General features: G+C 67.5%; 50 protein-coding genes, 3 tRNA genes and 1 riboswitch (2 of these 54 only partly in view). Of the genes, 38 read left to right on the forward strand and 15 right to left on the reverse strand.

Annotated elements, in window-relative coordinates; genetic code table 11:
* Window positions 1-1,579, reverse strand: partial view of a ClcB-like voltage-gated chloride channel protein gene (locus BLV60_RS17250; protein WP_093056491.1) — the 5' portion only. It extends 140 nt beyond the left edge of the window; only the first 1,579 of its 1,719 coding nucleotides appear in the window; it begins with the start codon at window positions 1,577-1,579; its stop codon lies off the left edge, out of view.
* Window positions 1,580-1,720: 141 nt separating this feature from the next.
* Window positions 1,721-1,982, forward strand: a riboswitch (cobalamin riboswitch).
* 86 nt (window positions 1,983-2,068) lie between these two features.
* On the opposite strand from BLV60_RS17250, the gene BLV60_RS17255 reads away from it, so the two are divergent.
* The 17 genes from BLV60_RS17255 (at window position 2,069) to BLV60_RS17335 (ending at window position 19,200) form a co-directional block, all read left to right on the forward strand.
* The gene (locus BLV60_RS17255; RefSeq protein WP_093056492.1) at window positions 2,069-3,985 is read left to right on the forward strand and encodes a TonB-dependent receptor domain-containing protein; all 1,917 of its coding nucleotides are present in this window, start codon (window positions 2,069-2,071) and stop codon (window positions 3,983-3,985) included.
* Entirely contained in the window at window positions 3,970-5,385 is a 1,416-nt protein-coding gene (locus tag BLV60_RS17260) for a cobyrinic acid a,c-diamide synthase CobB (RefSeq protein ID WP_093056493.1), read from the forward strand. Before BLV60_RS17255 ends, BLV60_RS17260 begins: the two co-directional genes overlap by 16 nt.
* Window positions 5,369-5,968, forward strand: a complete 600-nt coding sequence (locus BLV60_RS17265; protein WP_093056494.1) for a bifunctional adenosylcobinamide kinase/adenosylcobinamide-phosphate guanylyltransferase — start codon at window positions 5,369-5,371, stop codon at window positions 5,966-5,968. The genes BLV60_RS17260 and BLV60_RS17265 overlap by 17 nt, the downstream gene beginning before the upstream one ends.
* Window positions 5,965-6,843, forward strand: coding sequence for an ABC transporter substrate-binding protein (locus BLV60_RS17270; RefSeq protein WP_093056495.1), 879 nt, complete (start codon window positions 5,965-5,967; stop codon window positions 6,841-6,843). Before BLV60_RS17265 ends, BLV60_RS17270 begins: the two co-directional genes overlap by 4 nt.
* A complete protein-coding gene (locus BLV60_RS17275) occupies window positions 6,840-7,865 on the forward strand; it encodes a FecCD family ABC transporter permease (protein WP_093056496.1) in 1,026 nt (341 codons plus the stop codon). Before BLV60_RS17270 ends, BLV60_RS17275 begins: the two co-directional genes overlap by 4 nt.
* The gene (locus BLV60_RS17280) at window positions 7,862-8,647 is read left to right on the forward strand and encodes an ABC transporter ATP-binding protein (protein ID WP_093056497.1); all 786 of its coding nucleotides are present in this window, start codon (window positions 7,862-7,864) and stop codon (window positions 8,645-8,647) included. The genes BLV60_RS17275 and BLV60_RS17280 overlap by 4 nt, the downstream gene beginning before the upstream one ends.
* A 308-nt stretch (window positions 8,648-8,955) precedes the next feature.
* On the forward strand, window positions 8,956-9,525 hold the full coding sequence (cobO, locus tag BLV60_RS17285; RefSeq protein ID WP_093056498.1) for a cob(I)yrinic acid a,c-diamide adenosyltransferase: 570 nt from the start codon (window positions 8,956-8,958) through the stop codon (window positions 9,523-9,525).
* A 5-nt stretch (window positions 9,526-9,530) separates the two neighbouring features.
* A complete protein-coding gene (gene bluB / locus BLV60_RS17290) occupies window positions 9,531-10,214 on the forward strand; it encodes a 5,6-dimethylbenzimidazole synthase (RefSeq protein WP_093056499.1) in 684 nt (227 codons plus the stop codon).
* Window positions 10,214-10,687 carry a MotA/TolQ/ExbB proton channel family protein gene (locus BLV60_RS17295; RefSeq protein ID WP_093056500.1) on the forward strand — a complete coding sequence of 158 codons (474 nt, stop codon included), beginning with the start codon at window positions 10,214-10,216 and terminating at the stop codon, window positions 10,685-10,687. Before bluB ends, BLV60_RS17295 begins: the two co-directional genes overlap by 1 nt.
* Complete coding sequence (locus BLV60_RS17300; RefSeq protein WP_093056501.1) at window positions 10,684-11,037, forward strand: DUF2149 domain-containing protein; 354 nt, start codon at window positions 10,684-10,686, stop codon at window positions 11,035-11,037. Before BLV60_RS17295 ends, BLV60_RS17300 begins: the two co-directional genes overlap by 4 nt.
* Window positions 11,038-11,069: 32 nt before the next feature.
* Window positions 11,070-15,038, forward strand: coding sequence for a cobaltochelatase subunit CobN (cobN, locus tag BLV60_RS17305; RefSeq protein WP_256329256.1), 3,969 nt, complete (start codon window positions 11,070-11,072; stop codon window positions 15,036-15,038).
* Between the two features lie 21 nt (window positions 15,039-15,059).
* A complete protein-coding gene (cbiB, locus tag BLV60_RS17310) occupies window positions 15,060-16,031 on the forward strand; it encodes an adenosylcobinamide-phosphate synthase CbiB (RefSeq protein WP_093056503.1) in 972 nt (323 codons plus the stop codon).
* Entirely contained in the window at window positions 16,028-17,032 is a 1,005-nt protein-coding gene (locus BLV60_RS17315; protein ID WP_093056504.1) for an aminotransferase class I/II-fold pyridoxal phosphate-dependent enzyme, read from the forward strand. Before cbiB ends, BLV60_RS17315 begins: the two co-directional genes overlap by 4 nt.
* A gap of 27 nt (window positions 17,033-17,059) precedes the next feature.
* On the forward strand, window positions 17,060-17,413 hold the full coding sequence (locus BLV60_RS17320; protein ID WP_093056505.1) for a CidA/LrgA family protein: 354 nt from the start codon (window positions 17,060-17,062) through the stop codon (window positions 17,411-17,413).
* Window positions 17,410-18,138 (forward strand): LrgB family protein, encoded by a 729-nt coding sequence (locus tag BLV60_RS17325; RefSeq protein WP_093056506.1) that lies wholly within the window; start codon window positions 17,410-17,412, stop codon window positions 18,136-18,138. Before BLV60_RS17320 ends, BLV60_RS17325 begins: the two co-directional genes overlap by 4 nt.
* Entirely contained in the window at window positions 18,135-18,722 is a 588-nt protein-coding gene (locus tag BLV60_RS17330) for a GNAT family N-acetyltransferase (protein WP_256329240.1), read from the forward strand. The genes BLV60_RS17325 and BLV60_RS17330 overlap by 4 nt, the downstream gene beginning before the upstream one ends.
* A gap of 13 nt (window positions 18,723-18,735) precedes the next feature.
* Window positions 18,736-19,200: an OsmC family protein gene (locus BLV60_RS17335; RefSeq protein WP_093056508.1), complete on the forward strand. Its 465-nt coding sequence runs from the start codon at window positions 18,736-18,738 to the stop codon at window positions 19,198-19,200.
* 35 nt (window positions 19,201-19,235) lie between these two features.
* Here the strand turns inward: BLV60_RS17335 and BLV60_RS17340 are convergent, their stop codons facing one another.
* Window positions 19,236-20,150, reverse strand: coding sequence for a LysR family transcriptional regulator (locus BLV60_RS17340; RefSeq protein WP_093056509.1), 915 nt, complete (start codon window positions 20,148-20,150; stop codon window positions 19,236-19,238).
* Between the two features lie 182 nt (window positions 20,151-20,332).
* Between BLV60_RS17340 and BLV60_RS17345 the strand changes: the two genes are divergently transcribed.
* The 4 genes from BLV60_RS17345 (at window position 20,333) to BLV60_RS17360 (ending at window position 27,455) form a co-directional block, all read left to right on the forward strand.
* The gene (locus BLV60_RS17345; RefSeq protein WP_093056510.1) at window positions 20,333-21,232 is read left to right on the forward strand and encodes an alpha/beta hydrolase; all 900 of its coding nucleotides are present in this window, start codon (window positions 20,333-20,335) and stop codon (window positions 21,230-21,232) included.
* Window positions 21,233-21,379: 147 nt separating this feature from the next.
* The gene (locus BLV60_RS17350) at window positions 21,380-22,630 is read left to right on the forward strand and encodes an efflux RND transporter periplasmic adaptor subunit (protein ID WP_093056511.1); all 1,251 of its coding nucleotides are present in this window, start codon (window positions 21,380-21,382) and stop codon (window positions 22,628-22,630) included.
* A 40-nt stretch (window positions 22,631-22,670) separates the two neighbouring features.
* A complete protein-coding gene (locus BLV60_RS17355) occupies window positions 22,671-25,940 on the forward strand; it encodes an efflux RND transporter permease subunit (protein ID WP_093056512.1) in 3,270 nt (1,089 codons plus the stop codon).
* Window positions 25,941-25,964: 24 nt separating this feature from the next.
* Entirely contained in the window at window positions 25,965-27,455 is a 1,491-nt protein-coding gene (locus BLV60_RS17360) for an efflux transporter outer membrane subunit (protein WP_093056513.1), read from the forward strand.
* Window positions 27,456-27,541: 86 nt separating this feature from the next.
* Here the strand turns inward: BLV60_RS17360 and BLV60_RS17365 are convergent, their stop codons facing one another.
* The gene (locus BLV60_RS17365) at window positions 27,542-27,772 is read right to left on the reverse strand and encodes a hypothetical protein (protein WP_093056514.1); all 231 of its coding nucleotides are present in this window, start codon (window positions 27,770-27,772) and stop codon (window positions 27,542-27,544) included.
* A 175-nt stretch (window positions 27,773-27,947) separates the two neighbouring features.
* On the opposite strand from BLV60_RS17365, the gene BLV60_RS17370 reads away from it, so the two are divergent.
* From BLV60_RS17370 to BLV60_RS17385, 4 genes are read left to right on the forward strand one after another with little or no spacing between them, the layout of a single operon-like run.
* Window positions 27,948-29,408, forward strand: coding sequence for a cobyric acid synthase (locus BLV60_RS17370; RefSeq protein ID WP_093056589.1), 1,461 nt, complete (start codon window positions 27,948-27,950; stop codon window positions 29,406-29,408).
* Complete coding sequence (cobT, locus tag BLV60_RS17375; protein WP_093056515.1) at window positions 29,405-30,445, forward strand: nicotinate-nucleotide--dimethylbenzimidazole phosphoribosyltransferase; 1,041 nt, start codon at window positions 29,405-29,407, stop codon at window positions 30,443-30,445. Before BLV60_RS17370 ends, cobT begins: the two co-directional genes overlap by 4 nt.
* Window positions 30,446-30,450: 5 nt before the next feature.
* Window positions 30,451-31,245 carry an adenosylcobinamide-GDP ribazoletransferase gene (locus BLV60_RS17380; RefSeq protein ID WP_093056516.1) on the forward strand — a complete coding sequence of 265 codons (795 nt, stop codon included), beginning with the start codon at window positions 30,451-30,453 and terminating at the stop codon, window positions 31,243-31,245.
* Complete coding sequence (locus tag BLV60_RS17385) at window positions 31,242-31,814, forward strand: histidine phosphatase family protein (RefSeq protein ID WP_093056517.1); 573 nt, start codon at window positions 31,242-31,244, stop codon at window positions 31,812-31,814. Before BLV60_RS17380 ends, BLV60_RS17385 begins: the two co-directional genes overlap by 4 nt.
* Window positions 31,815-31,835: 21 nt before the next feature.
* Here the strand turns inward: BLV60_RS17385 and BLV60_RS17390 are convergent, their stop codons facing one another.
* Both BLV60_RS17390 and nth read right to left on the reverse strand, forming a co-directional pair.
* A complete protein-coding gene (locus BLV60_RS17390) occupies window positions 31,836-32,678 on the reverse strand; it encodes an Ivy family c-type lysozyme inhibitor (RefSeq protein ID WP_093056518.1) in 843 nt (280 codons plus the stop codon).
* A 3-nt stretch (window positions 32,679-32,681) separates the two neighbouring features.
* A complete protein-coding gene (gene nth / locus BLV60_RS17395; RefSeq protein ID WP_093056519.1) occupies window positions 32,682-33,329 on the reverse strand; it encodes an endonuclease III in 648 nt (215 codons plus the stop codon).
* Window positions 33,330-33,438: 109 nt separating this feature from the next.
* Here nth and BLV60_RS17400 point away from each other — a divergent pair, with 109 nt between their 5' ends.
* The gene (locus BLV60_RS17400; RefSeq protein ID WP_093056520.1) at window positions 33,439-34,626 is read left to right on the forward strand and encodes an aminotransferase-like domain-containing protein; all 1,188 of its coding nucleotides are present in this window, start codon (window positions 33,439-33,441) and stop codon (window positions 34,624-34,626) included.
* 13 nt (window positions 34,627-34,639) lie between these two features.
* On the opposite strand, the gene BLV60_RS17405 is transcribed toward BLV60_RS17400, so the two are convergent.
* Entirely contained in the window at window positions 34,640-34,867 is a 228-nt protein-coding gene (locus BLV60_RS17405) for a hypothetical protein (protein WP_093056521.1), read from the reverse strand.
* A gap of 66 nt (window positions 34,868-34,933) precedes the next feature.
* Window positions 34,934-35,956 (reverse strand): histone deacetylase family protein, encoded by a 1,023-nt coding sequence (locus BLV60_RS17410; protein ID WP_093056522.1) that lies wholly within the window; start codon window positions 35,954-35,956, stop codon window positions 34,934-34,936.
* A gap of 123 nt (window positions 35,957-36,079) precedes the next feature.
* Between BLV60_RS17410 and BLV60_RS17415 the strand changes: the two genes are divergently transcribed.
* Window positions 36,080-36,403, forward strand: a complete 324-nt coding sequence (locus BLV60_RS17415; protein ID WP_093056523.1) for a DUF6172 family protein — start codon at window positions 36,080-36,082, stop codon at window positions 36,401-36,403.
* Between the two features lie 7 nt (window positions 36,404-36,410).
* Here the strand turns inward: BLV60_RS17415 and BLV60_RS17420 are convergent, their stop codons facing one another.
* Genes BLV60_RS17420 through mfd form a run of 3 tightly spaced genes read right to left on the reverse strand, consistent with a single transcriptional unit; the run spans window position 36,411 to window position 41,661 of the window.
* Window positions 36,411-37,475: an Ldh family oxidoreductase gene (locus BLV60_RS17420; protein WP_093056524.1), complete on the reverse strand. Its 1,065-nt coding sequence runs from the start codon at window positions 37,473-37,475 to the stop codon at window positions 36,411-36,413.
* Window positions 37,472-38,182: a phosphoserine phosphatase SerB gene (serB, locus tag BLV60_RS17425; protein ID WP_093056525.1), complete on the reverse strand. Its 711-nt coding sequence runs from the start codon at window positions 38,180-38,182 to the stop codon at window positions 37,472-37,474. Before serB ends, BLV60_RS17420 begins: the two co-directional genes overlap by 4 nt.
* A complete protein-coding gene (gene mfd / locus BLV60_RS17430; protein ID WP_093056526.1) occupies window positions 38,179-41,661 on the reverse strand; it encodes a transcription-repair coupling factor in 3,483 nt (1,160 codons plus the stop codon). Before mfd ends, serB begins: the two co-directional genes overlap by 4 nt.
* Window positions 41,662-41,784: 123 nt before the next feature.
* On the opposite strand from mfd, the gene ispD reads away from it, so the two are divergent.
* Both ispD and ispF read left to right on the forward strand, forming a co-directional pair.
* Window positions 41,785-42,507 carry a 2-C-methyl-D-erythritol 4-phosphate cytidylyltransferase gene (gene ispD / locus BLV60_RS17435; RefSeq protein WP_093056590.1) on the forward strand — a complete coding sequence of 241 codons (723 nt, stop codon included), beginning with the start codon at window positions 41,785-41,787 and terminating at the stop codon, window positions 42,505-42,507.
* Complete coding sequence (gene ispF, locus BLV60_RS17440; RefSeq protein ID WP_093056527.1) at window positions 42,504-42,992, forward strand: 2-C-methyl-D-erythritol 2,4-cyclodiphosphate synthase; 489 nt, start codon at window positions 42,504-42,506, stop codon at window positions 42,990-42,992. The genes ispD and ispF overlap by 4 nt, the downstream gene beginning before the upstream one ends.
* 12 nt (window positions 42,993-43,004) lie before the next feature.
* On the opposite strand, the gene BLV60_RS17445 is transcribed toward ispF, so the two are convergent.
* Together BLV60_RS17445 and ompR are read right to left on the reverse strand one after the other, a co-directional pair.
* On the reverse strand, window positions 43,005-44,429 hold the full coding sequence (locus BLV60_RS17445) for a sensor histidine kinase (RefSeq protein WP_093056528.1): 1,425 nt from the start codon (window positions 44,427-44,429) through the stop codon (window positions 43,005-43,007).
* A 74-nt stretch (window positions 44,430-44,503) separates the two neighbouring features.
* Window positions 44,504-45,235, reverse strand: a complete 732-nt coding sequence (gene ompR, locus BLV60_RS17450; protein ID WP_007837017.1) for an osmolarity response regulator transcription factor OmpR — start codon at window positions 45,233-45,235, stop codon at window positions 44,504-44,506.
* A gap of 172 nt (window positions 45,236-45,407) precedes the next feature.
* Between ompR and BLV60_RS17455 the strand changes: the two genes are divergently transcribed.
* Window positions 45,408-45,767 (forward strand): hypothetical protein, encoded by a 360-nt coding sequence (locus BLV60_RS17455; RefSeq protein WP_093056529.1) that lies wholly within the window; start codon window positions 45,408-45,410, stop codon window positions 45,765-45,767.
* A gap of 65 nt (window positions 45,768-45,832) precedes the next feature.
* Complete coding sequence (locus tag BLV60_RS17460; protein WP_093056530.1) at window positions 45,833-46,540, forward strand: SIMPL domain-containing protein; 708 nt, start codon at window positions 45,833-45,835, stop codon at window positions 46,538-46,540.
* Between the two features lie 27 nt (window positions 46,541-46,567).
* On the opposite strand, the gene BLV60_RS17465 is transcribed toward BLV60_RS17460, so the two are convergent.
* A complete protein-coding gene (locus BLV60_RS17465) occupies window positions 46,568-47,338 on the reverse strand; it encodes a 3-hydroxybutyrate dehydrogenase (RefSeq protein WP_093056591.1) in 771 nt (256 codons plus the stop codon).
* Window positions 47,339-47,364: 26 nt separating this feature from the next.
* Here BLV60_RS17465 and BLV60_RS17470 point away from each other — a divergent pair, with 26 nt between their 5' ends.
* The 6 genes from BLV60_RS17470 (at window position 47,365) to rimO (ending at window position 53,361) form a co-directional block, all read left to right on the forward strand.
* On the forward strand, window positions 47,365-48,357 hold the full coding sequence (locus BLV60_RS17470) for an alpha/beta fold hydrolase (RefSeq protein ID WP_093056531.1): 993 nt from the start codon (window positions 47,365-47,367) through the stop codon (window positions 48,355-48,357).
* Between the two features lie 55 nt (window positions 48,358-48,412).
* The gene (locus tag BLV60_RS17475; RefSeq protein WP_371127378.1) at window positions 48,413-50,617 is read left to right on the forward strand and encodes a RelA/SpoT family protein; all 2,205 of its coding nucleotides are present in this window, start codon (window positions 48,413-48,415) and stop codon (window positions 50,615-50,617) included.
* Between the two features lie 48 nt (window positions 50,618-50,665).
* A tRNA-Val gene (locus BLV60_RS17480) sits at window positions 50,666-50,742 on the forward strand.
* Between the two features lie 169 nt (window positions 50,743-50,911).
* On the forward strand, window positions 50,912-51,280 hold the full coding sequence (locus BLV60_RS17485) for a hypothetical protein (protein WP_093056533.1): 369 nt from the start codon (window positions 50,912-50,914) through the stop codon (window positions 51,278-51,280).
* Window positions 51,281-51,354: 74 nt separating this feature from the next.
* Window positions 51,355-51,915 carry a polyhydroxyalkanoate synthesis repressor PhaR gene (gene phaR / locus BLV60_RS17490; protein WP_093056534.1) on the forward strand — a complete coding sequence of 187 codons (561 nt, stop codon included), beginning with the start codon at window positions 51,355-51,357 and terminating at the stop codon, window positions 51,913-51,915.
* A 39-nt stretch (window positions 51,916-51,954) separates the two neighbouring features.
* The gene (gene rimO / locus BLV60_RS17495) at window positions 51,955-53,361 is read left to right on the forward strand and encodes a 30S ribosomal protein S12 methylthiotransferase RimO (RefSeq protein ID WP_093056535.1); all 1,407 of its coding nucleotides are present in this window, start codon (window positions 51,955-51,957) and stop codon (window positions 53,359-53,361) included.
* A gap of 81 nt (window positions 53,362-53,442) precedes the next feature.
* Here the strand turns inward: rimO and BLV60_RS17500 are convergent.
* Window positions 53,443-53,527: transfer RNA gene (locus BLV60_RS17500), tRNA-Leu, on the reverse strand.
* Between the two features lie 209 nt (window positions 53,528-53,736).
* Window positions 53,737-53,821, reverse strand: a tRNA-Leu gene (locus BLV60_RS17505).
* A gap of 81 nt (window positions 53,822-53,902) precedes the next feature.
* Here BLV60_RS17505 and rnr point away from each other — a divergent pair.
* Window positions 53,903-55,762, forward strand: partial view of a ribonuclease R gene (gene rnr / locus BLV60_RS17510; protein ID WP_371127379.1) — the 5' portion only. Its footprint extends 405 nt past the window's final position; only the first 1,860 of its 2,265 coding nucleotides appear in the window; the start codon lies at window positions 53,903-53,905; the stop codon falls past the right edge of the window.

Raw genomic sequence — 55,762 nt, forward strand, 5'->3', positions numbered from 1 at the left:
CGGTGTCGGCGGTGAGCGGCTGGATGGCCTGCGAGAGCAGGGCGCCCGCGGTCGTTTCCGCTGGCGCCGTGCCGAGCGCCGAAAGCGGAACCACGCCGAGGTAGCGGTTGCCTGCATCCACCACGTACAGGTACTTCACCGGGTGCTGTAGGAAGAGCTTGCTCATGGCCTCGCGGTCCGCCTCCGGGCCCACCACCGTTTCGGCCGGCTGCACCAGGTCGCGCATGTGCAGCCCGCGCAGGCGCATCTGCGTGTCGCGCTGCTCGTTGCGGTGCAGGGTGATCTCGTACATCGAGCCGGCATTGGCCGAGCGCGCGACGAAATACGCGATGACGCTCGCCGCCATCAGCGGCAGCATGACCTGGTAGCTGAGCGTCATCTCGAAGATCATCAGGATGGCCATCAGCGGCGCCTGCGTGGCGCCCGCCAGGAATGCGCCCATGCCGACGATGGCATAGGCGAACGGCGCCGAGGTGGCCGCCGGCCACAGCGCCTGCGCGCCAAGGCCGAACAGCGCACCGACCATGCAGCCGAAGAACAGCGCCGGCGTGAACACACCGCCCACCGCGCCCGAGCCGGCCGTGGCCATCGTGGCGACCGCCTTGGCGACCAGCACCATCGCGATCAGCGTCCACGGCCAGGGCGTGTGCAGCACTGAATTGACCACGCTGTAGCCGTTGCCCCAGACCTCGGGCATGGGCACCGACACCGCACCCATCACCAGCCCGCCCAACGCCAGCCGCCACGGCAACGCAACCGGCAAGCGGGAGAACAGCGCACGGCTGCCCTGCAGCGCGCGCAGGAAGCCGACCGCCGCAAAGCCCAGCAGCACGCCGAGCACGCAGAACAGCACGACCTCGGTGCCGTGGATCTCCGGGAACGCCGGCATCTTGTAAGGAGGCTGGTAGCCGGGCAGGGCGCGCATCGCGACGTTGGCGACCACCGAGGCAATGATGATCGGCCCCACGCTTTCCATCGCGATAGAGCCCAGCACGATCTCGGCGACGAAGAAGGCGCCGGCAATGGGTGCGTTGTAGGCGGCGGTCAGGCCGGCCGCCGCGCCGCAGGCCACCAGCAACCGCAGCCGCTCGACTGGAAAGCGGAACACCCGCCCCAGCAGAGACGACGCCAGCGCCGCCAGCTGCACCATCGAGCCCTCGCGCCCGATGGAACCACCGGTGCCGATGCTCACCAGCGACGAGGCGCTGCGCACCAGCGTCTGCGCCACCGGAATGCGCCCATTGCCGAGCACGATGGCTTCCATGTAGTCGGAGGCGGCGCTGCGCAAGGCGACGCGTTTCGCCAGCACCAGCAGGCCGCCGGCCACCAGTCCACCCAGCGTGGGGCAGGCGATGCGCGCCCACCAGGGTAGGTGCTTCGCCATTGCCACCAGCCCTTCGCCGGGACCGAGCACCAAGTGCTCGAAGTGATAGAGCGCCGCGCGGAAGAGTTCGGTCGCCAGCGTGCCGAGCAAACCGGCCACGATGGACCACAGCAGCATCGATTGCCAGCCCGAGACACCGAAGACACGCTGCAGCGCCGAACGAAGATTGAGAACTACCGAGGCGGGCCGCATCATGGGCTGGGATGTTAGCTGCGAGCGCCGCCCAGGCGGGAGCACCGAGGAACCGGCTTTGCCGGGCCTCAGGTGTTGCCCCCGGTAGGGGGAAGGAGAAGCGACACGAAGTGCGCGCAACCTGGGGGCGAGCCAAGTCACTGGCATAAAATCCCGCCCGTTGGTGCCTGCGGCGTGGTTCACGCGCCGCGGTTCAACGGGAAGCAGGAGTGGAAGCCCCCGACCTCATCAGGACGGAACAAGGCCGAAGCCGCCTGCGCTGCCCCCGCAACGGTCAAGCAGACGGCGCCGCAAGGCGCCAACCCCTTTCCATCGAAGCCACTGGGTGCCCTGAAACAGGCGCCTGGGAAGGCGGTGAGGGGCCGTTCTGCCAGCCCGGATACCGGCCAACAAGGCGGCTGCCGCATGCGTGATCTGTGCATGGGGCGGCCATGGCGCCCAGGCGCCGGCGGGGAGGCCGGCGAGGGGTATTGACGTTCGTTCGGCTCATTCATGATTTCCCACGTTTGCTTTTCTCGCGGCCGCGCTCCTGCGCGCCGTCTCCGCCATGCCTGCCTGCCGCTGGCGCTGGCTTCCGCCTTCGGTGGCCTGGCCCATGCACAAGACGCCCCCACGCTGGGCGAAACGGTGGTCACGGCCAACCGCACGCCGCAGGCGCTGTCGGACCTGGTGGGCGACGTGTCCATCATCGACCGCAAGACCATCGAGCGCAGCGGCGCGACCGGCGTGGCCGACGTGCTGGCGCGCCTGCCCGGCATCGAGATCTCGCGCAGCGGCGGCGTGGGCAACACCACCAGCCTGTTCATCCGCGGCGCTGAAACGCGCTTCACGGCCGTGTACCTCGACGGCGTGCGCATCGACTCGCAATCGACCGGCGGCGCCGGCTGGGAGGGCATTCCGCTCTCGCAGATCGACCGCATCGAAGTGCTGCGCGGCCCGGCCGCCGCGGTGTACGGCTCCGACGCCGTGGGCGGCGTGATCCAGCTCTTCACCAAGCGCGGCGAAGAGGGCGTGTCGCCTTACGCGGGCATCGGCTTCGGCAGCAAGGGCCTGCGCAAGATCGAAGGCGGCGTGAGCGGCAAGTCGGGCCTGTTCGACTATTCGTTCGGCGTGGCGCACGAGGAAAGCAAGGGCTACAACGTGCAGCCCGCAAGCAAGCGCAACGTGGTGAAAGACGGCTACACCAGCCCCGACCGCGACGGCTACAACAGCACCTCGGGCAACGTGAAGCTGGGCTTGCAGATCACGCCGGACCAGCGCCTGGAGGCCACGCTGCTCACCAGCGACATCAAGGCCGGCTACGACGCCACCGTCTCCTACAGGACCAAGCCGCCGATCCTGTTCCGCGACGACGTGTCGAACAACACGCTGCGTACCGCCGGCCTGACCTGGTCGGCCAAGTGGAACGACATCTACAGCACCCGCGTGCAGGTGACCGATTCGCAGTCGGTCTACAAGACGCAGCCTTCGTTCTACCGGACCGAAACCAACCTGCGCGGTTACCTGTTCCAGAACGAATTCCGCTTCGGCCCGCACCTGGTGACGGCCACCCTCGAGCGCCGCGAAGACGCGCTCGAAAACGCGCCCACCACCTCGTCGAAGCTGCTGTCGCGCGACCGCTCGCAGGATGCGATTTCGCTCGGCTACGGCTTCGTGCAGGGCCCGCATTCGCTGCAGCTGCATGTACGCCACGACAGGGACAGCGAGTTCGGCGGCAAGACGACTGGCAGCGCGGCTTATGGCTACGCCATCACCCCGTCGCTGCGCTTCACGGCCTCGGCCGGCACCGCCTTCCGCGTGCCCACGCTGTACCAGCGCTTCAGCGAATACGGCGTGTCCACGCTGCGGCCCGAAAGCAGCCAGAACGTCGAGCTGGGCATGAACTACGCCCAGGACGGCACCACCGCCGGCATCGTGGTGTATCGCAACCGCGTGCGCAACCTGATCAACTTCGTCGGCACCGCCACGGGCTGTGCCTCGACGTTCGGCTGCTACACCAACGTGAACCGTGCCACCCTGCAGGGCGCCACGCTGTCGGCCAGCCAGCGTCTGGGCGACGTCACGCTGCGCGCCTCGCTCGACGTGCAGGACCCGAAGGACGCCGACACCGGCAACCTGCTCGCACGCCGCTCCAAGCGCCATGGCACCCTGGGCGCCGACTGGCGCGTCGCCGGCTGGACGCTGGGCGCCGAGGTGCAGTCCTCGAGCAAGCGCTACGACGACGCGGCCAACACCATCAAGCTCGGTGGCTACACCGTGCTGAACCTGTCGGCCAGCACGCAGATCACGCGAGACCTCAACCTCGTGGCCCGCGTCGACAATGTGGGCAACAAGGACTACCAGTTCGCGCGGCTGTACGCCAATGCCGGCCGCACCGCGTACGTCGGTCTCAAGTGGACGCCTCACTAAGCCAAGCTACCCAACCAGGCGACACCGCCGGTGCCGCGGCAGTCTCGTGCGCCGCGGTGCTGGTGGCTGCCCCGGCTTCGGGGCAGGGCAAGACCACCGTCGCCGCGGCGCTCGCGCGGCTGCATGCGCGCCAGGGGCGGCGCGTGCGCGCCTTCAAGTGCGGGCCCGACTTTCTCGACCCGCACTGGCTGGCGCTGGCCACCGGCGCGCCGGTGCATTCGCTCGACCTCTGGATGACCGGCGAGGCCGATTGCCGCTCGCGCCTGCGCGCCGCGGCGGCCGAGTGCGACCTGGTGATCGTCGAAGGCGTGATGGGCCTGTTCGACGGCACGCCCAGCGCGGCCGACCTGGCTGAGCGCTTCGGCCTGCCGGTGCTGGCGGTGATCGATGCGCACGCCATGGCGGGCACCTTCGGCGCGCTGGCCTACGGGCTGCAGAACTTCCGGCCTGGGTTGCCATGGGCCGGCGTGCTGGCGAACCGCGTGGCCAGCGAGAGGCACGCGGACATGTTGAAAGACGCGCTGCGCGAACCCTTGCAGTGGCTTGGCGCCTTGCCGCGCGACGGGGGGTTCACGCTGCCCGAGCGGCACCTGGGCCTCGTGGCCGCTACCGAACTCGGCGATGCGATGGCGCGTCTCGACGCGGCTGCCGATGTGCTGGCCGCCACGCCGCTCGGGCAGATGCAGACCAGTCAACTGCCGCAGGTGCGTTTCGAGGCACCCGCATCTGGCGAGGCAGAAGCCGTGCCGCCGCTGCTGGCCGGCCGCGCCATCGCCATTGCGCGCGATGCGGCCTTTTCATTCATCTACCCCGCGAACCTCGACGTGCTCACGGCGCTGGGGGCGCGGCTGTCCTTTTTCTCGCCGCTCGCAGGCGATGCCTTGCCGGCATGCGACGCGGTCTGGCTGCCCGGCGGCTACCCCGAACTGCACGCAGAAGCGCTGGCCGCCTGCGCGCCGATGCGCGAATCGCTCGCCGCGCATGCCGCTGCGGGCAAGCCGGTCTGGGCCGAGTGCGGCGGCATGATGGCGCTGTTCGACGAACTGGCCACGCAAGACGACGCGCAGGTCCACCGCCTCTGGGGCCTGCTGCCGGGCCGCGTGACCATGCAGAAGCGGCTCGCCGGCCTTGGTCCGCAACAGCTCACCCTCGGCAGCCACACCCTGCGCGGACACACCTTCCACTATTCGCGCTGCGAAACGCCACTGGCGCCCGCCGCGCTCACTGCCAGGCCCGGCGCGACGCAGCCCGTGGGCGCACGCGGCGGCGAGGCGCTGTACGTGCACGGCCCGGTGCGCGCGAGCTATTTCCACGCGTGGTTTGCCTCCAGTCCGCAAGCCACGGCCCGCCTTTTCGGCGCCATGCCCATCGAGTTGGAGAGCCATGCCGCAATCGAATAAGCCGAAGACCGTCGAGCACGAGTTCATCCTGGGCGGTCAGAAGAGCGGCAAGTCGCGCCGCGCCGAGCAGCGCGCGATCGACTGGTTCGCGGCCGATTCCCGCACGCACCGCGCCGTGCTGATCGCCACCGCGCAGGCCTACGACGACGAGATGCTGGAGCGCATCGTGCGCCACCAAGCCGACCGTGCCGAGCGGGTGCCCGGCATGCGCACCATCGAGGAGCCGATCGAACTCGCGCGCGCCGTCGTCACGCAGAGCACGCCCGAGACGCTGGTGGTGGTCGACTGCCTCACGCTGTGGCTCACCAACCTGCTGATGCCCTTGCACTCCGAAGACGCCCGCCCCGTGACGCGCACTCCGGCGACACACATCGCCATGCTGCTGGTCGCGCTGCGCGAGGCGCGCGGGCCGGTGGTGCTGGTCGGCAACGAGATCGGCCTGGGTGTGATTCCGCTGGGCCGCGAGACGCGCGCTTTCGTCGACGCGCTCGGCCGCCTGAACCAGGACGTGGCCGCCGCCTGCGACCGCGTCACCCTGATGGCGGCCGGCCTGCCGTTGAGCCTGAAAGCGCCTGCTGCATGAAGAAGAAAAAGACGATCCGCACTCCGCTGGCCGCGCTCGGCCTGGCCCTGTTTGCGCTGGCCGCCCACGCCTTCGACGTGGTCGACGAGCGCGGCGTGTCCGTGAGCCTGCCGCAGCCGCCGCAGCGCATCGTCTCGCTGCTGCCGTCGCTTACCGAATCGATTTGTGCGCTCGGTGCCTGCGACCGGCTGGTGGGTGTCGACCGCTATTCCAACTCGCCCGAACAGGTGAAGGCGCTGCCGCAGCTCGGTGGCGGGATCGACCCGAACGTCGAGGCCATCGTCGCGCTCAAGCCCGACGCGGTGCTGCTCGCCAAGTCGTCGCGCGTCACGCAGCGGCTCGAGGCGCTGGGCCTGAAGGTGCTGGTGCTCGAACCCAAGAGCCATGCCGACGTGCAGCGCGTGCTCGACAAGCTCGACCAGGTGCTCGGCACGCACGAAGCGCCGAAGGTCTGGCGCGTGATCGATGCCAGCGTGTCGGCCGCCGCGCAGTCGGTGCCCGCGAGCGCCAGGGGCATGCGCGTGTACTTCGAAGTGAACAGCGCGCCGTACGCGGCGGGCGAGTCGTCGTTCATCGGCGAAACGCTCACACGGCTCGGCGTGAGGAACATCGTGCCGGCTTCGCTCGGCCCGTTCCCCAAGCTCAACCCCGAGTACGTGGTGCGCGCGAACCCCGACCTCATCATGGTCAGCGTGCGCAGCGCGCAAGGGCTGGAGCAGCGCCCCGGCTGGGCCGGCATCCGTGCGGTGCGCGAGGGCCGCATCTGCCGCTTCAGCGCGGAACAGTCCGACGTGCTCGTGCGCCCCGGCCCGCGCATGGACGAGGCCGCGCGCCTGATGGCGCAGTGCCTTGCCGACAAGGGAGGCAAACGGTGAACGCAGCGCGAAGGCACACGGTCCATCTGCGCCGCGTCTTGCTGCTTGGCGCAGGCCTGCTGGTGGCGGGCGCTGCGCTGATGGTGCTGGGCCTGGGCATCGGCAGCACCGGTTTCGAAAGCCTGCTCGCGGCGCGGCACGACCCGGTGGCACTGCAGATCGTGTGGGACATCCGCCTGCCGCGCACGCTTGGCGCGTGGCTGGCGGGCGCGCTGCTGGGGCTGGCGGGCGCGGTGGCGCAGGGGCTGTTCCGCAATCCACTGGCCGATCCGTACCTGCTGGGCAGCGCCTCGGGCGCCTCGCTCGGGGTGGCACTGGCGCTGCTGATGTTCGGCGGCTCCGCCGCCAGCGCGCAGTGGGTGATGCGGCTCGGGCTCACGGGCGCGGCCTTTCTCGGCGCGGTGCTGGCGGTAATGCTCACGCTGATGCTGGCGCGGGGCGTGCAGCAGACGCTGCGGCTGCTGCTGGCTGGGGTGATCGTCGGCGTGGTGCTCGGCGCGGCGAAAGACCTCATCACCATCGCTTCGGCAGACATCCTGCAAGCCATTCAGGGCTTCATTCTCGGCAGCACCGGCCTCGTCGGCTGGAGTGCCTGCGCGGTGATGGCGATGGTCGGTGCGGTCTGCCTGCTGCTGGCCTGGGCGCTGGCGCCGGTGCTCGACGGGCTCGCGCTCGGCGAGGCCACCGCGCGCAGCCTCGGCCTGCCGCTGGGCGCGATGCGCGCGGCGCTGGTCGTGGTGCTGGCACTGGCCACCGGCGCAGCCGTGGCGCAGACCGGGTTGATCGCCTTCGTCGGCCTCGCGGCGCCGCATCTCGTGCGCTCGGCCATCAAGACCACGCACGCGCGGCTGATCCTGCTGTCGGCGCTGATGGGCGGGCTGCTGCTGATGGCGGCCGACCTGCTGGCGCGCTGGCTGATCGCGCCGCAGGAACTGCCGGTTGGCGTGCTCACGGCCGTGCTGGGCGGCAGCTACCTGCTGTGGTTGATGCACCGGCGCGGCGCGCGGAGTGGCGTGGCATGAGCAGCCGGCAGAACACACCCGCTCTCGAAGCACACAAGGTAAGCGCCACGCTCGGCGCAACCGAGGTGCTGCACGACATCGATCTGGCGTTGTCGTCGGCCCGCTGGACCAGCATCGTCGGCCCGAACGGTGCGGGCAAGTCGACGCTGCTCAAGGCGCTCGCGGGCCTGCTGGCGCACCGGGGCGAGGTGCGGCTCTTCGGCGAGGCGCAGAACAAGGTGCCGGCGCGCATCCGCGCCCAGCGCCTCTCGTGGCTCGGCCAGAGCGGCACGGGCGAGGGCAGCGCCGACGACCTGATGGTCTATGACGTCGCCATGCTTGGCCGCCTGCCGCACCAGCGCTGGCTGGCCGCCCCCAGCGAGGCTGACCGCGAGGCGGTGGAGCGTGCGCTGCGCAGCACCCAGGCCTGGGAATGGCGAGACCGTCCACTGGGTCAGCTTTCCGGTGGCGAACGTCAGCGGGTGCTGCTGGCGCGCGCGCTCGCTGTCGAGGCCGAACTGCTGTTGATGGACGAGCCGCTCGCCAACCTCGACCCACCGCACCAGGCCGACTGGATGCAGACGGCCCGCGCGCTGGTGGCCGAAGGCAAGACCGTGGTCAGTGTGCTGCACGAGCTGCCGATGGCGCTGGCGGCCGACGAACTTGTCGTGATGGATCGCGGCCGGGTGGTGCACCACGGCGGCTGCAGCGACCCTGCCACGCACGCGGCGCTGGAGCAGGTGTTCGACCATCGCATTCGGGTGCATCGGGTGGCCGAGCAGTGGATTGCGTTGCCGTTATGAGATGCGCTGTGTTTTCGGTGCGTTGTTCGGGGCGCGCTCACGCCGACGGGGTACCTTGCTCCGCGAATGTCCCCCGGCCTTCGGCCTCCTCCTTTATTTCGCTGCGCAAGGTACCCCATCGACGTGATCGTCGGGCGCTGCGGTCGAACCGCCAGCATGAGAGCTGCGTCTATGTGCGAATGGCACCGGGTGCTCCCCGCAGCGAAATAAAGGAGGAGCCGAAGGCGGGGGACATTCGCGGAGGGGAGTACCCGGTGTCATTCGCACGCACCCCGAAACAACAGCCCCGAAACTGAACTGGAAAAGCCATGCAAATAGAGACACCCCCAAGCGAAAAGCCATACGAGAAACCAGAAGGCGAACGCCGAGGCCTCGTCATCGTCAACACAGGCGACGGCAAGGGCAAGAGCACCGCCGCCTTCGGCCTCGCGCTGCGCGCCCACGGCCGCGGCAAGGCCGTGAAGATCTACCAGTTCATGAAGGTGCCCACTGCGCGCTTCGGCGAACACCGGATGTTCGAGCAGATCGGCATTCCGATCGAAGGGCTCGGCGACGGCTTCAGCTGGAAGAGCCAGGACCTCGAACGCTCCGGGCAACTGGCGCGCGACGGCTGGGAGAAGGCCAAGGCCGCGATCCTGTCGGGCGAGTTCTTCCTGGTGGTGCTCGACGAGATCACTTATCCGCTGATCTACGGTTGGCTGCCTCTGGAAGGCGTGCTCGAAACGCTGCGCGCGCGGCCGAAGCATGTACACGTGGTGCTCACCGGCCGGCGCTGCCCGCCCGAGATCATCGAACTGGCCGACACCGTGACCGAGATGACGCTCGTCAAGCACGCCTTCAAGGCCGGCATTCCTGCACAACGCGGCATCGAAGATTGAGCGTGATGGCACATGCGTTCGCGGTCGACGAGGTGAGGGCGGTCTACCGCGCCATCCACGAGCGGCGCGATATGCGCCACTTCGCGGGCGGGCAGGTCGCGCCCGAGGTGCTGCGCCGGCTGCTCGATGCGGCGCACCACGCGCCCAGCGTCGGTTTCATGCAGCCGTGGCGCTTCATCCGCATTCGCGGTGAGGCGCTGCGCCAGCAACTGCACCGTGTCGTCGAGCACGAGCGCGTGCTGACCGCCCGCGCACTCGGCGAGCGCGAGGACGAGTTCATGCGCCTGAAGGTGCAGGGCCTGCTCGACGCGGCTGAGCTGCTGGTGGTGACGCTGGCCGAGGGCCGCGAGAAGCACGTGTTCGGCCGCCGCACGTTGCCGCAGATGGACCTGGCCTCGGCCTCCTGTGCCATCCAGAACCTCTGGCTCGCGGCGCGTGCCGAAGGGCTGGGCATGGGGTGGGTGTCGCTGTTCGATCCGGCCGAGGTGTCGGTGCTGCTCGGCCTGCCTGAAGGCGCGGAGCCCATCGCCTTGCTGTGCCTGGGGCCCGTGCACAGCTTTTACGAAGAGCCGATGCTGCTGCGCGAACGCTGGGCCAGGCGCGAACCGCTTTCGTCGCTGGTGTTCGACGAGGGCTGGGGCCGGCCTTCGGACCTTTTCGACCATCCGTCTTCCGTGGAGCCCACCTGATGCTGGCTTTCGACACCGTTCTCTTCGAGCTTGCGCGCCTGTTCCTCTGGCCGGTGACGCTGGGCGTGCTGCTGTCCTTCGTCTATGCCGTGTACTGCCTTGGCGCGTTCGGCATCGAATACTTGCAGCGCCGCCGCGACCCATCGCGTGCACTGGTGCTGCAGCGTCATGCGCAGGCCAGCCAGGAGCAGATGGAGCTGGTTGTGCTCAAGCAGCTCGAAGGCGTGCGCCTGTGCAGCCGCGTGGCGCCGATGCTGGGGCTGATCGCCACCATGATTCCGATGGGGCCTGCGCTCGTGGCCGTGGCCTCGGGCGAATCGCAGGGCGTGGCGCAGAGCCTGGCGCCCGCATTCGCGAGCGTGATCGTGGCACTGGCCTCGGCCTCGATCACCTTCGTGGTCTACACCGTGCGGCGCCGCTGGCTGATGCGCGAGCTGGTGTCGGTGCTCGATGCTCGGGACCGCCTCTCATGAGTCGTCGCCAGTTTTCCATTCTGAGCAGCCTGGACAGCGATGACGACGATCCGGTGCTCTCGACCATCAACCTGATCGATGTGTTCATGGTGGTGATCGGCATGCTGATGATCGCGGTCATCAACAACCCGATGAACCCGTTCGCGCAGGACAAGGTGACGATCATCCGCAACGAGGGCCAGCCGAGCATGGAGATCGTCACGCGCGAGGGCCGCAAGATCACGCGCTTCAAGGCCAGCGGCGCGACGGGGCAGGGTGATGGTGAGAAGGCCGGCACTGCCTGGCGGTTGAAAGACGGCACGATGGTCTATGTGCCGGCGGATGCCGTTCCGGCGCAGGGCGGGAAGTGACGCGGGTTTTCTTCTTCTGGCTTTTGGTGGCGGTGCTGGGGTTTCTTGCGCCGGCACAGGCCCAGCCTGCGGGGGGACGTGTCGTTGTTTTGAGCACCTCGCTGGTTTCGCCGGCGCGAGTGGTTCGATTGGAGGCTGCGGCGCGTGAAGCCGGGTTGCCGTTGCAGGTGGTTTCGGCGTCGCAGGACTCGCCCGAGACGCTGACTGCTGCGCTCGAAGGGGCGCGTCTGCTAGTCATCGATGCACCGCACATCAGCGTCGCGCAAGCTGCTGCTGCGCGCTTCGGCGACACGATCTTGCGCAGCACTGCGCCGTATGTGCTGATCGGCGAATTCGCGCTGGTGGTCAAGGGGCAAGCCTCCACTGCCGCGCCGCTGGTGCCCGAGCGCGGCGTCGATGCCGCATGGGCGCAGCGCCTGCGCGAGTACTGGCGCTTCTCCGGCGCTGCCAATCTCGGCGCGGCGATGAAGGCCCTGGAGCAGCCCGGCAAGCTCGACGGCCTGCCCGACCCCGTGCCGCTGCCGCTGGCCGGCCTTTATCACCCGGGCTGGCCGCGCATCGAGACCGACATCGCCGCCATCGAACGGCTGCCCGGCAGCAGCGGCACGGTCGCCATTGCCATCAACAGCGCCACCGTGACGGGCGACGACACCGGCTGGCTCGATGCGCTGATAGCCTCGCTCGAACGGCGCGGCCTGCGCGCCTATGCCTTCTACGGCCCGCGCCAGCAGAAAGACCTGTTCTTTCGCATGACGCACGCCGGCGAGCAGTGCGTGGCCGATGCGATCGTCAATGCCTCGCTGGTCTTCAGCCCGAACGAGCGCAAGGCCGAGCTTGAGCGCATCGGCGTGCCGGTGCTGCAGACGCTGCCCTCGCTGGCCATGGACGCCACCCAATGGACGCAGAGCAAAGATGGCCTGTCGCAAACCGACATTGCTGCCTACTACAGCCCGAGCGAGCTGGCCGGCATGACAGACCCGATGCTGGTGAGCGCGCGCGACGCAGCGGCCGGCACGCTGCAGCCGCTGCCCGCGCAGATCGATGCTGTGGCAGACAAGGCGGCTGCGCTGTTGCGGCTTCAACGCACGCCGGCCGCGGACCGCCGTGTGGCGATGCTGGTCTACAACTACCCACCGGGCGAAGCCAACTTCGGCGCGTCCTTCCTCAATGTGCCGCGCAGCGTGAGCAACATGCTCGCGGCAATGAAGTCCGCCGGCTATCGCACCGAACTGCCTGGCGCCGACGCGCTCATCGCGCAAGTGCAGGCGACGATGAGGGCCTACTACCCGACGGGGCAGGGCGACGAGCTGCAGCCGCTGCTCGACAAGAACCTGGCCGACGTGATGCCGCTGTCGCGCTACCTCGCATGGTTCCGGTCGCTGCCGGTGGAAACGCAGCGCCGCATCGAAGGCTACTGGGGCCCACCCGAGAAATCGACCATGCTGCGCTCCGTCGCGGGTGAGCAGGCTTTCGTGATCCCGCGCGTGCAGTTCGGCAACGTCGTCGTGCTGCGCCAGCCGCCGCGCTTCGAGCCTGGCACGCAGGTGGCGAGCAAGGCTGAGCAGGTGTACCACCGCTCGGCCATTCCGCTGAGCCACAGCTACCTCGCCACCTACCTCTGGCTGCGCACGCAGTTCGGTGCGAGCGCGGTGGTGCACGTGGGCACGCACGGTACGGTCGAATGGTCTGCGGGCAAGGAGCGCGGCCTGTCGGTGCAGGACGACCCATTGCTCGCGCTCGGCGATCTGCCCAACGTGTACCCGTACATCATGGACAACCTCGGCGAGGCCACCACCGCCAAGCGCCGCGGTCGCGCGACCATGGTGAGCCATTCGACGCCGATGTTCGCGCCCGCCGGTTTTCGACCCGGCGTGCAGGCGATGCACGAGCGCATGCACGACTGGGAGACGCTGTCGCCCGGCCCGGTGAAGACGGCGATGGAAAAGCAGCTGACGGCCGAGTTCGTGGAGCAGCACTACGACCGCGACCTGAACTGGACGCCCGCTCGGATTCGCGCGGACTTCGCCGGCTTCATCGCGGTGCTGCATCCGTACCTCGACGAACTCGCGCAGACCGCGCAGCCGCTGGGTCTGGCGACCTTCGGGCAGGCGCCCGATGCGCAGCGCCGGCGCATGACGATCCTGCAGATCCTCGGCAAGCCTCTGGTCGAGGCGCTGGGTGAAGACATCGACGAGGTTTTTCTGATCGATGCGAAGAGCGTTGCCGGCTCGCGGCCCGCGCGCTGGGTCGAACTCGCGCTTACCGATGCGCAGGCAGCGAGTGCCATGGGCAAGACCTCGGCCGAACAGCGAAGTCTGCTGTCGCTGGCCGAACGCGCGCAGAAGCTCGATGCCGTGCTTGCCCACAACGAAGAAATCGAAGGACTGCTCACGGCGCTCGACGGCCGCTACCTGAAGTCGAGCTACGGCGGCGATCCGGTGCGCAACCCCGACAGCCTGCCGACCGGTCGCAATCTCTACGGCTTCGACCCGAGCCGTGTGCCTACGCGCGCGGCCTGGGACGCAGGCGTTGCCGCGATGGACGCCTGGATCGCCGGACACGCCAAGACCCATGCCGGCAAGGCGCCGGAAAAGATCGCCTTCACGCTGTGGGCTGGCGAGGCCTCGCGCCACCAGGGTGTGCTGGAAAGCCAGGCCTTCTACGCCATGGGCGTGAAGCCGCGCTGGGACGAGGGCGGGCGCATGACGGGCATCGAGGTGATTCCCGCGTCGGTGCTGAAGCGGTCGCGCATGGACGTGCTGATCAGCGTCACCGGCTCCTACCGCGACCAGTTTCCCAACGTGATGCGCTGGCTTGACGAGGCGGTGCAGCAGGTGGCTGCCTTGCGAGAGCCCGGCAACGCCGTCGCGCAGCACAGCGAGGCGATGGCGCGCAGGCTGCGTTCGGAAGGCGCGTCGGTGCAGGAGGCGCGGCGCTGGTCCACAGCGCGCGTTTTCTCGAACGAGCAGGGCAGCTACGGCGCCGGGCTCGAGGAAGCCGCGCTCGCGAGCGATGTGTGGAAAAGCCAGCAGCGCGGCGGCGGCGATGCGCAGATGGCGCAGCTCTACATGGATCGCATGGGCCACGCCTACGGCAAAGGCCTCGACGGCGCCGCACGGCCGGGCGCCTATGCGGGCAATCTCATGCAGGTCGATGCGGCGCTGATGGCGCGCAGCTCCAACCTGTATGGCGTGCTGACCAACGACGATCCGTTCCAGTACCTCGGCGGCATCGCGCAGGCCGTGCGCCAGCTCACTGGCAAGGACCCGGCGCTGTACGTGCAGAACCTGCGCGACGGCAGTGCGGTGCGCACCGACACGGCCGCAGGCGCCATCGCACGCGAGATGCAGACGCGCTACCTGCACCCGCAATGGATCGAGGCGCAGAAGGCCGAAGGCTACAGCGGCACGCTGCAGGTGCTCAAGACTGCGCAGTTTCTCTGGGGCTGGCAGGTCACGGCGCCGCAGGCCGTGCGGCAGGACCAGTGGCAGTCGCTGCACGAGGTGTACGTGCGCGACAAGTACAAGCTGGGCACGCGCGAGTGGCTGGAAGGTGACAACCGGGCTGCCTTCGCGCAGACGCTGGAGCGCATGCTCGACGCGGTGCGGCTGAATTACTGGAAGCCGGATGGCGCCACGCGACGCGAACTGGCACGGGCCTATGCGGAGGCGGTGCGCGCGACCGGGCTGCGCGAGCGGAATGCGGGCGTGCAGCGGTTCGCGCAGGCGGAGTTGTCGCAGCCTGCGCCTTCACACCAGCCACGCCCGTCGGTCGAGCCCGTGGTCGCGGCAGCGCCCGTGCCAGCTCCTACCCCGGCAGCCGAGCCAGCGCCGGACAGCCCCCAGCCCGTCAGCGGCCTCAAGCTCGAACCGACGCCCGCTGACGCCCCATCGCCCAAGGCCGAGACCATCGTCCTTCGGCTCTGGGTGGCGTTGGGGGCTGCGTTGCTTGTCGCACTCGGTGCACTGATGCAGTGGCGCCGGGGCAGGGCGACTGCCTGATTCGCGAGAATGGCGGCTCCCATGCTCCTCCAGAATCTCGAATACGCCATCGCTGTAGCCGCCGCGCTGTGGATCGCACTGGCCATCGACCGCTGGCTGGGTGAGCCGCCTGCGGCGTTGCATCCCGTCGTGTGGATGGGACGCTACCTCGGGCTCGGTTCGCGCATCGCGCCGCCTGCGTACCCAGCGAAGCCGGTGGATCTGCCAATGTTCTTCATTGGCGCGTTGGTGTGGTGCGTGGGGGGCGCGTGCGTCTGGGGCGTCGCCATGGCCTTGCAGACGCTCATGGTGCTGTCGCTGCCTGCATGGGCCGTTGCACTCCTGCTGGGCCTGCTGCTGAAGCCACTCTTTGCCTGGCGCATGCTGCGCGATGAAGTACTTGCGGTCGAAGCCGCGCTGGCCGTTTCGCTCGATGCCGGCCGAAAGCAGTTGGCGCGCTTGGTGAGCCGCGACGTCTCCCGGCTCAGCGAGCGCGAAGTGCGCGAAAGCGCCATCGAATCGCTCGCGGAAAACCTCAACGATTCGCTCGTGGCCCCGGTGTTCTGGTTCGTGCTGCTCGGCCTGCCGGGTGCGGCGCTCTACCGTTTTGCCAACACCGCCGACGCGATGTGGGGCTACCGCGGCGAGCGCAACGGCCGTGATTGGACCTGGCTCGGCAAGTGGGCCGCGCGCGCGGACGATGTGCTCTCGTGGGTGCCGGCGCGCATCACAGTGGGGCTGCTGGCGCTGGCGGCGTGGCGTTGGCCCACGGGGCTGTCAGAAGAGGCGCGCCGTACGCCGTCGCCCAACAGCGGCTGGCCGATGGCGGCGATGGCGCTACTCCTTGGTGTGCGGCTTGCGAAGCCGGGCGTGTATGCGCTGAATGCCGAGGGGCGTGCGCCTTCCGCGTTGGACATGCAACGCACCGCGCAACTGGGTGGCCGGGCCGCGCTGGCGGCGGGCGTGTTCGCGTCGCTGGTCATCGTGGCGACAGCCGGCTGGAGGTGGGTATGAGCACGGTGGTGCATGGCGGTCCTGATGCGGCTGGCGCCGCGCCGCACGACTTCTCGACCAATGCCAATGCCTGTGGCCCATGCCCCGAGGCTCTGGAGCGGGTCAGCGCTGCCGACGTCTCGCGGTATCCCGATCCGGCCTACACGGCGTTGCGTGAGCAACTTGCGGTCATGCACGGCGTGGAAGCCTGGCGCATCGTGCTTGCAGCCGGGGCCAGCGAGTTCATCCGGCGCATCACCACCTGGGCGGCCCTGGAAGATCGCGGCGGCCATGGCGAGGTCGCGCTGCCGCCCATGTCTTACGGCGACTATGCGGCGGCCGCGCGAGCCCATGGGTTGCAGGTGGTGCGCGCACCGCATCCGGCGCGCCAACTGCGGCTCGCCTGGTGCTGCGATCCCTCCACGCCGCTGGGTCAGGCGCAGCAGGGCATTCTCGAGACAGTGGATGCCCTGCCCGAGGGCGTGCCCTGCGTGCTCGACCGCGCCTACGAGCCCTTGCGCCTGGAGGGCCGCCTTGCGCTGAGCCAGAGCCGCCTGGATCGCCTCTGGCAGATGTGGTCTCCCAACAAGGCGCTGGGGATGACAGGCGTACGTGCGGCCTATGTGATCGCTCCGTCAAACGCGCAGGATGCGGTGCGCGCCTTGCTGCGCCTGAGCGCCTCGTGGCCGGTGGGCTCGCACGGCGTGGCAATGCTCTCGGCCTGGACGCAGCCTGACGTGCAGGCCTGGCTTCGTGAAAGCCTCGGGACCTTGCGCGACTGGAAGGCGTCGCAGATGGCCATGTGCAGTGAGATCGGTTGGCACGTCTGGCCCAGCGACGCGAACTTTCATGTCGCCCAGCCCATGGTGGACGACTTTGCCGGTCTGCTGAAGCACCTGCGCGCCGAAGGCATCAAGCTGCGCGACTGCGCCTCCTTCGGCCTGCCGGGCCACGTGCGTCTCGGCGTGCTGCCGCCCGCCAGCCAGCAGGCGTTGAAAGAGGCCTGGACAAACGCGTCCTGAACACATACACCCGCACCCACAAGAAAAATGCTCTACGCCATCACCACGCTCTTTCTCTGCCAACTGGCCGGCGAACTGCTCGTGCAGTGGCTCGGCCTGCCCATTCCCGGTCCGCTGATCGGCATGGTGCTGCTGTTCATCGGCCTGCTGGTGCGCGGCGGCGTGCCGCAGGTGCTGACCGACACATCGGGCCATCTGCTGCGCAACCTGATGCTGCTGTTCATTCCGGCCGTGACCGGCGTCATGCTGCATTTCGAGCGGGTGGGGCGCGAGTGGCTGCCGTTTCTTGCGGCGGGCATCGTCGGCGCGGCCTTCACCATGACGGTCACGGCGCTCACGTTCCGCTGGATGATCCGCCTCACCGGCAAGGACGCGCAATGACCGCGCCGGCCAAGCTTTCTGAAATCTGGGTCTTCCTCGCGCAGTCGCCGCTGCTGTGGCTGTCGCTCACGCTGCTGGCCTACCTCGGCGCGCTGTGGCTGCACACCCGCAGCGGGCGCAATCCGGTGGTCAACCCGGTGCTGATTTCGGTGATCGTCATCGTCGGCGTGCTGCTGCTCACGCGCACGCCCTACGACACGTACTTCGAAGGCGCGAAGTTCGTGCATTTCCTGATCGGCCCCGCCACGGTGGCGCTGGCCGTGCCGCTGTACAGCCAGGTTGGCCGGCTGCGGCGGCTGTGGCTGCCCATCGGTGTGGCGCTGCTGGTGGGATCGGTCGCGGCCATCGTGTCGGCCATCGGCATTGCTTGGGTGCTGGGCGGCTCGCACGAGTTGATGATGTCGCTTGCGCCCAAGTCAGCCACCATGCCCATCGCGATGGGCGTGGCCGAGAAGATCGGCGGGCTGCCTTCGCTGGCGGCGGTGGCCGCGGCCGTTGCCGGCATCTCGGGCGCGATCATGGCGACCGGGCTGCTGAACCTGCTGCGCATCAAGGAACCCGCGGTGCGCGGCTTTGCGGTCGGCATGGCGGCGCACGGCATCGGCACGGCGCGGGCCATCCAGGTGAATGAGACGGCGGGCGCGTTCTCCGCGCTGGCCATGGGGCTGAACGGCATCGCGACGGCGCTGCTGGTGCCGCTGATCGTCAGGCTGATGGGAGCATGAAACCATCCATGTCCAAGGCCGAGACCCGTCCGATGGAACTGGTCTGGCCCGCCAAGGCCTACCTGCCCAGCTATGTGTCGGCCCTGAACCGGGGCTGGGCGCGCGACGAGACGCGACCCGAATCGGGCTCCGAGGAACGCGCCGCCATCAAGGCCAATGCCGACCGCTTCCTTGCCAGCCTGGTGGACCGCGAAGCCAAAGGCGGGCGCATCGTCATGCCCGACGGCTCCAAGGTGCGGCGCCTGCCGGGCTACAAGTGCTGGATGTGGGACGGCGAGTTCTGCGGCAGCATCGACCTGCGCTGGCAGCCCGGCACCGACGTCTTGCCTCTCTACTGCCTGGGGCACATCGGCTACAACGTCGTGCCGTGGAAGCAGCGCAAGGGCTATGCGACGCGTGCGCTCGGCGCCATGCTGACGCTTGCTGCGGGCGAGGGGCTGAACCGCGTCGAGATCACGACCAGCCCGGACAACTTCGCGTCGCAGAAAGTGATCGCGGCCAATGGCGGCGTGCTGATCGAAACCTTCATCACCCTGCCGAGCCAGGGCAGCCTTACCAAGTTTCGCTACCGCATCGATCTCTGAAGGAAAATTGCGCATGGCTCACTACACCGCTGAAATCCTCTGGCTGCGCGGCGAGCAGGACTTTCTCGGCAACACCTACAGCAGAAGGCATTCGCTGCGCTTCGACGGCGGCGCGGAAGTGGCGGGCTCGTCGTCGCCGCACGTGGTGCCGCTGCCGATGTCCGATGCGTCGGCGGTCGATCCTGAAGAGATGTTCGTCGCCTCGCTGTCGAACTGCCACATGCTGTGGTTCCTCACCATGGCCGTGAAGCGCAAGTTCGTCGTCGACCGGTATTTCGATGCAGCCACCGGCGTGATGGAGAAGAACGCCGAGGGAAAGATGGCGATGACGGTGGTCACGCTGCGGCCGGAAGTGACCTTTTCCGGCGAGAACGTGCCGACGCGCGAGCAGATCGAGCAGATGCACCACCGGGCGCATGAAGAGTGCTTCATTGCCAATTCGGTGAAGACCGAAGTGCGCTGCGAGCCGGTGTACTGACGCGCTCCCTGCCTTGGCTGCCCGCGCGGGCCGATTCAGCGGCGCTGCAGCCGCGGGTTCTTCGCAAACAGCTCCGCCGCCCAGTCAACGAAGGCCCGCACCTTCGCGCTCAGGTGCCGGTTGGGCGGGTACACCACGTGAATGGGCAGCGGATCGCGACTCCAGTCCGGCAGCACCTCGACCAGTTCGCCGCTTTCCAGCAGCGGCTCGGCCATGAAGGTGATGCACTGCGAAATGCCGAAACCGCCGAGCACCGCCGTGATGTGCGCGTTGCTCTCGTTGACCGACACGCGGTAGTGCCCGTTGAGCTCGATGTGCTCGTCGCCCTTCTTGAACTCGTGGGGGTACACGCGGCGCGTGGTGCCCGAGAAATAGCTCACCACCACGTGGCGCTTCTCGATGTCGTTCGGGTGCTGCGGCACGCCGTAGCGCTTGATGTATGCCGGTGACGCCACGGTGACGAAGTGCAGCGTGCCGATGCGCCGTGCCACCAGCGACTGGTCGCTGAGGTCGCCCGCGCGGATCACGCAGTCGACGTTGTCGCTGATCAGGTCGACGGTGCGGTCGCTCACGCCCAGATCGACCTGGATGTCGGGGTAGCGGTCGCAGAAGGTGGCCAGCGCGGGCAGGATGATCTGCCTCGCCACCGAGGTGCCTATGTCGATGCGCAGCCGCCCCGTGGGGTTGGCCTGCGCATTCGTCATGCTGGCTTCCATGTCGTCGAAGTCGTTGAGCAGGCGCGCGGCGCGCTCGTAGTAGGCCGCGCCGTCGGGCGTGACGGTGACGCGGCGCGTGGTGCGGTTGAGCAGCTTCACGCGCAGGCGCGATTCGAGCGCCTGAATCTGCTTGGTGACCGTGCCCTTGGGCAGGGCGAGCGAGTCTGCCGCCCGGGTGAAGGTGCCGGCTTCCACGACGCGGACAAAGATCCGCATGGCCTGGATTTGATCCATCGAATGCCTGTTGTTGGTGCCCGGCCCACACCGGGGGGAGCGGATTCTCACACAAGGCGCCAAACCCTTGCGAAGCGCCGCGATTGTTGTCGGTTTGGAAACAGAGTAGGGGCGGCTTGCCTGTTTAACGTCACACTGGGCGACTTATATTTCAACCATCGCCCAATTCCCTGAGGTCGCCCATGTCACCCGTTCCATCGTCCCGTTCTGCCGAAGCCGCCGCCCGCGCTGCGGCGCAAGGCGTGGAAGCCGATCTGTCGATCGAGCTGCCTGGCCGCGAACCGGTCGGTGCCCGTGTGTACGGCCAGCGCGCCAAGGGTGACGTCGCACCGCTGGTGCTGCACTTTCATGGCGGCACCTTCGTCTGCGGCGACCTCGACAACGGCCGCAATGTGGCCCGGCTGCTGGCCGGCGCGGGTGCGGTGGTGGTGTCGGTGGCTTACCCGCTGGCGCCCCAGTCGCCGTTCCCGGAGCCGATCGAGGTGGGCTATGCCGCCCTCGAATGGCTCTACAAGCAGCGCACCAAGCTCGGCGGCAAGGGTGCGCAGGTGTACCTGGCCGGCGAAGAAGCCGGTGGCAACCTGGCGGCCGCGGTGGCACTCATCGCTCGCGACCGGGCACATCCGCCGGTGGCAGGCCAGATCCTGCTGTCGCCCATGCTCGATCCGTGCGCCGGTACCGCCTCGCTGCGCAACGCTACCAGCGACGAGCCCGAGTGCCGCTGGGCCAGCGGCTGGGAGAAGTACCTGAGCTGCCCCTCGAACGCCACGCACCCCTATGCGGTGCCTAGCGGTTCGCTGCGGCTGTCGTCACTGGCGCCCGCGCTGGTGCTGGTGGGGGCGGACGACGCCATGCGCGACGAGGCGCTGACCTTCGCGGGCCGCCTGCGTGCCGCCGGCATCGAGGTCACGAGCAGCGTGCTGCCCAGCGCCTCGAACTGGCCCAAGGCGCTGTACGACACCGAGAACACGGGTTGCGTGGCCTGTGAGGCCACGGTGCAGCAGCACTTCCGCGAGTTCTTCAGCGCGACCACACCGCCGACCACCGTGCCCACGGGTGCGGCGCCCAACCACCCCAGCTAGCTCCCGGCCAGCCACGGCTGCCTGATCGACACGCTGCCAGCGCGGCAGCGTGCGAGGGCCCTCTTTTTCCTGAATTCCGCCTCCTGGTGCCAAAAGCGCCGGGGTGGCCTGTTGCATCCCCAAAGTCATCGAGAAGGACGAACCATCATGTCGAACAACGAGAAAAAGCTGTCTTCCGTAGCCCGCAAGGGCCTGTGGCCCGCCGTGACCGGCATTACCGCACTGCTGGCGGTGGCCGCCGCGGTGGTTGGCATGTACAGCTTCAAGGCCGAAGCCAACAACGCCCCGGCCGCGCCGCAAGCCACGCCGGTTTCTGTCGCCACCGTGGCGTCGAGCGAGATCAATGCCTGGGACGAGTTCTCGGGCCGGCTCGAAGCCGTCGAGCGCGTCGACGTGCGCTCCCGCGTCGCGGGGGCCGTGCAGTCGCTGCACTTCCGCGAAGGCGCGCTGGTGAAGCAGGGTGAGTTGCTGGTCACCATCGACCCCGCGCCGTACGCGGCCGAGGTCGAGCGCGCCGAAGCGCAGGTGGCATCCGCACAGGCCCGCCAGTCGTTCAGCCGCAGCGAGCAGGAGCGTGCCAAGCGCCTGTGGGACGACAAGGCCATTGCCCAGCGTGAATACGACGAGCGTGTGAACGCCGGCCGCGAAGCCGACGCCAACCTGCGTGCGGCGCAAGCCTCGCTGCAGTCGGCGCGCCTGAACCTGGGCTACACCCAGGTGCGGGCTCCGGTGTCGGGCCGCATCGGCAGGATCGAGGTGACGGTGGGCAACCTGGTGGCGGCCGGTCCGGGCGCTCCAGTGCTGACCACGCTGGTCTCGGTGAGCCCGATCTACGCGAGCTTCGATGCTGACGAACAGGTCATCACCCGTGCGCTGAAAGACCTGCCGAGCGGCTCCAGCGCCCGCGGCCAGATCGAGTCGATCCCCGTGCAGATGGGTACCGCCGGCCTCGACGGCACGCCCTTCACCGGCAAGCTGCAGCTGATCGACAACCAGGTCGACGCGCGCAGCGGCACGGTGCGTGTGCGTGCCTCGTTCGACAACAAGGACGGCGCGCTCATCCCCGGCCAGTTCGCCCGCATCCGCATGGGCCAGGCTCGCAACGACACCGCACTGCTGGTGAGCGAGCGTGCCATCGGCACCGACCAGAACAAGAAGTTCGTGATGGTCGTGGGTGAAGACAGCAAGGCCACTTACCGCGAAGTGACCCTGGGCACTTCCATCAACGGCCTGCGCGTCGTGAGCAAGGGCCTGAAGGCGGGCGATCGCGTCATCGTCAACGGCCTGCAGCACATCCGCCCGGGTGCGCTGGTGGCGCCGCAGCAAGTGACCATGGACGCCAAGGCGGACCCCAAGCAACAACAACCGGAACGCGTCGCGGAAGCGGCCAAGTCCTGATTTCGGAGGAGGGCGCACCCGCGCCCACCGGAGAACCATCATGAATCTCTCAAAATTCTTCATCGACCGGCCGATCTTTGCCGGCGTGCTGTCGCTATTGATGCTGATAGCCGGCCTGATCGCGCTGCGCGGGTTGCCGATCTCGGAGTACCCGGAAGTCGCGCCGCCCTCGGTGGTGGTGCGCGCCACCTACCCCGGCGCCAACCCCAAGGTGATCGCCGAAACCGTCGCCACACCGATCGAAGAGCAGATCAACGGCGTCGAGGGCATGCTCTACATGGGCAGCCAGGCAACCACCGACGGCGTGCTGACGCTCACCGTCACGTTCCGCCTCGGCACCGATCCCGACAAGGCACAGCAGCTTGTGCAGAACCGCGTCTCGCAAGCCGAGCCGCGCCTGCCCGAGGAAGTGCGCCGGCTCGGCATCACGACCGTCAAGAGCGCACCTGACCTGACGATGGTGGTCCACCTCGTCTCGCCGAACAACCGCTACGACATCAACTACCTGCGCAACTACGCGGTGCTGAACGTGAAGGATCCGCTGGCGCGCATCGAAGGCGTGGGCCAGGTCCAGATCTTCGGCGGCGGCGACTACTCGATGCGTGTGTGGCTCGACCCGCAGAAGGTCGCGCAGCGCGGCCTGTCGGCCAGCGACGTGGTGGCTGCCATCCGTGGCCAGAACGTGCAGGCCGCGGCCGGCGTGGTCGGCGCTTCGCCGGGCCTGTCGGGCGTGGACATGCAGCTGTCGATCAATGCGCAAGGGCGCCTGCAGAGCGAAGAAGAATTCGGCGACATCATCGTCAAGAGCGGCACCGACGGCGCCGTGACCCGCCTGCGCGACATCGGCCGCCTCGAAATGGGCGCCGCCGATTACTCGCTGCGTTCGCTGCTGAACAACGACCCGGCCGTCGGCATGGGTGTGTTCCAGGCACCGGGCTCCAACGCGCTCGACATCTCGTCGAACGTGCGCAAGACGATGGCCGAGCTCAACAAGAACATGCCCGAGGGCCTGGAATACCGCATCGCCTACGACCCGACGCAGTTCGTGCGCGCATCGATCGAATCGGTGATCCACACGCTGCTCGAAGCCATCATGCTGGTGGTGCTGGTCGTGATCCTGTTCCTGCAGACGTGGCGCGCTTCCATCATCCCGCTGCTGGCCGTGCCGGTGTCGGTGATCGGTACCTTCGCGGTGCTGCACATCCTCGGTTTCTCGATCAACGCGCTGAGCCTGTTCGGGCTGGTGCTGGCCATCGGCATCGTGGTGGACGACGCCATCGTGGTGGTGGAGAACGTCGAGCGCAACATCGAGGCGGGGCTCACGCCGCGTGAAGCAACCTACCGCGCGATGCGCGAAGTGTCGGGCCCCATCATCGCGATCGCGCTGGTGCTGGTGGCCGTGTTCGTTCCGCTGGCCTTCATCAGCGGTCTCACGGGCCAGTTCTACCGCCAGTTCGCGGTGACGATTGCGATCTCGACGGTGATCTCGGCGATCAACTCGCTCACGCTGTCGCCCGCGCTCGCTGCCTTGCTGCTGCGCGGCCACGATGCTCCCAAGGACGCGCTGACGCGCGGCATGGACAAGGCTTTCGGCTGGCTGTTCCGCGGCTTCAACAAGCTGTTCCATCGCGGCTCCGAGGCCTACAGCGGCGGCGTGAAGCGCGTGATCTCGCGCAAGGCGCTGATGCTGGCGATCTACGTCGCGCTCGTCGCCGTGACCTTCGGTCTCTTCAAGGCGGTGCCCGGCGGCTTCGTGCCGGCGCAGGACAAGCAGTACCTGATCGGTTTTGCCCAACTGCCCGACGGCGCCACGCTCGACCGCACGGAAGAGGTGATCACCCGCATGGGCGACATCATGAAGAAGAACCCGAACGTGGAAGACGCCATCGCCTTCCCGGGCCTGTCGATCAACGGCTTCACCAACAGCTCGAACTCGGGCATCGTGTTCGCAACGCTCAAGCCCTTCGACCAGCGCAAGCGCCCCGACCAGAGCGGCGGCGCGGTGGCCGGCCAGCTCAACGGTGCCTTCGCGGGCATCCAGGACGCCTTCATCGTGATGTTCCCGCCGCCGCCGGTGGCGGGCCTGGGCACCACGGGCGGCTTCAAGCTGCAGCTGGAAGACCGTGCCTCGGTGGGCTACGACCAGATGGACGCGGCAGTGAAGGCCTTCATGGCCAAGGCACAGCAGGCGCCCGAACTGGCCGGCATGTTCACGAGCTGGCAGGTCAACGTGCCGCAGCTGTATGCCGACATCGACCGCACCAAGGCGCGCCAGCTCGGCGTGCCGGTGACGGACATCTTCGACACCATGCAGATCTATCTCGGCAGCCTGTATGCGAACGACTTCAACAAGTTCGGCCGCACGTACAGCGTGCGAGTGCAGGCCGATGCGCCTTACCGCGCCCGTGCCGAAGACGTGGGCCTGCTGAAGGTGCGCTCGACCACGGGCGAGATGGTGCCGCTGGCTGCGCTGATGAAGGTGAATTCGACCTTCGGCCCTGAACGCGCCATGCGCTACAACGGCTACCTGGCCGCCGACATCAACGGCGGCCCGGCACCGGGCTATTCGTCGGGCCAGGCGCAGGACGCGATCACCAAGATTGCGGCCGAGACGCTGCCCAAGGGCGTGAGCTTCGAGTGGACCGAGCTGACGTACCAGGAAATCCTGGCCGGCAACTCCGCCTTCCTGGTGTTCCCGCTGGCCATCTTGCTGGTGTTCCTGGTGCTGGCCGCTCAGTACGAAAGCCTGACGCTGCCGATCGCGATCATCCTGATCGTGCCCATGGGCATCATGGCCGCGATGGCGGGCGTATGGATATCGGGGGGTGACAACAACGTCTTCACGCAGATCGGGCTGATCGTGCTGGTGGGGCTGAGTGCGAAGAACGCGATTCTTATCGTGGAGTTCGCACGGGAGCTCGAATTCGCCGGCCGCACACCGATACAAGCCGCCATCGAAGCCAGCCGCCTGCGCCTGCGCCCGATTCTGATGACCTCGCTGGCCTTCGTGATGGGCGTGCTGCCCCTCGTGCTGTCGACCGGCGCGGGCTCGGAGATGCGCAAGGCCATGGGCGTGGCGGTGTTCGCCGGGATGATCGGCGTGACGGCTTTCGGCCTGTTCCTGACGCCGGTGTTCTACGTGCTGCTGCGCCGCCTCGCGGGCAACCGGCCGCTCAAGCTGCATGGCGAAGTGCCGCATGGCGACGACTTCGTGTCGGCCGAGCATCCGGCTGCGCCGTCGCACGGTGGCTCGGGCGGTGGTGGGCTGCACCCTGTGCCTGCATCGCCGCGTCCCTCGCATGACGACTGATCAATAAGAAAGAGAAAGCTCATCATGAAATTCTCAGTTCAACCGCTGGTGAAGCCTCTTCGTACCGCCTTGCTGCCGCTGATGGCCGCCCTGGTGCTGGCCGGCTGTGCCACCGTGCCTTCGGGCCTGCCCGAGATCACGACCACGGCGCAGTTCAAGGAACAAGGCAAGGACGGCATGTCGCCCCCCGCCGGCTTCACGCGCGCCGTGCCTTCCGAGGCACAGGCACGCGGCGCCTGGTGGCTGGCGTTCAATGACCCGACGCTGAATGCGCTAGTCGAGAAGGCCGACGTCAGCAACAACAACATCCAGGCCGCGGCTGCACGGCTGGCCGAGGCCCGCGCGCTGGCGCGCAGCGCCAACGCCGACCGCCTGCCGCAGATCGGCCTGAGCGCCGGCGCCAACCGCGGCGCCGGCCTGGACAAGGCCACGGCCAGCACCACGCCGGCCACGATGACCAACATCGGTGCCACGTTCTCGTACGAAGTCGACCTGTTCGGCCGCCTCTCGGGCGCCAGCAATGCGGCCAAGCTCGACGCGACCGGCCGCGAGGCGCTGCTGCAAAGCACCCGGCTCGCGGTACAGGCCGAAGTGGCGCAGACCTACCTGCAGCTGCGCGCGCTCGATGCCGAACGCGCGCTGGTGCGCGAACAGGTCGAGGCCTACCGCGACACGCTGCGCCTGTCGCAGCGCCGCGAACAGGCCGGCGACATCGCCGAGCTCGACGTGGCGCGCGTGCAGACCGAGGTGTCGTCGACCGAGTCGGACGCGCTCGCACTCGACCGCCAGCGCGCCCAGGTGGAGCATGCGCTCGCGGTGCTGGTGGGCGACTCGGCTTCGAGCTTCGGCCTGCGCACCGACGAGTGGTCGACCGCCTTGCCGTCGATCCCGCCGGGCGTGCCGGCCACGGTGCTCACGCGCCGGCCTGACGTGTCGGCGGCGCAGAACGCGGTGCTCGCCGCGCAGGCCCGTGTCGGCGTGGCGCAGGCCGCGTGGTTCCCGGACATCTCGCTGACCGGCGCCGCCGGCTATGCCTCGCCCGAAGTCGGCGACCTCTTCAAGTGGTCGGCGCGCTCGTGGGGCGTGGGCGCGCTGCTGTCGCTGCCGATCTTCGACGGCGGCCGCCGCGAGGCCGGCGTGCAGGGCGCCAATGCCCAGCTCGACGGTGCGCTCGCGAGCTATCGCACGCAGGTGTTGGTGGCGTTCCAGGAGGTCGAAGACCAGTTGGCTGCCATCCGCATCCTGCAGGAGCAATCGGTGGTGCAGGCGCAGGCCGTGACCTCGGCCCAGCGCGCTACCAGCCTGTCGGACACGCGCTATCGCAACGGCTACATCAGCCAGCTCGACCTGCTGGACGCACGCCGCAGCGAACTGCGCAACCGGCGGCAGGCGCTGCAGGTGAAGTCGGCCCAGTACCAGGCGGCCGTGGGGCTGATTCGCGCCATTGGCGGCGGATGGGAAGCTCCGGCGCCCGTGGCTGCGGCCGGCGCACAGACCAAGATAGCCACGCGCTGAAAAGTGACGACCCAGACGACCCAGACGACCCAGGATTGAAATTGACAGCCTGAACGCCGCAAGGCGGTCTTTGCGCCGTCGTGGGCTTAGCCGGCTTTGCCGGCGAGGTTCGCGGCGGCGCTTATTTTTTGCAGCTCCGCCGCGCCCATGGCCAGGGCGCTGGAGTAGCTGGCCTGCGCCCTGGCCGCCGTCCGGTAGACCCGGTAGTCGAGGGTCTCGGAGGCTTCGTCGCCATGGCGGGCTTCGAGCAGGGTCCAGAAGAACTGGCCCGGTTCGCGTTCCTCGACGGTGAGCGCCAAATCGTTCAAGGCTGGCATGGGTCCCTGGAGTGCAGTGCGGTGTGTGATGTCGGGTGTACGCAAGAACGGGACTGTTGGATTCACCGGATGCGTTTGCAACGCCTTGGGTGTGAAAAATGTCTCATTTCGTCGGCTTGGTTCTGTCTCGCTCGGTCTTTTTCGGGCCGGCGCGGTGCTCAACGACAATCCGCCGATGAGTTCAAAGGCGAAAAGCGGGCCGGCGCGGTGCGTCATGGTTCTGGGCACCACCAGCGGAGCCGGCAAGAGCTGGCTGGCCACGGCGCTGTGCCGCTGGTATGCGCGGCAAGGCCTGAAAGTAGCGCCCTTCAAGGCGCAGAACATGAGCAACAACGCCCGCGTGGTCGATGGTGGCGAGATCGGCAGCGCCCAGTATTTCCAGGCCCTGGCCGCGAACGCACTACCCGACGTGCGCATGAACCCGCTGCTGCTCAAGCCCGAGCGCGACACCCATAGCCAGGTGGTGCTGATGGGGCAGGTGAGCGAAGAGCTCTCGGCCTTGCCCTGGCGTGGCCGCAGCGAGCGCGTCTGGCCGCAGATTGCGCAGGCGCTAGACGAACTGCGCGGCGAGAACGACGTGGTCGTGATCGAAGGCGCTGGCTCGCCGGCCGAGATCAACCTGATGGCCAGCGACATCGTCAACATGCGCATCGCCCGGCATGCTGGCGCGCGCTGCCTGCTGGCGACCGACATCGACCGCGGCGGCGCCTTCGCCCACCTGTACGGCACCTGGGCGCTGCTGCCCGAGGCCGACCGCGCGCTGCTGCGCGGCTTCGTGCTCAACAAGTTCCGCGGCGATGCCTCGCTGCTCGCGCCCGCGCCGCAGCAACTGCAGGAGCTGACTGGCGTGCCCACCGTGGCCACGCTGCCGATGTGGTGGCAGCACGGCCTGCCCGAGGAAGACGGCGTGTTCGACGACCGCAGCCGCGCCAGCGGCACCGTCACCCGCACCGTGGCGGTGGTGGCGTACCCGCGCATCAGCAACCTCGACGAATTCCAGGCGCTGAAGAACGTGCCGGGCGTGCGGCTGGTCTGGGCCCGCACGCCGGCCGACGTGGCTGGCGCCGACTGGATCGTGCTGCCCGGCTCCAAGCACACCAGCGGCGACCTGGCCTGGCTGCGCGCGCAGGGGCTGGACCGCGCCGTGGCCGCCCATGCCGAACGCGGCGGCGCGGTGCTGGGCATCTGCGGCGGGCTGCAGATGCTGGGCGAGGCGCTGGTCGATCCGCACGGCATCGACGGCAACGCGCCGGGGCTCGGCCTGCTGCCGCTGGTGACGGTGTTCGCGCGCGAGAAGACGGTGCGGCATCGCGCCGCGACCTTCGGCGAGCTGACCGGCACTTGGGGCCCGCTGTCGGGCGTGCCCGTTGTCGGCTACGAAATTCATCACGGCCAGACCGCCGCACACCCGCAGATGGCGCAGGACGGCCACGCGGTGATGCCTGACGGGCTGGCCTGGCAGAACGCGCGCGGCAACGTGCTCGGCATTTACCTTCACGGCCTGTTCGAAGACCCCGGCACGCTGCATGCATTGTTCGGTGCCTCCGTGCCCACGCTGGACGCCACCTTCGACGGCCTGGCCGAATTCATCGACACCCACTTCGACGCCGGCGTGCTCGCCGGACTGATTGCATGACCGAGACCATCCCCACCATTTCCGACATCACCGACGCCCCGCTTGCCGCCCGCCTGCACAGCGCGATCGACAACAAGACCAAGCCGCTCGGTGCGTTGGGCCGGCTCGAAGCGCTGGCCTTGCGCATCGGCAGCATCCTGGGCACTGAGAACCCAGTGCTCGAAGCCCCGCAAATGCTGGTCTGCGCGGGCGACCACGGGCTGGCGGCGCGCGGCGTCTCGGCGTTTCCTGGCGACGTGACCTGGCAGATGGTCGAGAACTTCCTCGCCGGCGGCGCGGCCGTGAGCGTGCTCGCGCGCCAGCACGGGCTGGCGCTGACGGTGGTCGATTGCGGCGTGCGGCGCGACTTCCAGCCCCGCCCGGGACTGGTGTCGCGCCGGATCGCCGAGGGCACGGCCGACGCCTCCACGGGCCCGGCCATGACGGCAGCCCAGTGTGCACAGGCCATCGTCAACGGGCGCGAAGTGGTGCGTGCGCTGCCGGGCAATGCGCTGCTGCTTGGTGAGATGGGCATCGGCAACAGCTCGTCTGCCGCGCTGCTGCTGTCGCGGCTGGGCGGGCTGGGCATCGACGTCTGCATCGGCGTCGGCACGGGCCTGGACGCGGCTGGGCTGGCGCGCAAGCGCGAGGTGCTGCGGCAGGTGCTTGCGTTGCACGCGGGTGCGACGGCGCCGCTGGACGCGCTGGCGGCCTTCGGCGGTTTCGAGATCGCCACGCTGGTCGGCGCAGTGCTGCAGGCGGCCGAGGAGCGGCGCGTGATCGTGGTCGACGGCTTCATTGCCAGCGCGGCGGTGCTGGTGGCACAGGCGCTGCAGCCCTGTGTGGTGCAGCGCTGCGTGGCCGCGCACTGCTCGGCCGAGCCCGGGCATCTGCTGCTGCTGGAGCGGCTGGGGCTGGACCCGCTGCTGAACCTCGAACTGCGCCTGGGCGAGGGCTCGGGCGGTGCGTTGGCCTGGCCGCTGCTCGAATCGGCCTGCCGCATCCTGCGCGAGATGGCGAGCTTCGAGTCGGCCGGCGTGTCGCGCAAGGACGCCTGAAGCGGATGAACGGCGTTCGCCACTTCCTGCTCGCGCTGCAGTTCTTCACGCGCGTGCCGGTGACGGGGCCGCTGGCCGCATGGGTCGGCTTCAGCCCTCAGATGCTGCGAGCGAGCGCGGCCCATCTGCCCGGCATCGGATGGCTGGTGGGTGGGGTGGCGGCGCTGGTGTTCACGGGTGTCGGCATGGGGCTGCCCGGCGTCGCGGGCGCGCTGGCGGCCGCGTTGCTGAGCACCGTCGCCACCGTGATGCTGACCGGCGCCTTCCATGAAGACGGACTGGCCGACGTGGCCGATGGCTTGGGCGGTTCGGCCGACCGGGACCGGGCGCTGGAAATCATGAAGGACTCACGCATCGGCGCCTTCGGTGCGATTGCGCTGGTGCTGGCGCTGGGCCTGAAGTGCGCGCTGCTCGCCGTGCTGGCCGGGCGTGGCCTGCAGACCGTGGCCGTTGCCATCGTCGGCGCGCACGTGCTGTCGCGACTGATGCCGCTGTTCCTGATCCGCTGGCTGCCTTATGTGGGCGACAGCGGGGCGAGCAAGGCCAAGCCGCTGGCGGATGCGATCAGCGGCGGAGCGCTGGTGATTGCGCTGGTGTGGACGGTTCCGGCGGTGGCGCTGCTGCTGTGTGCGCACGACGCCGTGCACGTCGGGGCGGCCGTGCTTGCGGCCGTTCTGGCCGCGGGCTGGATGGCGAGGCTGTTTCTGCGGCGGCTGCAAGGCTTCACCGGCGATGGCCTGGGCGCGACGCAGCAGGTCTGCGAGCTGGCGATCTATCTCGCGCTGGCGTGGCGTGCATGAGCACAAGCCGAAACCTCTGGCTCCAGCGCCATGCGCCCGTGGTGGCCGAGCCCGGCCTTTGCTACGGCGCCACGGACCTCGAAGCCCATGCGGACGCGACACTCGAAGCCGCGCAGCGCATCGCGCCCTTGCTGCCTGCGGACATCACCTTGATCAGCTCGCCGCTGCGGCGTTGCGCCGGGCTGGCCGATGCCATCGCTGCATTGCGGCCCGATCTCCGGGTACAGCACGACGCCCGGCTCGCCGAAATGAACTTTGGAGGCTGGGAAGGGCGGCCGTGGTCCGCCATTCCGCGCGAGGACTTCGAAGCCTGGACCGGCAACTTCGCCGACGCGCCCGCGGGCGGACATGGCGAAAGCGTGCGTGCCTTCATGCAGCGCGTGGCGGCCGCGCACGATGAATGGCTGGCGGGCAAGGGCGACGCGCTGTGGGTCACCCACGCTGGCGTGCTGCGCGCGATGACGCTGCTGCACCGGGGTGTGCGCTGTCCTGCAGTTGCTGCCGATTGGCCTGCCGGCGAGATTGCGTTCGGCAGCTGGCTGACTTTCGACAATTCACCCGCCATCTGACAGGCTCCCTGGCCAGTCAGCTCAGTTCTTCTGCCGCCACTGTTCGCGCCAGAGCCGGTCCAGCTGCGGTGCCAGCGCCGCCGGCGGCGAGCCTACGAGGCGGTTGCTGCCGTTGCGCTGCACCAGGCCGTAGATGCGGCCGGAGCCCTGGTCGTAGAGCGCGATCGCGTTGTTGTCGAAGCAGTCGTGCGGCTTGCAGAAGGCGTGCAGCAGATAGCGCGTGCCCTCGACCGTCACCCATTGCGGCTCGGGTGCCGGGCCTTCGCGACGCACCAGCCAGCGGTCGTTCTCGCGCGCGCCCAGGGCGGCGCGCCAGGCCTTCTGCATCGCCGGGCCCTGCGCCAGCGCCGCCGGGCTGCCCGTGGGCGGGGGAGGCACCTTGGCCTTGGGCTCGGTGGGCGGGGGCTCGGCCCGCGCGGCGCCTTCGCAGCGCCAGTAGCGTTGCTTCATCAACTCGGGGCCCAACTGGCCGGCGACCGGCTTGTCGGCGTCCAGCGTGATGTACTGGCCGCGCGTCGTGCGGTAGACGAGGAATGTCATCGAGCCGGCTTTGCCCGCGTCGCTCATCAGCGCCACGTCGAAACCTGCCGGCGGCGGGCTGTTGCCGAAGAAGCTGTGGGCTGTCTGCGGCTCGCGGGTGACCACGCGGCGCTTGCCGCTCTCGGCGATCAGCTTGTCCTGGAGCACCTGCAGCGTCGGCGCCGAGGCGTCGGCGCAGTTCGTCGACCAGCGGCCGCCGTAGAGCGTCATGGCGTCGGGCGGCAGGCCCGCGGCCGGCTGCTGCGACCAGGCCGCGGCCGGGAGGAGGGCTGCCAGCAGCGCGGTAGCCAGCAGCGTCCGGGGGGCGTTCTTTCGTGTCGTCATTCTTCAGGCCGTTTTCGGGGAGGGCGTCTTTGGTTTATAGGCGCAGAAGGTGGCCACCGCACATTCCCAGCACCGCGGCTTGCGCGCCACGCAGATGTAGCGGCCATGCAGGATCAGCCAGTGGTGCGCATGCAGCCGGTATTCCGGCGGAACACGCTTCTCGAGCTTGAGCTCCACTTCGAGCGGCGTCTTGCCGGGCGCGAGCCCGGTGCGGTTGCCCACGCGAAAGATATGCGTATCGACCGCGATCGTCGCCTCGCCGAAGGCCACGTTGAGCACCACGTTCGCAGTCTTGCGGCCGACGCCGGGCAGCGCCTCCAGCTCGGCGCGGGTGCGCGGCACCTCGCCGCCGTGCAGCTCCACCAGCATGCGGCAGGCTTCGATCAGGTGCTTGGCCTTGCTGCGGTACAGGCCGATGGTCTTGATGTACTCCTCCAGCCCCTCGACCCCCAGGTCGAGGATGGCCTGCGGCGTATTCGCCACCGGAAACAGCTTGCGCGTGGCCTTGTTCACGCCCACGTCGGTGGCCTGCGCCGAGAGCAGTACGGCTGCCAGCAACTCGAAGGGGCTGTCGTATTCGAGCTCGGTCTCGGGTGTGGGGTTGGCCGCCTGCAGGGTGGCGAAGAAGAGGGGGATGTTGTCTTTTTTCATTGGGCTTCGTGAGGGCAGCTCGCGCAATATATCGTTGAAAGGCGATAGCCTTACGCAGCTTTATTGCCCGAGCTTTGGTGACAATGTCACCCAGAAAGTGAGACTGACCATGCAATTCGCCTCCCGCCTCGACAACGTCGAGACATCCGCCATCCGCGAACTCTTCAAGCTGCTGGGCAAGCCCGGCATCATCAGCTTCGCGGGCGGCTTCCCCGACAGCGCCATGTTCGACGTCGAGGGGCTCAAGGAGGCGAGCCAGAAGGCGCTCACCGAAGAACCCGGCGGCGCGCTGCAATACGGTGCCACCGAAGGCTACGAGCCGCTGCGCACCCAGCTCAGCGCCTTCATGAAGACCAAGGGCGTCGACGTCGACCCGAGCGGCCTGATCGTCACCACCGGCAGCCAGCAGGCGCTGGACCTGCTGGGCAAGACCATGATCTCGCCCGGCGACAAGGTGATCGTCGAGGGCCCGACCTTCCTGGCGACCATCCAGTGCTTCCGTCTTTATGGCGCGCAGCTCATCAGCGCGCCCATCGACGCCAACGGCGTGAAAACCGACGAGCTGGAGAAGCTCATCGCCGAGCACAAGCCCAAGTTCGTCTACCTGATCCCCACCTTCGGCAACCCCAGCGGCGCGATGCTGACGCTGGAGCGCCGCAAGAAGGTGCTCGAACTGGCCGTGAAGTACCAGACGCTGATCGTCGAGGACGACCCCTACGGCGACCTCTACTTCGGCGAAGCCCCGCCGCCGTCGATCCTTGCGCTGAGCAAGGACGTGCCGGGCAGCCGCGAACTGCTGGCGCATTGCGGCAGCCTGAGCAAGGTGCTGAGCCCCGGCCTGCGCATCGGCTGGATGATTGCTCCGCCCGAGCTGCTGGCCAAGGCAACGATGTGCAAGCAGTTCAGCGACGCGCACACGAGCACCTTCTCGCAGGCCACGGCCGCCCAGTACCTCAAGAGCGGCCGCATGCCCGCCACGCTGGCGCATGTGCGCGAGGTGTACGGCCAGCGCGCGCAAGCCATGGGCGCGGCGCTGAAGCGCGAGCTGGGCGATGCGGTGAGCTTCACGCAGCCCAACGGCGGCCTGTTTTTCTGGGCGCGCCTCACGGGCGCCAACGGCAAGCTGGCGGATGCGAACGAACTGGCGAAGCGAGCGATCGAGAAGCTCGTGGCCTTCGTGCCCGGCGCGCCATTCTTTGCCGAGAAGCCCGATGTGGCGACGCTGCGTCTGAGCTTCGCAACGGCCGATTTGGCGAAGATCGAAGAGGGCGTGAAGCGTCTCGGTCAGGCGCTGTAAAGAGCGTTGCCGATCAGGGCGAGCGGTGCAGCCGGGGCGCCGCAAGCAGCTCGAGGTTGTCCGCAATGGCCGCATCCACGTTCGGATAGCGGCCTTTCATTTTCGAGAGCGTCATGATGGTCTGCAGCGCCTTCAGGTCCTTGACCGAGGGCGCGACCTTGATCTGCGCGATGGCGGCGGAGGGGTTGCCACCATTGATCAATGCCATCACCTTGCTTGCCCAGTCGTTTGCGCGCGCCATGTCTTTACCTGCTTCCATTCGAAGCGCCGACTGTACACAGCGCAGCGGCTGTCGCCGCCAAGACCATCACGCGATATCCGCGAATCCCCCGAAGAAGGCGCTTGCATTGGCTTCCAGGCTCTCCAGGTGATAGCCGCCTTCCTGGACGATCAATGTCGGCAAGCCCAGCGCGCCAACAGCCTTGCCCAGGCGCCCGAAGCCCTCGGTCGTCACCGCGACCTGCGACTGCGGATCGTCCTTGTAGATGTCGAAGCCGAGGGCCAGCACCAGCGCGTCGGGTGCGAAGCGCCGCAGCGCCTCCGTGGCCTCGTCGAGCCGCTCGAAGAAGACGGCTTCCGGCGCGCCGTGCGGCATAGGGAAGTTGACGTTGAAGCCTTCGCCCTCGTTGGTCCCGCGCTCGTCTTCGTAGCCGGCCACTGCCGGGTAGAAGTTGGTCGGGTCACCGTGGATCGACACGTACATCACGTCGCTGCGGCCATAGAAGATTTCCTGCACGCCCTGGCCGTGGTGCATGTCGGTGTCGAGCACCGCCACGCGAGCGAAGCGCCCCCGCAGCGCCTGCGCGGCGATGGCGGCGTTGTTGAGGTAGCAGAAGCCGCCGGCGGCATCGACGCGTGCATGGTGGCCGGGAGGGCGGCACAGCGCATAGGCCGCGCGGGCGCCGTCGGTGATGGCCGCCGCGCCGGCCACCGCGCTCTGGGCCGACCAGTACGCGGAGCGCCAGGTCTCGGCTCCGACCGGGCAACTGCCGTCCGCAAGGTAGCGCGCCGCCTTCGCCAGGATGCCGCGCAGCCGGTTGGGCTCGCGCACGTAGACGTTCGACATCACCTCGTCGCCCCAGTCGGGCGGCATCTGCTTCCATTCACCGTGTGCTTCTTCGAGAAAGCGCAGGTAGTCGTCGCTGTGCACGGCGGCCAATGGCGCCATGCCGGCATCGGCCGGTGTCTGGAGGTCGAAGCCGAGCGATTGCACGGCGGCGACGAGCCGCAGCGCGCGCTCGGGAATTTCCTGCGGCGTGCGCATCTGTCCACGCGACAGATAGCTGCGCGGATGGTGCAGCAGCTGCTCCGGATGAAAAAAGATCAGCATGGGTGATTCGGCGTGGCCGCCGCAAAATTTGCCTGGCAGCCATGGTAGCGAGCAAGATCGGTGCCCATCCAGGGCATCGGGGGGTGCCGGATTCGGTGGCTTTCACATTGGTTACGATCACCCATGAGAAAAACCTTTCAGCTTCAGGTCGAGGGCAAGCACCCCGACCGTCTCCTCGAAGCCATCAAGCACGAGATCCGCAAGTACATCAAGCGCGAGCGGCGGCGCGTATTGCCCGAAGGCGCGGACTTCTGGGACTTCGACTGCAAATTCGGCACCGAGGCCGAGAACGCCGAAGTCGTTCACCTGTCGGCCATCACCGGCCTCATCGACGGTGTGGTGAAAGAGGCCGGCAAGCAGTTCTACGTCGAGATCCTGGCCAAGCCCGGCCAGCGCAAGGCGCGCCCCGCGGGCGAAGCCGCACCGCCCACCGACGCAGAAGACTGACCCTCGCTCAGACCAGCGCCTGCGCCAGCCGCAGGCCGTGGCGCTGCTCCGCATCGTGCAGCGAGCGCGCAATCGACGGGTGCAGCCGCACCCCGTTCTTCGACTGCGCTTCCCGACGCTTCAACCCGCCTTCGCCCGGCAGCCGCACAGGCCTGGCCGGGTCGATGGGCGTGTTGTCGCGGCACTTGGCCGCCACATGGTCCATCTGGTGCAGGAAGGCGTCCTTGCCGCCGAAGGCGTTCAGGTCGTGCAGCGTGATGTGCACCGTCGCGCCCCAGCCTTCGGGCGGATCGGCACGGCCATGGCCTGCGAGGCCGGCCGTGAGCGTCTCGACCAGCAGCGCCATTCCGTAACCCTTGTGCCCGTGGCTCAGCCCGCCGACCGGCAGCAGCGTGCCCGGCGGCTGGTCGAACAGCACCTGCGGGTTGTTCGACGGCCTGCCGGTGGCGTCGATCAGCCATTCCTCGGCGAAGGTCTCGCCGGCCGCGCGCTTGCGGTTGCTCATGCCGTTGGTGGTGATGGAGGCCGAGATGTCGACCATCACGCCGCCCTGCGACAGCGGAAAGCCCATGGCCAGCGGATTCGGCGTGAACACCGCCTGCGTGCCGCCGAAGGGCGCGACGCTGGCGGCATTGGGGTCGGAGCAGGCCAGCAGCATCAGCATGTCTTCCTGCAGCGCGCGCAGCATGTAGACGGCAAGGCAGGCGATGTGGTGGCTGCGGCGGATCACGAGCGAAGCCGTGCCCAGCTCGCGCGCACGCGGCACCAGCAGGTCCATGCCCTGGTCCATGAGCCAGGGGCCGGGCAGGCGCTTGCCGTCCCACAGCACGGCGGCGGCGCGGTCCGACAGCACCTCGGGGGCGCCGTCGCGCGTCATGCCGCCTGACTCGATTTCCTTCACATAGCCGGCCAGCAGCGCGAGGCCGTGCGTGTCGTGCCCCAGCAGGTCGCCTTCGACCAGCGTGCGGGCCACGCTGTCGGCCATCGATGCGGCAAGGCCGGCCTTCTGCAGCAGGGCGCTGGCGTAGTCCCTGAGCGCGTCGGCGCTGTAGAGCGGAGCGGTGTCGGTCATTTCAATACCTCCAGCACGCGGTCGAGGCCGCCTTCGTTGATGGCCACCATGGCCTGCTCGCGCACCTTCGGCTTGGCGTGATACGCAACCGAAAGGCCGGCCTCGCCCATCATCGGCAGGTCGTTGGCGCCGTCGCCCACGGCGATGGTTTCCTGCGGCGAGATGCCCATGAGCGACGCTACCTCGAGCAGCGTGCGGCGCTTTTCGGCACCGTCGCAGATGTCGCCCCAGCTCTGCGTGACCACCTGGCCGGTGAGCTTGCCGTCGGCTTCGTCGAGCAGATTGGAGCGCGCGAAGTCGATGCCCAGCCGGTCCTTCACGCGGTTCGCGAAGAAGGTGAAGCCGCCCGACACCAGCAGCACCTTGAGCCCGGCCGCCTTGCAGGCCGCCACCAGCTCGCTCGCGCCGGGGTTGAGCTTCAGCCGCTCGTCGTACACCTGCTGCAACGCCTCGACCGGCACGCCCTGCAGCAGTGCCACGCGGCGGCGCAGGCTCTCCTTGAAGTCCTTGATCTCGCCGCGCATCGTGGCTTCGGTGATGGCGGCCACCTCGGCCTTCTTGCCGACCGCATCGGCGATCTCGTCGATGCATTCGATGTTGATCAGCGTCGAGTCCATGTCGAACGCGATCAGCTTGAAGTCGGCGAGCTTGAGCGGCGGCTTCACACGCTGGATGACGAGGCCGGGGGAGATTTCTGTAGCGCTCATGCGGTGACGGTTTCCTTGACGATGGGTTGGCCCAGGCTGCGCAGCACGTCGCGCACCAGCTGGGCCCGGTCTTTCGGCTCTTTCAGTTCGCGCTCGATGCGCAGTTTTTCGTTGCCGGCGAGCTTGATGTGCTTGTTCTTCTGGATCAGCTGGATGATGGCCATGCCATCGACCGGCGCGTCCTTCTTGAAGGTGATGTTGATGATCCCCGGCGCCGCATCGACCTTCACCACGCCGTAGGGCCGTGCCAGCACGCGCAGGCGGTGCGTGTCGATCAGCGTCTGCGCCTGCGGCGGCAGCTTGCCGAAGCGGTCGACGATTTCTTCGAGCAGCGTGTCAATCTGGTCGGGCGTCTTCGCGGTGGCCAGCTTCTTGTAGAACGACAGCCGCAGGTGCACGTCGCCGCAATAGTCGTCGGGCAGCAGTGCGGGTGCGTGCAGGTTGATTTCTGTCGTCACCGACAGCGGCGACAGCAGGTCGGGCTCCTGCCCGGCCTTGAGTGCACGCACGGCTTCGCTCAGCATCTCGTTGTAGAGCTGGAAGCCGATCTCCATCATGTTGCCGCTCTGGTTCTCGCCCAGCACCTCGCCGGTGCCGCGGATCTCCAGGTCGTGCATGGCCAGGTAGAAGCCGGAGCCCAGTTCTTCCATCTGCTGGATGGCGTCGAGCCGCTGCGCCGCATGCTTGGTCAGGCCTTCGGTGTCGGGCACCATGAGGTAGGCATAGGCTTGGTGGTGCGAGCGGCCGACGCGACCGCGCAGCTGGTGCAGCTGCGCCAGGCCGAACTTGTCGGCGCGGCTCATCACGATGGTGTTGGCGGTGGGCACGTCGATGCCGGTCTCGATGATGGTCGAGCACAGCAGCAGGTTGTAGCGCTGCGCCACGAAGTCGCGCATCACGCGCTCCAGCTCGCGCTCGGGCATCTGGCCGTGGGCCACGGCGATGCGGGCCTCGGGCAATATTTCTTCGAGCTTCTGGCGGCGGTTCTCGATGGTCTCGACCTCGTTGTGAAGGAAGTAGACCTGCCCGCCACGCTTGAGCTCGCGCAGCACGGCTTCGCGGATCACGCCGGTGCCCTCGTTGCGCACGAATGTCTTGATGGCCAGCCGGCGCTGCGGCGCGGTGGCGATCACGCTCAGGTCGCGCAGGCCTTCGAGCGCCATGCCCAGCGTGCGCGGAATCGGCGTGGCGGTGAGCGTGAGCACGTCGACCTCGGCGCGCATGGCCTTCATCGCCTCTTTGTGGCGCACGCCGAAGCGATGCTCCTCGTCGATGATGAGCAGGCCCAGGTTCTTGAACTTGACCGACTGCGAGAGCAGCTTGTGCGTGCCGACCACGATGTCGACCTGGCCCTCGGCCAGCCCCTTGGCGGCTGCGGTGATTTCCTTGGCCGAGCGGAAGCGGCTCATCTCGGCCACCTTCACCGGCCATTTGGCGAAGCGGTCGACCAGCGTCTGGTAGTGCTGCTCGGCCAGCAACGTGGTGGGCGCGAGAAACGCCACCTGCTTGCCACCAGTCACGGCGATGAAGGCGGCGCGCAGCGCAACTTCGGTCTTGCCGAAGCCCACGTCGCCGCACACGAGGCGGTCCATTGGCTGGGGCGAGATCATGTCCTGCACCACGGCGTGGATCGCGGCCTTCTGGTCGGCGGTTTCCTGGAAGCCGAAGTCGTTGGCGAACACCTCGTAGTCGGCCGGCGAGTAGCGGAAGGCGTGGCCTTCGCGCGCGGCGCGGCGGGCGTAGATGTTGAGCAGCTCGGCGGCCGAGTCGCGCACCTGTTCGGCTGCCTTGCGCTTGGCCTTTTCCCACTGGCCGGAGCCCAGCTTGTGCAGCGGGGCTTCGTCGGCGCTGACGCCGGTGTAGCGGCTGATCTGGTGCAGTTGCGACACCGGCACGTAGAGCGTGGCCTTGTCGGCGTACTCCAGGTGCAGCATTTCCTGCAGCAGCGGCTTGCCTTCGGCGTCGGTGCCCTGGCCCAGGTCCATGTGGATCAGGCCGCGGTAACGGCCGATGCCGTGCGCGGTGTGGACCACCGGGTCGCCCACGTTGAGCTCCGACAGGTCCTTGATGAGCGCTTCGACGTCGCTGACCTGTTCCTGCTTCTTGTTGCGCCGGCGCGTGGTGGGCGCGGTGGCGAACAGCTCGGTTTCGGTGACGAGGTCGATGCCCTGTTCGCGCCAGGCGAAACCCGAGGCCAGCGCGGCGGTGGCGATGCCGATTTTTTCGTCGGCGGAGGCTTCGAACTCGGCCAGTGAGTCGAAGGCCGGCGGGCTCACGCCGCTGGCGCGCAGGAAGTCGAGCAGGCTCTCGCGGCGGCCGTCGCTCTCGGCGATCAGCAGCACGCGGTGCGGCGTGGCGCGGATGTGGGCCTTCAGGCCGACCAGCGGGTCTTCGGCACCGCGCACCACGGCGAAGGGCGGCAGTTTGTCGAACTCGGCGTAGGGTGCATCCGTAGGCACATCGCCGCGAATTGCGAGCTGCGCATGGGGCTTGGCGCGCTGGTAGAACTGCTCGGCGTTCAGGAACAGCGCCTCGGGCGGCAGGGCTGGGCGCTCAGGGTCGCCGCGCACCAGCCGGTAGCGTTCGTTGGTGTCCTGCCAGAAATGCTGGAAAGCCGGTTCGAGATCGCCGTGCAGCACCACGGTGGCATCCGGCCCGAGGTAGTCGAACACCGTGGCCGTCTCGTCGAAGAACAGCGGCAGGTAGTACTCGATGCCGGCGGTGGCCACGCCGTTGCCCATGTCCTTGTAGATGCGGCTCTTGGTCGGGTCGCCTTCGAGCAGTTCGCGCCAGCGGCTGCGAAAGCGCCCGCGCGCGTCGTCGTCCATCGGGAACTCGCGGCCCGGCAGCAGCCGCACTTCGGGCACCGGGTACAGGCTGCGCTGTGTGTCGGGGTCGAAGGTGCGGATGGAGTCGATCTCGTCGTCGAACAGGTCGACGCGGAAAGGCACCGGCGAGCCCATGGGGAACAGGTCGATCAGGCCGCCGCGCACCGCGTATTCGCCGGGGCTCACCACCTGGGTCACATGGGTGTAGCCGGCCAGCGTGAGCTGGGCCTTGAGCTTCGATTCCTCGAGCTTCTGCTTGGCCTTGAACTGGAAGGTGTAGCCGGCCAGGAAGGCCGGCGGCGCCAGCCGGTAGAGCGCGGTGGTGGCGGGCACCAGCACCACGTCAGCCTCTTTCTGGCTGATGCGCCAGAGGGTGGCAAGGCGCTCGCTGATCAGGTCCTGGTGGGGCGAGAAGCTGTCGTAGGGCAGCGTTTCCCAGTCGGGGAAGAGGGCGCAGCGCAGGTCGGGCGCGAAGAAGGCGATCTCGTCGATCAGGCGCTGGGCATCGTTGGCATCGGCCGTGAACATCGCCGTTGCGCGCCCCGCGGCTTTCTCGCGCATGGCCAACTGCGCCAGCAGCAAGGCATCGGCCGACAACGGGGGGCGCGGCAGCGTGAAACGCTTGCCCGCCGTGAGGTGGGGGAGGTCCATGGAACGCTTGGTGGAAATGCACAACACCCCGCGCCGGCTGGCGAGGGGTGTGCACAGCGGGCAATTCTAGAATGGCGGCCCCTTATTCGCTTGTCGGCCACCGCCGACGCCGGGCCCTCCCTCATGTCCTCTTCCCGACTCTTCGTGCTGATCCCGTGTGCCGGCTCCGGCTATCGCGCGGGGCATGCGCAGTCCACCCAGCCCAAGCAGTACCGGCGGCTGGCCGGCCTGCCGATGGTGGCCCACACGCTGGAGGCCTTCCGCGCGCTGGCGGGGCGCTTCGCCGGGCTGGCGCTGGTGGTGTCGCCGGACGACCGCGATGTGGATGCGGTGCTGCCGCGCTTTCCCGCCGAAAACGAATACCTGCTGCGCGTGGGCGGCGTGACCCGCGCGGCCACGGTGCGCAACGGCCTCGTGGCGCTGCGGCAGAAGGGCGCTGGCGCACACGACTGGGTGCTGGTGCACGACGCGGCGCGCTGCCTCATCACTTCGAGCCAGATCGAGGCGCTGATCGCGGCCTGCGAGCACGACGCCGTCGGCGGCCTGCTGGCGCAGCGGCTGGCGGACACGCTGAAGTCGTCGACCACCGAAAGCCGCGTGGCCCAGACCCTGCCGCGCGCCGACAAGTGGCTGGCGCAGACGCCGCAGATGTTCCGCATCGGCATGCTGCTCGACGCGCTGGAGCGCACGGGTGACACGGTGACCGACGAGGCCGGCGCCATCGAGGCCGTTGGCCTGTCGCCGCTGCTGGTGCCGGGCAGCGCGCAGAACTTCAAGGTGACCTTTCCCGAAGACTTCGCACTGGCCGAGGCGGTTCTGCTGGGCCGCAAGAAGGGCCTGGCATGACGAGCGCTTTCAACATCCGCGTGGGCGAGGGCTGGGACGTTCACCAGCTGGTGGCAGGGCGCAAGCTGATCCTGGGCGGTGTCGAAGTGCCGCACACCACCGGCCTGCTGGGCCATTCGGACGCCGACGTGCTGCTGCACGCCATTACCGATGCGCTGCTGGGCGGCGCGGGGCTGGGTGACATCGGCCGGCATTTTCCGGATACCGACCCGCAGTTTCGCGGCGCCGATTCATCGGTGCTGCTGGCTGAGGCGGCACGCCGGGTGCGCGCGGCGGGCTGGGAGATCGGCAACGTCGACAGCACCGTGATCGCGCAGGCGCCCAAGCTCGCGCCGCACATTCCGCTCATGTGCCAGCGCATCGCCGACACGCTGGGTATTGCGATCGAGCAGGTGAACGTGAAGGCGAAGACGGCCGAGAAGCTCGGCCCGGTGGGCGAGGGCCGCGCGATGGAGGCCCGCGCGGCCGTGCTGCTGCACCGCTGACGCGGCCCCGGATCAGGCCGGCTTCTTGCCGCCGCCCTGCGGCTCGCCGGGCTTGGCGCTGCCCGGTGGCATCGCGCGCGGCATCCGGATGTGTGCCGCCAGGCCGCGGCCCGGCGTGCTGGTCAGCGCAAAGGTGCCGCCCATGCGCTCGATGTTCTTCGCCACGATCGACAGGCCCAGGCCCGCACCGGCGGCTGAGGTGCGCGCCGCGTCGCCACGGAAGAAGGGCTTGGTCAGCTGCGAGAGCAGGGCGGGCTCGACGCCCGCGCCGTGGTCGCGCACCTTGATGAGCACCGCGTCGTTGTTGGCCTGCGCCTGGATCGTCACGTCGGCCACGCCCGTGGAGGGCGACTTGCCGTAGCGCCGCGCGTTCTCGACCAGGTTGGAGATCACGCGGGTGAGCTCGACCTCGTCGCCCAGCACCCGCAGGTCGGGGGGCACCTCGACCTTGATGTTCATTTCCTCGTAGTCCTGTACGGCGTAGGTACAGGCGTCGACCACGTCGCGCAGCAGCACCGGGCGCGGATCGACATGGTCGGGGCGCGCGTAGTCGAGGAACTTGTCGATGATCGCGTCGAGCTGGGCGATGTCGGCGGCCATGTGGTCGCGCGCGTCTTCGTCGGCCACGCTCATCTCGGTTTCCAGCCGCAGCCGGGCCAGCGGCGTGCGCAAGTCGTGCGAGATGCCGGCCAGCATGATGGCGCGGTCCTGCTCGATCTTGGCGAGCTGGTCCGCCATCCGGTTGAAGCCGATATTGACCGCGCGAATTTCGTTGGTGCGGGCGCGCTCGTCGAGCCGGTGCGCCTCGTACTCGCCCTCGCGCACCTGCATGGTCGCGCGCGACAGCTGCTTGAGCGGCAGGTTGATGAGCCGGGTGATCAGCGCCGCGCCAGCCAGCGACAGTGCCATGGCAGTGCTGAGCCACACCAGCCAGGTGCGCCCGCCCACGCGGCTGAAGCGCGTCGGGTCGAGCAGCAGCCAGTAGGTGTCGCTCTCGATGGTGAAGCCGATCCACAGGCCGGCTTCGTCGTTCACGCGGCTGGCCACCGTGGTGCCTTCGCCCAACTGGTCGATCAGCTCCTCGGTCACGCGCAGATCGAGCGCGCCGCTGGTGTAGGGCTGGAACCGGTCGTTGGGTTCGCGCGGCAGGATGCGCACGCCCTCCTGGTCGGCCAGCGTCTTGATCAGCGACACCCGGGTGATGGCGTCCGAATACACCAGCGCCGCGCGGGTGAGGTTCACGAGCGAGGCGATCTGGTGGGCGGTTTGAATGGCGCGCGGCTCGTATTCGAGCGAGCGGAAGGTCTGCAGCCAGGCGACGGTACAGCCGATCAGCAGCAGCGCCAGCAGGAAGAAAGTGCGCCAGAAAAGGCTGAAGCCCAGCTTGAGGCCGGGGCGTCGGTCACGTTGCGCGCTCGCTTCGAGCGGGCTCGGCATCGTGACCTGTGCGCCGTCCTCCTGAGCGGGGCCTGGTCTGGTGGATTGGCCGATGGCCACCTCTCAACGTGGCGTCAGGCCGTGCCGTCCGGCACGAACACGTAGCCGACGCCCCAGACGGTCTGGATGTAGCGCGGCGCTGCGGCGTCGGACTCGACCAGCTTGCGCAGGCGCGAGATCTGCACGTCCAGGCTGCGGTCGAAGGGCTCGAACTCGCGCCCGCGCGCCAGCTGGGCCAGCTTTTCGCGCGACAGCGGTTGACGCGGATGGCGCACCAGCGCCTTCAGCATCGCGAACTCGCCGGTGGTCAGCGAGAGCTCTTCGCCATCCTTTTTCAAGGTGCGCGAGCCGAGATCGAAGGCGAACGGGCCGAAAGTGACGGTCTCGTTCTCCGTGGAGGGGGCGCCCGGCGCTTCGAGCGGCGGACGGCGGCGCAGCACTGCGTGCACACGGGCCAGCAGTTCGCGCGGGTTGAAAGGCTTGCCGAGGTAGTCGTCTGCGCCGACTTCAAGACCGACGATGCGGTCCACGTCTTCGCCCTTGGCGGTGAGCATGATGATCGGCGTGCGGTCGTTGGCGGCGCGCAGGCGTCGGCAGACCGAGAGGCCGTCTTCGCCAGGCATCATCAGGTCGAGCACGATCAGGTCGACCGTGTCGCGCAACAGGATGCGGTTGAGCGCCTTGCCGTCCTCGGCCACGATCACTTCAAAACCTTCCTGGGTCAGATAGCGGCGCAGGAGGTCGCGGATGCGGGCGTCGTCGTCGACGATCACGATCTTGTCGGTGCGAGCGGGAACTTGAGTCATTTCTACAACGATGAATTTGTAACAGGGCCGATTCTGAAGGCGTTGAGTGGTCGTTGAGCCGGATTTACTTATGGTTTGACACTAAGTTACAAAACTTGCGGACGCTCGCCGTCTGGTCATCTGACGTTAGCGCGGAGGTGGCAAAGTCGCTTTTCCTGATGACTTCCACTCAATGAGACGTCCTTTTTCAGCCCTCCCGTTCATCCTCGTTTTCGCCTGCGGCCCGTCGCTGGCGGTGTCTGGCGACTTTTTCAGGGTGGGCGAGGTGCGTCGCAGCGAGGTCCGGGACGCGGTGGCGGCCCATCGGGCCGCGCAGCGCGAGGAGGTCCGCCGCGAACAGGCGATCGCCGGCCGGCGTCTTACCGCCGCCGAACTGTTCGAGCTGCGGCAGCAGGTCCGCGGCCAATGGACCCCGCCCGCGGCGGGTGCTTTGATCAATTCGGCAGAATCGCAGCCGGCCGAGCGGATCGTGCCGGTGCCTCCGGCCGCGGATCGCCAGTCGCTTACCGCGCCGCGCAGCCAGCGCCGCTGACGCGCCGGCTGGCCTGCCTGCGAACGCGGGCCTGTTTTTCACACCAACAAAGGGAGTACTTCGCCTTGAAGAAAAAAATCAAACTGCTCGCGGCCTGCGCCGCCCTGGCCGCTGCCGGCAACGCACTGGCCCAGAACGTCGTCACACCCGCGCCACAGAACGTGTTGCAGCTGACGGCTTCCGGCATGATCGAAGTCCAGCAGGACATGCTGAGCATGACGCTCGTGACCACCCGCGACGCGACCGACGCAGCCACCGTGCAGACGCAGCTGAAGGCCGCGCTCGACGCCGCACTGGCCGAAGCGAAGAAGAACGCGCAGGCGGGCCAGCTGGACGTGCGCACCGGCAACTTCAGCCTGTCGCCGCGCTACACGAAGGACGGCAAGATCAACGGCTGGCAGGGCTCGACCGAACTGGTGCTCGAAGGCCGCGACTTCCCGCGCATCACCCAGACGGCCGGGCGCATCACCACGCTCAGCGTGGGCAACGTGGGCTTCGGCCTGAGCCGCGAGCAGCGCGCCAAGACCGAGACCGAGGCGCAGAACATCGCCATCGAGAACTTCAAGCTGAAGGCCGGTGAACTGGCCAAGGGCTTCGGCTTCGGTGGCTACACGCTGCGCGAGGTGTCGGTGAACGCGAGCGACAACGGCCCGATCCGTCCGCGCATGATGGCGGTGCAGGCCAAGTCGTTCTCGGCTGATTCGGCTGTGCCGGTCGAGGCCGGCAAGACCAGCGTGGTGGTGAGCGTGTCGGGCTCGGTGCAGCTCAAATAAGAGAAACCCGTACCGGCGGGCTACCCTTTACTGGGCAGTCCATCCGCCGTCCATGGCCCAGGCAACGCCCCGGACCTGGTCGGCTGCCGGCGAGCACAGGAAGACGGCGAGGCCACCCAGTTGCTCGACCGTGGTGAACTGCAGCGAAGGCTGCTTTTCGCCCAGCAGGTCGTTTTGCGCTTGTGCGGCCGTGATGCCTTCTCGTGCTGCGCGGTCGTCGATCTGCTTCTGCACCAGCTGGGTCAGCACCCAGCCCGGGCAAATTGCATTGGCGGTGACGCCGGTGGTCGCGGTTTCGAGCGCGACCGACTTGGTCAGGCCGACGATGCCGTGCTTGGCCGCCACATAGGCCGATTTCTGCGCCGACGCCACGAGGCCATGGGCCGACGCGATGTTGATGACGCGGCCCCAGTTGACCTCGCGCATCGCGGGAATTGCCAGGCGCGTCGTATGAAAGGCGCTGGTGAGGTTGATTGCGATGATGGCGTCCCAACGTTCGGTGGGAAAGTCTTCGACCTTGGCCACATGCTGGATGCCGGCGTTGTTCACGAGGACGTCGACGCGGCCGAACTTCGACGCGGCGAAGCTCATCATGTCTTCGATCTGGTCGGGCTTGCTCATGTCGGCGCCGTGGTACTCGGCGCGCACGCCGAGCGCTTCGATCTCGGCCTTGGGGGCTTGGGCATCGCCGAAGCCGTTGAGCACGATGTTTGCTCCTTGTTGAGCGAGAGCCTTGGCGATGGCGAGGCCAATGCCGCTGGTGGACCCCGTGACAAGCGCGGTTTTGCCTTTGAGCATGAAGATCAATCTCCGGATGAATTAGGATGCGACGAGACAATTATCCGCACCAGGACGACTTCGTTTTCATGACCGAACCGACGCTTCATTACGTGGCGTGCGACGACGCCCAGGGCGGCCATCGCATGGCCTATTGGCAATGGGGCGACGCGCGCAGTACGCATGTCGTGATCTGCGTGCACGGGCTGACCCGGCAGGGTCGCGATTTCGACCGGCTGGCGCAGGCCATCGTGGCGCGCGCCGGAGGCAATGTGCGTGTGGTCTGCCCTGACGTGGTGGGCCGAGGGCGCAGCGACTGGTTGCGTGACCCGGCCTTTTATCAAGTGCCGGTGTATGCGGCCGACATGGTCGCGCTGATTGCGCAACTGCATCGCGAGCAGGCCATCGACACGCTCGACTATCTGGGCACCAGCATGGGCGGGCTGATCGGCTTCGTGCTTGCAGGCCACAAGGAACTGCCGCTGGCGCGGCCCATTCGCCGCTTCATTGCGAACGATGTCGGCCCGACGATCGAGCCAGCCGCGGTGCAGCGCATCGGTGCCTATGTGGGGAAGAACGGCAGTTACGAGAGCGTGCAGGCGGCGGCCGATGCCATGTGGGTGCTGTCGACCACCTTCGGCCCGCACACTCCGGCCCAGTGGCTGGCACTGTCGCAACACATGGTGGTGCCTGCCTCGCAGCGCACGGCCGACGGTTCGGCCAAGGTCGAAGCGGGCAGTGATGATGAAGGCTCCTGGCTGCTTCACTACGATCCGGCCATCGGCGTGGCGCTGCGCGCCATCACCCCCGAGGCTGCGGCACAGGGTGGTGCGATCATGTGGAGCCTGTACGACGCGATCGAGGCGCGCACGCTCATCACTCGCGGCGCCGTGTCGGATCTGCTCTCGCGCGAAACGGCCCTGGCCATGACGCAGCGCGGCCCGCATGCCAAGCTGGTCGAGTTCGAAGGCGTGGGCCATGCGCCGACCTTTGTCGACCCCGCACAGATCGCTGCCGTCACCGACTTCCTTTTCGACTGAGTGATTGAGTGAACGAAGCGTGAAGCGCGATTCTTCGAGCCTCCAGACGGCACCCATGTCCGACGCGGCCATGGTCGACTACCCGTTGTCCGCCGCAACGGCCGACCGCACGCCGGTGATGGAGAACATGCTGGCGCGCGCGCGTGCGTTCGCCGAGCCGCTGATCGCCGATGAAAAGCTCGACACGGGCGAGAACACGCTCGCACACGCCGACGCGGTGGCCACCATCGTCGCGAAGATGGGCGGCTCCGAGGCCATGCAGGCGGCGAGCTACCTGGTCTATTCGTGCCAGCACCTGAACCGCCCGCAGGAAGTGATCGCCAAGGTGTTCGGCGACAACTTCGCGGCGCTCGCGGTCGAGACGACCAAGCTGGTGCGTGTGCAGGAGCAGGCCCGCTCGGCTTCGCAGGGGCATCACGTCGAAGGCGCCGGTGCGCAGACCGAGAACGTGCGCAAGATGCTGCTGGCGTTCTCTCGCGACCTGCGCGTGGTGATGCTGCGGCTGGCCTCGCGCCTGCAGACGCTGCGGCATGCGGCTGCGAGCAAGCGGCCCGCACCCGAGGGCGTTGCGCGCGAGTCGCTGCAGGTGTTTGCGCCACTGGCCAACCGGCTGGGCATCTGGCAGGTGAAGTGGGAGATCGAAGATCTCTCGTTTCGCTTCCTCGAACCTGAAACCTACAAGCTGATCGCGCGCCTGCTCGACGAAAAGCGTATCGAGCGCGAAGGGCACGTCGAGCAATTGCGCTCGCAGCTGGAGAGCGAGCTGCAGGCCGAAGGCGTCAAGGCCGCGGTGCAGGGGCGGCCGAAGAACATCTACAGCATCGTCAAGAAGATGCGCGGCAAGTCGCTCGACTTCGAGCAGGTCTTCGACATCCTCGCGCTGCGCGTGGTGGTGCCCGACGTGAAGGACTGCTATGCGGCCCTGGCGTGGGTGCACTCGCATTTCCAGCCGATCGACGAAGAGTTTGACGACTACATCGCGCGGCCCAAGCCCAATGGCTACCAGTCGCTGCACACGGTGGTGCGCGAGCTGGTGGATGGCAAGGCAGGCAAGCCGATCGAGATCCAGATCCGCACCGAAGAGATGCACGACCACGCCGAGCATGGCGTGGCGGCGCACTGGGCCTACAAGGAAGCGGGCCACAAGGGCTATGCGGGCGTGTGGGCCAGCGGCGAGTACGACGCGAAGATCGCGGTGCTGCGGCAACTGCTGGCGTGGGAGCGCGATCTGTCGGGTGGCCTGCAGGGGCAGGGCCTGTTCGACGACCGCATCTATGTGCTGACGCCCGATGCAGCCATCGTCGAACTGCCGCAGGGCGCGACGCCGGTCGACTTTGCCTACACCGTGCACACCACGCTGGGCCACCGCTGTCGCGGGGCGCGTGTCGATGGCGCGATGGTGCCGTTGAACACGCCGCTGTCGAACGGGCAGACGGTCGAGATCATCGCGGCCAAGGAGGGCGGGCCTTCACGCGACTGGCTCAATGCCGAACTGGGCTACCTGGCCAGTCATCGTGCACGTGCGAAGGTGCGTGCATGGTTCAACGCACAGATCACGCACGAGACCGTGGCGCGCGGACGCGAAGCGGTCGAGAAGCTGCTTCAGCGCGAAGGCAAGACGGCCGTGCGGCTCGAAGACCTGGCGTCGCAGCTGGGCTTCAAGTCGGCGGACCATCTGTTCGAAGTGGTGGGCAAGGACGAATTCTCGCTGCGCAACATCGAGACGCTGCTGCGCCCACCGGAGCCCGCGCCGGGGCCGGACGACGGCGTGCTCATCAAGAAGGCGCGCGGCAGCGAGAAGTCGGGCAAGGGCGGCGTGCTCGTGGTGGGCGTGTCTTCGTTGATGACCCAGCTTGCCAAGTGCTGCAAGCCTGCGCCGCCCGATGCCATTCGCGGCTTCGTCACGCGAGGCCATGGTGTCAGCGTGCACCGCAGCGATTGCAGCAACTTCCGCACGATGGCCGCGAAGGATGGCGAGCGCGTCATCGACGTGGAGTGGGGCGTCGCGAAGAAGGGCGCCGACGCGCCCGTGTATGCGGTGGACGTGGCTGTGGAAGCGGCCGACCGTCAGGGCCTGCTGCGCGATATCTCCGATGTGTTCGCACGCGAGAAGATGAACGTGATCGGCGTGCAGACGCAGTCGATCAAGGGCACGGCGTGGATGACGTTCACCGTTGAAATCGCGGATGCCGCGCGGCTCACGCAGGTTCTTGGCATGGTCACGGCAGTGATTGGTGTGCGATCTGCACGTCGTCGCTGAAAAGCACGTTTTCTCCTGCTACAATAGCTGCTTCTCGGACACATCCTTAGGCGCGTAGCTCAGCTGGTTAGAGCACCACCTTGACATGGTGGGGGTCGTTGGTTCGAGTCCAATCGCGCCTACCAATTTCTGCTTCAGTCCCGGCCAACCACCGGATCAGCTGACAGAGCATGCACCGGGTTCCCCGGTGCACATATCGTCCCTTGTGGTGATGCAGGCAAAGACCTTGGCCATGTTGTTGTGCTACCTTGGCTGCTCTGCAATTCCATTCCACTTTTCTTGATAAGCGATCAGATGAATACGCGATCAACGCCTGTTGATCGGGCTCATGCCGACAAGCGCCTGGCCGCACTGTTGAGGCAGGCTCCTCTCGAGTTTGCGCGTGCTGTCTACGGCATCAACGACTATGCAGGTGGGCGCACCGACACCATGGCGGCACGCGAGGTGGTGCGTGCGCAACGCCAGGGCATGCCTCTGACCGAAGAGCGCGCCGAGCAACGCGCTCGCGCATATCTGCCGACCGTGGGACAAGAACATTGCCCGCGCTGCTGGGTGGTCTACGGGCAGAAAACCCCGCTGCGGTTTCGGGAGGCCGACGAAGAGCGACCCGAGACGGCTGCCTGCCATGCATGCGGCGCGGAGTACGCGACATCGCCGGATTGAGGAAAGTGCCGCGTCTGGTCAGGGTAAACCTTGTCGCGGCGCAGCAAAACCGCTCCCTAGAATCATCCGATGACATGGGCGTCCATGTGAAGGAGTCCGCAGTGCAGAGCAAGAAGTCCGGGGTCAAGCCGGTACAGCGTGTGATCAAGAAGTACCCCAACCGAAGGCTCTACGACACCGAGACATCCACGTACATCACGCTGACCGAGGTGAAGCAACTGGTCATCCAGAGTGCCCAGTTCGTGGTGCGCGATGCCAAGACCGGCGACGACCTCACGCGCAGCATCCTGCTGCAGATCATTCTCGAAGAAGAGGCGGGCGGTGCGCCGATGTTCACCGAGCAGGTGCTGGCCAACATCATCCGTTTCTACGGGCAGGCGATGCAGGGCTACATGGGCCCGTACCTCGAGAAGAACATCCAGGCCATGACAGAGGTGCAGGCGCAGCTGACCGAAAAGGCCGAAGGCCTGACACCCGAGATGTGGTCGCGCTTCATGACCATGCAGTCGCCGATGCTGCAGGGACTGATGGGCAATTACGTCGAGCAATCGAAGAACGTTTTCCTGCAAATGCAGGAGCAGATGCAGAAAAACACCGAGCAGGTACTGGGGGCCTTTGGCATTAAGCGGCCCTGAATGTCCTGCCGTCACCGATAGCTGGGACAATAGAGGCATATGAGCGAAGTTGCCTCCCCCGAACGTACGGCCACGCCGACCGCCCCCAAGGTCGGTTTCGTGAGCCTGGGCTGCCCCAAGGCCCTGACCGATTCCGAACTGATCCTGACCCAGCTGAGTGCCGAGGGTTATCAAACCGCCAAGACTTTCGAAGGTGCCGATCTGGTGATCGTCAACACCTGCGGCTTCATCGACGATGCCGTGAAGGAGAGCCTGGACACCATTGGCGAAGCGCTGGCAGAAAATGGCCGTGTGATCGTCACCGGCTGTCTGGGCGCCAAGACCGGCGACCAGGGCGGCAATCTGGTGCGCCAGATGCACCCGAGCGTGCTGGCCGTGACCGGCCCGCACGCCACGCAGGAGGTGATGGATGCGGTGCATGCGAACCTGCCGAAGCTGCACGATCCCTTCATCGACCTGGTGCCGAATACTTTCGGTGTCGCCGGCCTCAAGCTGACGCCGCGCCACTACGCCTACCTGAAGATCAGCGAGGGCTGCAACCACCGCTGCACCTTCTGCATCATTCCCTCGATGCGCGGCGACCTCGTGTCGCGGCCGGTCGGCGATGTGTTGAGCGAGGCCAAGGCCTTGTTCGAAGGCGGCGTGAAAGAACTGCTGGTGATCAGCCAGGACACCTCGGCCTACGGCGTCGACGTGAAATACCGCACCGGGTTCTGGGACGGCAAGCCGGTCAAGACCCGCATGCTCGAACTGGTGCGCACGCTGGGCGAAATCGCCGAGCCATATGGCGCCTGGGTTCGCCTGCACTATGTGTATCCGTACCCGAGCGTTGACGAGATCATTCCGTTGATGGCGAGCGGCCAGGTGCTGCCGTATCTCGACGTGCCCTTGCAGCACAGTCATCCCGATGTGCTGAAGCGCATGAAGCGCCCGGCCAGCGGCGAGAAGAATCTGGAGCGGCTGGCGCGCTGGCGCGAGGTGTGTCCAGAGCTCGTGATTCGCAGCACCTTCATCGCCGGGTTCCCCGGCGAAACGGAGCAGGAATTCGAGCATCTGCTCGACTTCATCCGTGAGGCCGAGATCGACCGCGCCGGTTGCTTTGCCTACAGCCCGGTCCAAGGCGCCACCGCCAACGACATTCCGGGCATGCTGCCCGAAGCCGAGCGCGAGGCGCGTCGCGCGCGTTTCATGGAGGTGGCCGAGGCGGTGTCAATCGCCAAGCTGCAAAGGCGCGTCGGCTCGACGATGCAGGTGCTGGTCGATTCGGCGCCGGGCATGGGCCGCAAGGGCGGGGTGGGGCGCACGTATGCCGATGCGCCGGAGATCGACGGCACGGTTCGCCTGCTGCCGCCCGAGAAGATCAGCAAGACGCTGAAGGTGGGTGAATTCACCCGCGCGCGCATCGTGGGTGCCGAGGGCCACGACCTGATCGCATTGCCCGTTTGATGCGGATTCGAATGGACAAGAAAAAAGCCACCGGAGGCCGGTGGCTTGAATCGAATGACCTGGTAAGGGTCTGCTTGAATTTGGTGCCCAGAAGAGGACTCGAACCTCCACGATGTTACTCGCTAGTACCTGAAACTAGTGCGTCTACCAATTCCGCCATCTGGGCTTGTTCTGCTTTTCAGCAAAGGCTACGAGTATACACAATTTGGCCCGGCAATTCCGTCGTCTCGAAGCGTGTGGAGAAGCTCCATCGTCTGCTTGGCCTCGCTTGTGAAGGCTGCATCGAGCGTTTGATGCGAATTCAAACGGCCATGAAAAAAGCCACCGGAGGCCGGTGGCTTGAATCGAATGACCTGGTAAAGGTCTGTTTAAACTTGGTGCCCAGAAGAGGACTCGAACCTCCACGATGTTACTCGCTAGTACCTGAAACTAGTGCGTCTACCAATTCCGCCATCTGGGCCCACAGAGCTGCCGAAGCAGCAATGTTTTGAATTTCAGGAAAGAAGGAGATCATATCAAAAATAATGTCACTTCCAGCGGCTTGCTGGATGAATTCGAAGGAACTGTTCAAGGACATCGCGATGGGCACGGCTTCGTGCAGCGCGACGACGGTGAAGCAGACATCTACCTGCCGCCGAACGAAATGCGCGCGGTGTTGCACAAGGACCGCGTCAAGGCGCGCGTCGTGCGTCAGGACCGCCGCGGTCGCCCCGAAGGGCGCGTGGTGGAAATCGTCGAGCGTCCCGAGCAGCCCATCATCGGCCGCCTGTTGCACGAAGGCGGCATCTGGCTCGTTGCACCGGAAGACAAGCGCTACGGCCAGGACGTCCTGATTCCCAAGGGCGCAACCGGTCCCGCGAAGGTGGGGCAGGTGGTTGTCGTGCAACTCACCGAGCCGCCGGCTCTGTTCGGCCAGCCCGTTGGCCGCGTGAAAGAAGTGCTGGGCGAGATCGACGACCCCGGCATGGAGATCGAGATCGCCGTGCGCAAGTACGGCGTGCCGCACGAGTTTTCCGCGGAGTGCCTGGCCGAAGCCAAGGCATTGCCCGAGAAGGTCCGTCCCGCCGACAAGAAGGGACGCGTCGACCTTACCGACATTCCGCTCGTCACCATCGACGGTGAAGACGCGCGCGACTTCGACGATGCCGTGTACTGCGAACCCGCGAAGGTGGGCCGCGGCAAGGGCTGGCGCCTGCTGGTTGCCATTGCCGACGTCAGCGCCTATGTGCAGACCGGCTCGGGCATCGACATCGACGCCTACGACCGCGCCACCAGCGTGTACTTTCCGCGCCGCGTGATTCCGATGCTGCCCGAGAAGCTGTCGAACGGCCTGTGCTCGCTCAACCCCGAGGTCGAGCGCCTGTGCATGGTGTGCGACATGCTGGTCGCGGCCGACGGCGAGATCTACGCGTACCAGTTCTACCCGGCCGTGATGTTCAGCCATGCGCGCTTCACGTACACCGAGGTGGCTGCCATCCTCGGCAACACGCGCGGCCCCGAAGCTGCCAAGCGCAAGGACCGCGTCAAGGACCTGCTGAACCTCGCCGACGTCTACAAGGCGCTGCTCAAGCAGCGCGGCAAGCGTGGCGCGGTCGACTTCGAAACCACCGAGACGCAGATCATCTGCGACGACGCCGGCCGCATCGAAAAGATCGTGCCGCGCACGCGCAACGAGGCGCACCGCCTGATCGAAGAGGCAATGCTCGCGGCCAACGTCTGCAGCGCCGACTTCATCGCCGAAGGCAAGCACCCGGGCCTGTACCGCGTGCACGAAGGCCCGACGCCCGAGAAGAAGGAAATCCTGCGCGGCTACCTGAAGGCGATGGGTGTCGGCCTGAGCATCACCGATGATCCCAAGCCGGGCGAGTTCCAGGCCATTGCCGATGCGACCAAGGAGCGCCCCGACGCGCAGCAGATCCACACCATGCTGCTGCGATCGATGCAGCAGGCGATCTACACGCCGATCAACAGCGGCCACTTCGGCCTGGCCTACGAGGCCTACACGCACTTCACGAGCCCGATTCGGCGCTATCCGGACCTGCTGGTGCACCGCGTGATCAAGGCGATCCTGTCGAAGACGCGCTACCAGCTGCCGATGCTGCCCACGCCCGGCGAGGCGCATGCCAAGCTGGCCAAGCGGCTCGCGTCGCGCGTGAAAGCGCCAACCAGCAAGCCGCAGAAGGCCACTGTCGCTCCCACCAAGGAAGTGCTGGCATGGGAAGCCGCAGGCCTGCATTGCAGCGCCAACGAACGCCGCGCCGACGAGGCCAGCCGCGACGTCGAGGCCTGGCTCAAGTGCAAGTACATGCGCGAGCACCTCGGCGAGGAATACGGCGGCGTGGTCACTGCGGCCACGACCTTCGGCATCTTCGTCACGCTTGATGCGATGTATGTCGAGGGC

The sequence above is a fragment of the Variovorax sp. YR634 genome (assembly GCF_900106655.1).
GTDB lineage: Bacteria > Pseudomonadota > Gammaproteobacteria > Burkholderiales > Burkholderiaceae_C > Variovorax.

Coding starts and splice junctions, on each gene's coding strand:
- BLV60_RS17255 (WP_093056492.1), top strand. CDS start 2,069: ATGATTTCCCACGTTTGCTTTTCTCGCGGCCGCGCTCCTGCGCGCCGT.
- BLV60_RS17265 (WP_093056494.1), top strand. CDS start 5,369: ATGCCGCAATCGAATAAGCCGAAGACCGTCGAGCACGAGTTCATCCTG.
- BLV60_RS17270 (WP_093056495.1), top strand. CDS start 5,965: ATGAAGAAGAAAAAGACGATCCGCACTCCGCTGGCCGCGCTCGGCCTG.
- BLV60_RS17280 (WP_093056497.1), top strand. CDS start 7,862: ATGAGCAGCCGGCAGAACACACCCGCTCTCGAAGCACACAAGGTAAGC.
- cobO (WP_093056498.1), top strand. CDS start 8,956: ATGCAAATAGAGACACCCCCAAGCGAAAAGCCATACGAGAAACCAGAA.
- bluB (WP_093056499.1), top strand. CDS start 9,531: ATGGCACATGCGTTCGCGGTCGACGAGGTGAGGGCGGTCTACCGCGCC.
- BLV60_RS17295 (WP_093056500.1), top strand. CDS start 10,214: ATGCTGGCTTTCGACACCGTTCTCTTCGAGCTTGCGCGCCTGTTCCTC.
- BLV60_RS17300 (WP_093056501.1), top strand. CDS start 10,684: ATGAGTCGTCGCCAGTTTTCCATTCTGAGCAGCCTGGACAGCGATGAC.
- cbiB (WP_093056503.1), top strand. CDS start 15,060: ATGCTCCTCCAGAATCTCGAATACGCCATCGCTGTAGCCGCCGCGCTG.
- BLV60_RS17315 (WP_093056504.1), top strand. CDS start 16,028: ATGAGCACGGTGGTGCATGGCGGTCCTGATGCGGCTGGCGCCGCGCCG.
- BLV60_RS17320 (WP_093056505.1), top strand. CDS start 17,060: ATGCTCTACGCCATCACCACGCTCTTTCTCTGCCAACTGGCCGGCGAA.
- BLV60_RS17325 (WP_093056506.1), top strand. CDS start 17,410: ATGACCGCGCCGGCCAAGCTTTCTGAAATCTGGGTCTTCCTCGCGCAG.
- BLV60_RS17330 (WP_256329240.1), top strand. CDS start 18,135: ATGAAACCATCCATGTCCAAGGCCGAGACCCGTCCGATGGAACTGGTC.
- BLV60_RS17335 (WP_093056508.1), top strand. CDS start 18,736: ATGGCTCACTACACCGCTGAAATCCTCTGGCTGCGCGGCGAGCAGGAC.
- BLV60_RS17340 (WP_093056509.1), bottom strand. CDS start 20,150: ATGGATCAAATCCAGGCCATGCGGATCTTTGTCCGCGTCGTGGAAGCC.
- BLV60_RS17345 (WP_093056510.1), top strand. CDS start 20,333: ATGTCACCCGTTCCATCGTCCCGTTCTGCCGAAGCCGCCGCCCGCGCT.
- BLV60_RS17350 (WP_093056511.1), top strand. CDS start 21,380: ATGTCGAACAACGAGAAAAAGCTGTCTTCCGTAGCCCGCAAGGGCCTG.
- BLV60_RS17355 (WP_093056512.1), top strand. CDS start 22,671: ATGAATCTCTCAAAATTCTTCATCGACCGGCCGATCTTTGCCGGCGTG.
- BLV60_RS17360 (WP_093056513.1), top strand. CDS start 25,965: ATGAAATTCTCAGTTCAACCGCTGGTGAAGCCTCTTCGTACCGCCTTG.
- BLV60_RS17365 (WP_093056514.1), bottom strand. CDS start 27,772: ATGCCAGCCTTGAACGATTTGGCGCTCACCGTCGAGGAACGCGAACCG.
- BLV60_RS17370 (WP_093056589.1), top strand. CDS start 27,948: ATGAGTTCAAAGGCGAAAAGCGGGCCGGCGCGGTGCGTCATGGTTCTG.
- cobT (WP_093056515.1), top strand. CDS start 29,405: ATGACCGAGACCATCCCCACCATTTCCGACATCACCGACGCCCCGCTT.
- BLV60_RS17380 (WP_093056516.1), top strand. CDS start 30,451: ATGAACGGCGTTCGCCACTTCCTGCTCGCGCTGCAGTTCTTCACGCGC.
- BLV60_RS17385 (WP_093056517.1), top strand. CDS start 31,242: ATGAGCACAAGCCGAAACCTCTGGCTCCAGCGCCATGCGCCCGTGGTG.
- BLV60_RS17390 (WP_093056518.1), bottom strand. CDS start 32,678: ATGACGACACGAAAGAACGCCCCCCGGACGCTGCTGGCTACCGCGCTG.
- nth (WP_093056519.1), bottom strand. CDS start 33,329: ATGAAAAAAGACAACATCCCCCTCTTCTTCGCCACCCTGCAGGCGGCC.
- BLV60_RS17400 (WP_093056520.1), top strand. CDS start 33,439: ATGCAATTCGCCTCCCGCCTCGACAACGTCGAGACATCCGCCATCCGC.
- BLV60_RS17405 (WP_093056521.1), bottom strand. CDS start 34,867: ATGGCGCGCGCAAACGACTGGGCAAGCAAGGTGATGGCATTGATCAAT.
- BLV60_RS17410 (WP_093056522.1), bottom strand. CDS start 35,956: ATGCTGATCTTTTTTCATCCGGAGCAGCTGCTGCACCATCCGCGCAGC.
- BLV60_RS17415 (WP_093056523.1), top strand. CDS start 36,080: ATGAGAAAAACCTTTCAGCTTCAGGTCGAGGGCAAGCACCCCGACCGT.
- BLV60_RS17420 (WP_093056524.1), bottom strand. CDS start 37,475: ATGACCGACACCGCTCCGCTCTACAGCGCCGACGCGCTCAGGGACTAC.
- serB (WP_093056525.1), bottom strand. CDS start 38,182: ATGAGCGCTACAGAAATCTCCCCCGGCCTCGTCATCCAGCGTGTGAAG.
- mfd (WP_093056526.1), bottom strand. CDS start 41,661: ATGGACCTCCCCCACCTCACGGCGGGCAAGCGTTTCACGCTGCCGCGC.
- ispD (WP_093056590.1), top strand. CDS start 41,785: ATGTCCTCTTCCCGACTCTTCGTGCTGATCCCGTGTGCCGGCTCCGGC.
- ispF (WP_093056527.1), top strand. CDS start 42,504: ATGACGAGCGCTTTCAACATCCGCGTGGGCGAGGGCTGGGACGTTCAC.
- BLV60_RS17445 (WP_093056528.1), bottom strand. CDS start 44,429: ATGCCGAGCCCGCTCGAAGCGAGCGCGCAACGTGACCGACGCCCCGGC.
- ompR (WP_007837017.1), bottom strand. CDS start 45,235: ATGACTCAAGTTCCCGCTCGCACCGACAAGATCGTGATCGTCGACGAC.
- BLV60_RS17455 (WP_093056529.1), top strand. CDS start 45,408: ATGAGACGTCCTTTTTCAGCCCTCCCGTTCATCCTCGTTTTCGCCTGC.
- BLV60_RS17465 (WP_093056591.1), bottom strand. CDS start 47,338: ATGCTCAAAGGCAAAACCGCGCTTGTCACGGGGTCCACCAGCGGCATT.
- BLV60_RS17470 (WP_093056531.1), top strand. CDS start 47,365: ATGCGACGAGACAATTATCCGCACCAGGACGACTTCGTTTTCATGACC.
- BLV60_RS17475 (WP_371127378.1), top strand. CDS start 48,413: ATGTCCGACGCGGCCATGGTCGACTACCCGTTGTCCGCCGCAACGGCC.
- BLV60_RS17485 (WP_093056533.1), top strand. CDS start 50,912: ATGAATACGCGATCAACGCCTGTTGATCGGGCTCATGCCGACAAGCGC.
- phaR (WP_093056534.1), top strand. CDS start 51,355: ATGGGCGTCCATGTGAAGGAGTCCGCAGTGCAGAGCAAGAAGTCCGGG.
- rimO (WP_093056535.1), top strand. CDS start 51,955: ATGAGCGAAGTTGCCTCCCCCGAACGTACGGCCACGCCGACCGCCCCC.